Raw genomic sequence first — 57,671 nt, forward strand, 5'->3', positions numbered from 1 at the left:
GATGTGATTCGAATACATAGTGAAACTACATATTTTGTATATATGTTAGGTTTTACACCAGGGTTCCCGTATTTAGGAGGACTATCAAAAGAATTAGAAACACCTAGAAAAGAAATACCGCGGTTACAAATCTCACCTGGTTCGGTAGGAATCGGCGGAAATCAAACAGGTATTTATCCACTTGAAACACCGGGCGGATGGAATATTATTGGTCGAACACCAATCTCCTTATTTAATCCGGAAGAAGAAACACCAACCTTTATTCAAAGCGGTATGTATTTACGATTTATCCCAATAACGAAGGAAGAGTACGTATCACTTGAGGGGGCTAAAGAATGGATGTAGAGGTTTTGCATGCAGGAATGTTTACAACAGTCCAAGATTTAGGGCGATCTCATTATCAACAATACGGTGTACCAGTTGGCGGGACTATGGATCAAAGTGCACTTCGGATGATCAATATGTTAGTTGGTAATGAGGAGAATGAAGCGGGACTCGAAATGACGATTATGGGACCTAAATTGTTAATAAAGAAAACGACTTTACTTGCGATTGGCGGAGCAGATATGGAACCGTTATTGAATGGAGAACGTATCCCGTTATGGCGTCCCATTTTAGCGGAAGAAGGTAGTATGCTTTGTTTTGGAAAAGTGAAAAGTGGTTGCAGAGCGTATGTAACTTTTGCGGGTGGTATACATATTGAGCGTACAATGGGAAGCAAAAGTACGTACATACTTGCTGCGATTGGTGGTATAGAAGGAAGAATGCTGAAAAAGGGTGACTACTTCCAAATTGGTGCACAACCAGAAATGGCGAATCGTTTCATTCAAGACTTACAAAAAGATGAGTGTATAAAAACGAAGTGGGCAATTAGCAACAGCGTACTACCAAAGTATAAGAAACATCCTAAGCTTCGTGTCATAGCTGACTTTGAATATAATCAATTTACAGAAGAAAGTAGAAAGGCATTTTTTACGAAAGAGTATAAGGTATCTAATTATGCTGACCGTATGGGCTATAGGGTTGAGGGAGAAGTTTTAAATAGGATTGAAGAAAAAGAGATTTTATCGAGTCCTGTTACATTTGGAACCATTCAAGTTCCTAATGGTGGACAGCCGATTATATTAATGGCAGATAGGCAAACGACAGGTGGCTATCCGAGAATGGGAAATATCATTTCAGTAGATTTACCTCTTCTTGCCCAGCTAAAGCCGGGGGACTATGTTTCTTTTGAGAAAATTACGCTTGAAGAAGCGGAACAATTGTACATAGAACAAGAAGTAAATATGAATCTATTAAAGAAATTCATCGCTTTACGAAGCTGAAATTAGGAGGAATACATTATGACTACAATCGATTTAAACTGTGATTTAGGAGAAAGTTTTGGCGCTTATAAAATGGGGAATGATGATGAAATTCTTCCGTTCGTTTCCTCTATAAACGTTGCTTGCGGTTTTCATGCGGGTGATCCGTCTATTATGCGTCAAACTGTTGAAAAAGCTTTGGAGCATAACGTAGCAGTAGGGGCGCATCCTGGATTTCCTGATTTAATTGGATTTGGTAGAAGAAACATGAATGTTTCAGCAAGTGAAGTATACGATTATGTTTTATATCAAACAGGCGCATTAGACGCATTTGTGAAAGCGGCAGGCGGGAAAATGCAGCATGTAAAGCCGCACGGTGCCTTATATAATATGGCGGCGTCTAATCCGGAAATTGCAGATGCAATTGCAAAGGCAATTTATCATATAAATCCAAGTCTATTACTTTATGGATTAGCAAATAGCGAGGCGTTTATACAGGCTGCAGAAAAATACAAAGTAACTCTTGTACAAGAGGCTTTTGCGGATCGTACATATAAGCAAGATGGTACATTAACGAGCCGTACAGAAGAAAATGCGCTTATAAAAGATGGAGACGAAGCGATAAAGCAAGTACTTCAAATGGTGAAAGAAGGCCATATAAATGCGGTCAATGGAGAGAAAGTAGCAGTTCAGGCGCAAACAATTTGTTTACACGGTGATGGGGAAAAAGCAGTGCAATTTGCAGAAAGAATATACAGAACATTCAAATTTAATGATATTTCTATTTGTGCACCGAAATAAAAAATAGGGGGAAGTGCTGGGATGATTAAATTAATCGGAATACTACTTGTTGCAGTGGGCTTTTTATTTAGATTAAATACACTTTTAGTAGTTATGGTTGCAGGTATTGTTACTGGTATGGTTTCAGGATTAAGTTTTTATGATGTGATCAGCATGTTCGGTAAATTTTTCATAGAAAATAGATATATGTCTATGCCAATTATATTAACTTTACCGGTAATCGGAATTTTAGAGCGTTACGGTTTAAAAGAAAGAGCAGAAGCACTTATAACGAAATCAAAAGGAGCAACAACTGGAAGAGTATTAATGTCATATTTTACGATAAGAGAATCATCAGCAGCACTAGGGCTTAATATTGGTGGGCATGCGCAAACAGTAAGGCCGCTCGTTGCACCGATGGCAGAAGGGGCCGCGCAAGGTAAATACGGTAAACTTCCTGAAAAATTAAGAGAAAAGATTAAAGCAAACGCAGCAGCTGCTGAAAATACAGCTTGGTTTTTCGGAGAAGATATTTTCATCGCAACTGGAGCTATTTTATTAATGAAAGGATTCTTCGATTCAGTAGGTATGCATGTCGGAGTATGGGATATGGCACTTTGGGGCATTCCGACAGCAATATCTGCACTTATTGTAAGCTGGATTAGATTTAGAAGGTTTGATAAATATATAGAGAAAACAATGAAGGCAGAAGGAAAAGAAGAGAAGGAGGCAATTTAATATGAACATCATCACAATGGATACAATCTATTATGTATTAGGGATAATCGTTGCTTTTATCGCTGTTCGTATCGCATTCGATCGTGAACATCCAAACAGATTCGGTTCTAGTTTATTTTGGGCATTGTTTGCAGTTACATTTTTATTCGGAAATGTAATTCCTTCGTTTTACGTTGGCTGTATAGTGCTCGCTATGGTCGTTTTAGCTTCACTAAATAAAGTAACAAAATCAGAGGAAAAAGAAGTTCCAGTACAAGAACGTGTGAAACATGCTGAGAAATTAAAAAATAAAATTTTTATGCCTGCACTATTAATTCCTATTTTTACAATTATCGGTACGTTGACGTTAGGGAAAATTAAATGGGGAAATGTCTCTCTTGTTGATCCAGATAAAGTAACATTAGTTGCATTAGCGCTTGGTGCATTACTCGCATTCGTTGCGGCGATGCGTATTACAAAATCAAAAATAACAACGCCTGTACAAGAAGGAAGCAGACTATTACAAGCTGTCGGCTGGGCTGTTATTTTGCCACAAATGTTAGCAGCACTTGGCGGTATATTCGCGAAGTCTGGCGTTGGACAAGTTGTTTCAGACTTAGTTGGACAAGTGCTACCGACAGAGTATCCGTTCGTTGCTGTTATGGCGTACTGTTTAGGCATGATGCTATTTACAGTCGTAATGGGAAATGCATTCGCAGCGTTTGCTGTTATTACTGGCGGAATTGGCTTACCTTTAATAGTTCAAATGCACGGCGGAAACCCAGCAATTATGGCAGCACTCGGTATGTTTGCTGGATATTGCGGAACGCTGCTTACTCCAATGGCAGCAAACTTTAATATCGTACCTGCGATGCTTTTAGAGCTAAAGGATAAAAATGCGGTTATCAAAGCACAAGTACCAATTGCTCTTTCAATTTTTATCATAAATATGTTTATTATGTACGGCCTTGTATATCGTTTCTAATTAGGAGGATAAAACTATGAAAACAGTATTATTAACAGGGTTTGATCCGTTTGGTGGAGAAAATATCAATCCAGCTTGGGAAGTAGCAAAAGGTTTGCATGAAAAAACAATTGGAGAATACAAGATAATAAGCAAACAAGTACCAACTGTATTTCATAAATCAATAAGCGTATTAAAAGAGTATATAGAAGAACTAGCGCCGGAAATTATTATATGTATCGGACAAGCTGGGGGCAGACCAGATATTACGATAGAACGTGTCGCAATTAATATTGATGATGCAAGAATTGCTGATAATGAAGGCAATCAGCCGGTAGATGTACCAGTTGTAGAAGAAGGAGTGATTGCATATTGGTCTACACTTCCGATGAAAGCAATCGTAAAAAAACTTCGCGAAGAGGGCATACCGTCATCTGTTTCACAGACGGCAGGCACATTCGTTTGTAATCACTTATTCTATGGACTTATGCATGAACTAGAGAAACATGATAAGAAAATAAAAGGTGGATTCATTCACATTCCGTTCTTACCAGAACAAGCGAGTAATTATCCAGGGCAACCGAGTATGTCACTTTCTACTATTCGTAAGGGGATAGAATTGGCAATCGAAGTAACGACGACAGTTGAAGTAGATATTGTAGAGGTTGGGGGCGCAACGCATTAAGTAAAATGAATTGTACAACACCTCCTGTAAACAACTGGTATAATAAGAATAGGAAAATACATAGAGGTGATTTTTGTGCAACAATTTGAAGAAGTACGTTCAATTTTAGAAAAAGCGAAGAAAATTACAGTATTAACAGGCGCTGGTGCAAGTACGGAAAGTGGTATTCCAGATTTTCGTTCAGCAAATGGGTTGTATGCTGATGCGAATGTGGAGATGTACTTATCAAGAGGGTACTATAACCGGAGTCCGAAAGAGTTTTGGAAGCATTATAAAGAAATCTTTCAAATTAATACGTTCCATCAATATAAACCAAATCGTGGACATCGCTTTTTAGCTGCGCTAGAAGAACAAGGGAAAGATATTACGATTTTAACGCAAAATATTGACGGTTTACATCAATTAGGTGGCAGTAAGCATGTCATCGATTTACATGGAACACTTCAAACAGCACATTGTGCAAAATGTAAATCAGGCTATGATTTACAGTATATGATTAATCATGAAGTGCCGCGCTGTCAGAAGTGTAATTTCATTTTAAATCCAGACGTTGTTTTATACGGAGATACATTGCCGCAATATCAAAATGCTATCAAACGTTTATATGAAACAGATGTGCTTATCGTTATGGGAACGTCACTAAAAGTACAGCCTGTCGCTTCATTCCCGCAAATTGCAAAGAGGGAAGTAGGAGCAACAACTATTTTAGTAAATGAAGAGTTAACAGGACAGGAATATAACTTTGATTTTGTTTTTCAAAATAAGATTGGTGAGTTTGTTGAAGGGTTATCTTCAATGAAATAAGTTATCGAAAAAACTGAGGTATCTACCTCAGTTTTTTATTTGAGTAATCGCTGTTTTAAGCCATATGAAAACAGGTCGATAATGTAGTAACCACATTTCTATAACCTATAAAAAAGGTTTTAGTCGGCAAAATAGCAGAATAGGAAGAAATGTTTTCTTTAGCGAATACACAATCGTCATAAAGTAAGCTAATATGTAGCTGTTGTAAAGGCTCTATTTCGTTTTGCTTTAAGTATAAAACTAAGTCATTATAAAGTTGTTCACTATAATTACTTACGGAATATTCTATTGAAATCTGACCTGCTATGCTAGTCCACCATACTTTAAAACTACATATTAATTCTTTAAATGATTCCTCATCACATAAATTAGCGTCAAAAAGCTTCTCATAAAATATATGATTCTCCTCGTGAAAAATTTGTAAATCATATCTGTCGTCAGCAGTTTGCTTACGAAGAGTCAGCCATAATTCTTTGAAATTTGTTTTAAAGTCAGTGGAGAAATGTAATGTTTTTGTTATGTAAGGAAAACGAAAATTTTCTTTTTTTCCTTTTTGATTGAGGTAAATATTTTGAATATAGATCATAAAGTTTAAACAATGTGGCGTATTAGTATGTATGATAAACGAATCTGTCATTTTCGTTCTCTCCTTAAGTAATGTCTTTTATGAATTTATTTCTTTAGTATACAAATAAATGTAAACGAATGGTATAAAAACCAGTTGTGTACCATTTTTCTTTTAGAATAATATTCATGTTATTGTGCATTAAGGGAATGGTAATAAATAGGATAATAAATTTAAAAACTGAAAATTAAATCTTTTATTTCTTTAGTAATTAATATAATATTCTATATATATCATATAAATAAATTTGATACATAATGATTTTGCGTAGAAATGTTAATAGAATGAAGCGAGGGAGCGAAATGAGACAGAAAAAGGAGCAGAAAAAACAATCGAAAAAGAAAAAGACTCATATTCCATTTCGGTTAAATGTACTATTTTTTATTGTCTTTCTTTTATTTTCAGCTATTATAATTCAATTAGGTAAAGTACAAATCATTGATGGAGAAACGTATAGAAATGAAGTAAACAAAAAGGAAGATGTAACGGTAAGTACTCCCGTTCCTAGAGGGAAAATGTTTGATCGACAAGGTCACGTTATTGTAAATAATAAACCATTACGAACCGTTACATATACGAAAATGAGAGGAGTGGACTCGAAAGAAGTTTTACAAGTAGCAAGAAATTTAGCTAAGCTAATTGAAATGTCGCAAGAGGACATGGATAAGTTAACAGAGACAGATAAAAAAGATTTTTGGATGCAGTTAAATGAAAAGCGGGCAGCAGCGAAAGTAACGAAAGAAGATGAGAGTAAATTTAGAAAGCAAGAAATAGAAGGAAAAGAGTTAGATAAAAAAGTAGAAGAACTGCGCCGGGAAAGGATTACACAAGAAGAATTAAATGAGCTTTCAAAGGAAGATATAGAAGTATTAGTAATTAAAAGCAAAATGAATGCGGGATATAAAATGACGCCGCAAATCGTTAAAAAAGATGTAAGTGAAAATGAATATGCTGTCGTTAGTGAAAGGTTGGCAAGTTTACCGGGGGTAGATACAACAGTAGATTGGGAACGTGAATACCCAAATGATAAAATACTGCGCTCTATACTAGGTAGCGTTTCTAATGAAAATGAAGGGTTGCCAAGAGAACAATTAGATTATTATTTAGTTCGTGATTATAATCGAAACGACCGTATTGGTAAAAGTTACATCGAAAAACAATACGAAGATGCACTACATGGAACGAAAGAACAGTCTAAAAATATTATGGATAAAGCAGGGAAGATTGTTCGAACAGAAAAAGTGACTGAAGGAAAAAGTGGAAATAACTTGATGTTAACAGTCGATATGGATTTACAGAAAAGAGTAGAGGGAAGCCTTGAAAAGAATTTACGAGCCTTTCATGCTGCAGAGCCGATGATGGATCGTGCGTTCGTAGTAATGATGAATCCGAAAAACGGTCAAATTTTATCAATGGCAGGAAAGAAAATTGTAAATAAAGATGGCGGTATGCAAATAGAAGATTATGCATTAGGAACGATGACAAGTTCTTATGAGTTAGGGTCAACTGTAAAAGGGGCTACTTTATTAACTGGATATCAAACAGAAGCGATTAAGCCGTATACACACTTCTTTGATGCGCCAATGTATTTTAAAGGAAGTTCTAAGCCGAAGAAATCGTGGAAAGAATTTGGGGATATTGATGATTTAAGAGCTTTGCAAGTGTCATCGAATGTTTATATGTTTAATACAGCTTTAAAAATGGCAGGCATTAATTATGTTCCAAACAATCCATTAGATATTAAACAAGAAACATTTAATAAAATGCGCTACTATTTTAGACAATTTGGCTTAGGTGTGTCGACTGGTATTGACCTGCCAAATGAATCAATCGGTCAAATAGGTAGAACTGATAACATACCCGGATTTTTACTTGATTACGCGATTGGACAGTATGATACATATACGCCGCTTCAGCTTGCGCAATATATTTCAACCATTGCAAATGGCGGTTACCGAATGAAACCACAAATTGTACAAGAAGTTAGAGAGCAACCGAATAGACCAGAGGATGCAGGAAAAGTCGTTCGGTCGATTGAACCAGTTGTATTAAATAGAGTGGATATGGAAACTTCGTACATTAATCATGTAAAAGAAGGATTTAGAAGAGTTTTTCAAGAAGCTGACGGAACCGGAACCGGAACATTTAAAGGTCTACCATATAAACCAGCGGGAAAAACAGGAACAGCTGAGACAGTATATGGTGGAGAAAGTGATATTGGAAGAGATGAGAACAACAACCGAAAAAAATGTTATAATTTAACTCTTGCCGGTTATGCACCATATGATGCGGATCCGGAAGTAGCTTTTTCAGTTGTTGTACCATGGGTGAATGATGATAAATCAGGAATTAATTCTGCGATTGGTAAAGAGATTTTGGATGCGTATTTTGAATTAAAAACAAATAGATCAAATACAAATTCAATTCCAGTAGAACAACCGAACAAGGCACAGTAAAAATAGTATCACTGCATGGAAACATATTGTGCAGTGATATATTTTTTGAGTTAAAAAGCGCTTTATAAGGTGGGAATGGATATGAAAAAGGAGATTAAGAGAGGCTGGGGAAAGTACATACTATTTATATTGGTGATAGTCATAGGCTACCATTCTTTTACTTTATGTAAGGTGGAAGGGGAATCGATGCAGCCGACTTTATATGAAGAAGACTACGTATTTGTAAATAAAGCGGTAGTACGTCTTTCTAATTTACAACACGGAGAAATTGTCATTATAAAAGAAGAGGATGAATCGAAATATTATGTGAAACGTGTAATAGGGCTTCCTGGTGATGTAATTAACATAACGAACGGAAAGGTATATGTGAACGATAAAAAGCAAGAAGAACCATATACGAACAAAGATTTATTTAACAACACACAAGTGTTTTATAACTTTCAAAAGACAAAAATTCCGCCAAATAAGTTATTTGTAATGGGAGATAACCGCGAAGTAAGTAGAGATAGTCGCAATGGCTTAGGATATATTGAAGAAGATAACATAATTGGCAAGGTGGAATTTGTATATTATCCTTTTTCAAAAATGAAAATGATAGAATAAGTGGGGGATGAGCAAAACCCCACTTATTAAAGTTTCACTTTATTTTCTTTAAAAAACCTTTTGGATTAAATGATATGAAAAATTTATGTTTAGACTCGTCGATTATGAAGTTATTGTTTTTAGTTAAAAACTCTTCCACAGCTTCCATTGGGCCAGGACCCCAATCGGGAAGAAGCGGATTTCCGTTAATGGAGGTATCTTCTACAATTATATAACTGCCAGTAGTGACGATAGATTTATATAGCAAGAGTTCTTTGGAAACATGCTCTTTACTATGATCAGAATCTAAAATAACTAAAATCACATCATCAGGTTTGCGCATACTTACTATTGTTTGGATGGCCTGCACAGAAATAGAAGATGCTGTTAAATACGTAATCCGATTATGTGATGGCCGATTTGGCTGCGGAGTTATATCGATAGTAAGTACGTGACCTTTTCCAATTAAATCTAACATAGAAGCTAAATACAGTGCACTACCACCGTGAAAAGTCCCGCATTCAATAATTAAATCGGGCTTTAATTCATAAATGATTTCTTGATACAAAAAGAGATCAGAGGGAAGTTTACAGATTGGAACTCCAAACCAATGTGTATCTTTTAACCACACAAGGCTGTCGTAATATTGTTTTAGAAATTCATTGCTTATAGTATCGATTTTAAATTCTCCTTTCTAAAAAGGATTCTCTCGTTTGACGTAAAGTGTTTACGCATGAAAGTTGTACTATATATTATGTAGTAAGGAATTGTAAGGCGAGTGTTTTTACTTGAAAATAAGCCAAATAACTCATGTGGAAAATGAAAGGAAATGATCGTATGTACAAATACACAATTTGCTTTATTAGAAAAAGCGATAAAATACTGCTATTAAATAGAAATAAAAAGCCGAATATGGGGATGTGGAATGGTGTTGGAGGAAAAATAGAAGAGAATGAAACGCCATACGAAGGAATAATTAGAGAAACGTTTGAGGAAACGGGCATAGAACTTTCAAGTGTAACGTATAAAGGGGCTGTTGGTTTTAAAGGTAAAGATGAGCCCCAGGCTAGTGAAGGAATGTATGTGTTCGTTGCTGATTTGCCAGATGGAATGCAAATGAATACACCATTACGTACGGCTGAAGGCTTATTAGAATGGAAAGAAATTGATTGGATATTAGATGGTGATAATAGAGGAGTAGTTAGCAATTTACCAAAATACTTACCGACAGTATTAACAGAAGAAAATAAGTTAAAATATATATTCACGTACGATAACCGGAATATTATTAATTACACAACTGCATGTTTGAAAGAAGATGATGCGAACAAGCGATATGAAAAACAACTTGTTTCTCAATAGAAGAGGAAAGTGAAAAATCACGTTTTTGCTCTCGTTATATATGCGAGGTGATTATAAGTTTCAGAAATACAATTCATTGGTCATAATTGTAATATGTATGATATAATTTTTCTTATGGTGAAAGAGTAGAGAACATACGTAAACGGAACAAAAAAGGAGGTGGCTTTGCCACCTCTTTTCCGTTAGTCACGAATCGCCTTAATCATAAATCGATGTTGCTTCACATCAAAATAATCTTTTTGTAAGATGATTTCATGTATACGATATAATTCCTCATAATACCTTTTGACAGTAAAATCAGAAATTTGCCATGGAATTGCTTTTAAATAATAGACGATAGCGCCAATATCATAAAATCGTTGGAAAGGGAATTCTTCTTTTGCTTCTAAGATAGTAAATCCGTTTTCCTGTAGTTCATTACATGCCGCTTCAAGCGACCAACTTGCAAATTCACTATTTAGTGGTGTGTCAAATTGGTCATTAAGTTCCGCGCAATCCAGACTGCCAACTTGTTGTGTAAGAAATGTTCCATTTGGAGAAAGAATTCTTTTTACTTCAGAAGCAGCATATGATTCATGTTGGTTTAGGATGAGATTAAACTGACCATCTTGAAATGGCAATGCAGTATCATCGTTCACCTCTACAACAGTAACCCCTAAAGGCTCTAATTTCTTTCGAGCAATTGGCACGTTTGGAGCGTAGCCCTCAGTAGCATAAATAGTTGACGAGAACGGTTGTAACATAGATAAAAACTCTCCGCCGCCAGTCCCCATATCGAGCATTGATTCTGCATGCTGCATAAGCTGGAAAGCTGTACTGCCATATGACCACGATAAAGGCTCGCTCTTCATTCGCCCCGTTTCTGAAATGAAAGAAAAATCCCAACCGCTAAAATTTGTATTAGCACTTTCTAATAAAGTTAAAAATAATGGATCACGTTTCATAATTGTATCCTCCTATTTTGTAAGTAAATGATATGGTGAGAAAAGAAAAAAGGAGGACCTCTTATGAAAGGGGAACGGTTTTACGTTTCGTGTTCGAATAGATTCATATAAATTCGCTCCTTGTGAGAATGGTAATTTATATGTTCGGGATAACCGAGTGGAAATCCTTTAAAATTATGGGAGAAGGTAGTTGTTTAATGAAAGATTGGATGGAGTGTACAGAAAAAGGGTGCACTCAAACTTTAGAAAAGGTATTTAGTAAACTTAAATTTCCGCCCAGCCCTTTTATGAAATATGTGATATTTCTCACTACTATTAAGTAACAATAAAGTCGTACTGTTTATAAAAGAAGTGACGTTTTTGTATCCCTTTGGATTTACTTATCTATGGGATAAGAAAAGAAGTAGACATATAAACTGAATATAAAAACGTTTTAATTCTTTGAAAACATTCTATAATTTAGTATTGTTATATATGGAATAATTTATTTGTACGAAAAGAGGAATAAGATGTTTATACAAAAGTATAAGGGTTTGATGCTAGGGATAGTTGGTGCTGTATTAGGAGTAATATCCTTTGTTTATTTTAAAGATTTAGATTATATATAAGACGGGCCTTAAGTTATTATCTGTAACATTAATCATTATAGGTCGGGTTATTGCCTGTGATTCGACCCGTTTCAATAAAAAAAGAGAATAATAACGTATAAGATTATTATTATATAAATTTAGCTTGTTGAGCATGAGGAATACTAATCTTACAAAATTGTAAGATTAGAAGTCACATAGTTAGATAGAAGTCATTAACTTATGAAAAAAACTCATCTATAATCCAGATATAAATCATTTACTAAAGGAGTATTCTAATGAAAAAAATTATAAGTTATACGGTTGTTATTGCTATTTTTATAGGAATAGGATTAGGAGTAAAACGTTATGTGCAAGGTCCAGGACAACCAGTCGATGGGATTCTAGTTAGTGGTACTGCAACTGACGTAGAAAAAGTTAAACAAGAGTTTAAAGATGACACTAAACAATCAATAGACTATAAGGTAAAGTACGTCACAACAACAAAAAGGATTCCATTATCAGAAGAAGATAAGAAACAAAATGATACAAATGAAGAATTTGAAATCAACACTACAGAATATGCAGTTATTAATAGTTCTACCGCGGTAAAATTATTTAATAAGGGACTTCTAAGAGCTAGAAAAGATCCAAATTTAGCATCTATTATTTCTGAGAGGGTGAAAGATAAAAATAAAGTATCTAGTGATCAGAATCTATTATTTTCTTATGTGGGTGATAATTCAACGGTTGATAATTTTGAAAATAACCAGTTGAATTTGAACGGTAAGATGGTATCTGCCCAGTATGTTAAACAGCAAATTTGGATTGGGTATGCCCCAATGAACCTTGTTATTCTAAAAGACCAAGACTATAATGCAATTTCTGAATTAGAGTCAATAATGAAATTAATTCAATTTAAAAAACGTGATTTTGATTATAAAAACAAACAAGAAGTAGATAAAGTTTTACAACAGATTGATAAGGTCTCATCGAATAATCAGTATAAAATAAACTTTGTAGAGGTACAAGACTAACTTAAAATGATAAGAAGGTGATATAAATGGAAATCGTAAGAATAGAAAATGTAGTCAAAAGTTATGGTGAAGGAAATAGTAGGGTAGATGCTTTGAAGGGCATAAATCTTTCTATACAGCAAGGGGAATTTGTATCAATCGTAGGAGCTTCTGGCTCAGGTAAAAGTACATTGTTACATATTTTGGGAGGGTTGGACCGTCCGAGTTCAGGACAAGTATTTATCGGAGAGAACAATATTTATAATTATTTAGATAATGAACTTTCGATATTTAGAAGAAGAAAAGTTGGTTTTATATTTCAGTTCTTTAATTTAATTCCTGTATTGAATGTGCAAGAGAATATAGCTTTGCCCACTTTACTAGATAATGAACCTGTAGATAATCCTTATATGGACGAAATTATTGAAATTCTGGGACTTCATGAAAGACGAAATCATTTACCATCTGAATTATCAGGAGGTCAGCAACAACGGGTTTCGATTGGGAGGGCACTTATAAATCGCCCACATTTAATCTTAGCTGATGAACCTACAGGAAATCTGGATACTCAAAATACAAAAGAAGTCATGGATTTATTAAGATTGACAGCAAAAAAATATAATCAAACTATTGTATTGATTACTCACGATTTAAAAATTGCATCAACTTCTGACCGTATTATTACAATTGAAGATGGCCAAATCATTTCCGATCAGTGGCTATCCACGAATAAGCCTAAGACGGGAGGAAACTAATCTTGATTGGTAATTATAAACAATTAAGCAGGAGATACTTAAAGGGAAATAAGAAACGAACAATTTTAACTTTGATAGGAATCGTACTCTCTGTATCGTTAATTTCTACAATCGGCCTATTTATGAACGGTACTCAGATTTCTCAAATCGAGAATACGAAAAAGAGGCAAGGGTATTCTTTTCATGCCGTTGTATTAAATTACGATGAATCGATATTGAAAAAAATTAAATATAACCCGCAAATTGAATCATTTGGTTTAATGTCACAGGGAGAAACAGTCCAAGTTGGAGAGGCTGCTGTACAAATGAATTTTGCTGATGATAACGCCTTGGAATTTTTAAAATACAGTATTATTAAGGGCAGATTGCCATCTAATGATCAAGAAGTTGCTGTTGATCCCTGGGTATTACCTTATATAAAAGAAAATATTCAAATAGGTGATTCATTCGAATTAAATGAAAAAAAATACAAATTGGTTGGTTTTCTAAGTGATAGTACATATACACAGGAAAATAAGGTGGGACGGTTACTAACCTATAAGAGTAAGTTTAGCGCTGGTGAAGGAAAAATATTAGTTGGAATTAGCTCAAAAGCAAACTTTAATGAGGTTTTAGAGGGACTCAAGACCATTTCCGGAGAAAATAATATTAATATAAGTAATGAATTAATTCAATTAGAGAAACCAGGTTACAATAATTCGATTATGGCTACGCTAATTATTACAATCAGCATTGTTGTGATAGCGACAATTGTTGTGATTTACAACGCTTTTCAAATCAGTGTCGTAGAACGAACGAGGCAGTTTGGCTTGTTGAGAAGCATTGGTGCAACACGAAAACAAATTAGACAAATCGTGCTGAGAGAAGCTACTTTTCTAGCTGTTATCGCTATACCTATTGGAATTATATGCAGCCTAATAGCGCTTACCTCTCTTCAGTTCACTTTTTCACTTTTAATGGAAAATAGTAAAGCGGTCTCGATATTCTATGTTGATTGGAATATTTTACTAATCAGTTCGATTATTACCTTGCTTTCTGTAATAGCGTCAAGCTTGTACCCAGCTTATTTTGCAGGGAAAATCTCCCCTTTGTTAGCAATTAGTAGCAGGTTGTCAATTAAAAAGGAACAAATCAAAAAACAAAAGAATTCCATGGTGAAAAAACCTTTATCTATTCCTTTGAGCATGGCTATGAAAAATGTTAAGCGAAATAAAAATCGCTATACCATTACAATCTTATCAATTATTATAAGTAGTGTGTTATTTATTACTTTCTCGTATTTAATGAGTGTTGCATTTGCATCTAAATCTTTTGATAAGTTATCTGTTAAATCGGATATTACAATTAAGATAGTGGATAATAATCCAGATCATTTAGCTGAAAGTGAACAAGTTTTGCATCAATTGAAATCACTTGAAAATATATCTAAAGTATACGAAAAAAAGGAGAATAGCTTTGAAACTAAATTAAAGGATGTAACTCAATCTTCCGCGACAGTAAAGGAAATAGAAAACACGATTGGAAAAAGCTATTCCATTACAATCGTAAATAATTATCAAGAAAATAAAACAAAAAAAGAAGAAAAACTTACTTTACAAGTGCTTGCATATGGTTTCATCACAGTCATTTCTTTAATTAGTAGCGTTAATATCCTCAATACTATAACTATAAGTATCATGACTAGACGAAAAGAATTGGCCGCTTTGAAATCCATTGGTATGTCACAAAAGGATTTGAAAAAAATGATTACCTATGAAGCTTTGATTTACGGTTTTTCTGGAAGTTTACAAGGAATCTTTTTTGGCTGTATATTGTCTTATATTATATATTTAGCTATATCTGATATGTTGAAAATGACATGGACGATTCCCTATGAGGCTTGTATCATTACGTTTGTTTCAGCTTTAATAATTAGTTATTTATCAGTCTTAAATCCATTGAAAAAAATTCAACAAGATAATATTATTGATAATATCAGAGAACAATAATATTATAAGCCTGGCTAGATTATAGCCAGGCTATTGTAATTGGAGTATAAGCTAGGGGAAAAAAGGAGAGGGCATACTTGAATAAAAAAATATTACTAGTTGAAGATGATGAAGCTCTTGGCATAGCCATCGAATTTTCATTGAGAAATGAAGGTTATGAGGTGATTAGAGCGTCCAGTGTAAAAGAAGCTAAACACCAGTTTGTTCACAATACATTTGATTTGTCCATCCTTGATATCGGCCTACCAGATGGTAATGGTTATGACTTATGTTTGTATTTTAAAAAGAAAAACGAGAATTCGATTATTATTTTCTTAACTGCACTAGATGAAGAAGCAAATGTGGTAATGGGGCTGGATATAGGCGGTGATGATTATATAACCAAACCTTTTCGGGTTAGGGAACTCATGGCCAGAGTGAAAGTACAATTGCGTAAACAAGCGTCGCTAGAAACGCCATCTCAAATTTTAAGATCTGAGAATATAAGAATCGATACGAACCTAGTCAAGGTTTATAAAAATTGTGAAAGTATTACATTGACGAATTTAGAATACAAGCTGCTATTGAATTTCATGAAGAATTCTCACAAAGCATTAAAAAGAGATGAACTCCTACAACAAATAACAGAAGGAGAAAATGTTTTTTTTGATGAAAACACGTTATCTGTATACATAAAGCGTTTAAGAGCTAAAGTTGAAGACAATCCTCAAAAACCACAGTTTATCGTTACCGAAAGAGGATATGGTTATCGTTGGAGCAAGGACGTGATTGGGTGAGCAAGATAATGAAAAATACCGAGTTAAAAAGCTATATGACGATACTAGCCGTCCTTTTATCTATATTTGTGATTTACCAATTTATTATTCAACAATTATTTTATGATCATTTGAAAAGAGACTCTATTGCAACATGGGGGGAAATTACAGCTAGGTTGGTAGAGCAGAATCCAGAAAATGAAGCGGAAATTATGAAAGTCTTATCAAGTCATTCGTCTCACTCAAGTAAATATCAGGAAAAAGGGACAGAGATCCTAAAGCAATATGGATTATATGAAGACTTGGATTCAAAATTTTTTCCTCACTTAAATAATCTAATTATTAATCACAATCAATTTATGATGTGGGGATTGATTGCTTTTGGATTTTTACTTTTTGTTGCAAACTACATGCAACAAAAAATTATTTTCAATAAGATTAGCCAGCTTACTAGAGCTGCAAAAAAGATAATCGAGGGAGATTACTCGGTTGTCATCAATGAAAATAAAGAGGGGGATTTCGCGAAACTGGCGATTTCATTTCGTTCAATGAGGGATATCATTAGAAAAAATATGCATGATTTGCTTGAAGAGAAACGGTTTTTAGGAGAAATGTTGCAGGATATATCTCATCAGTTAAAAACGCCGCTTTCAACTATTTCTATCTATAATGAAATGTTGTTAAATGAGAAACTATCCCGAGAGCAACAAGCTCAATTACTACAAAATAATGATATTCAGATTTCTAGAATGAATGTCTTAATTCAGAATTTGTTAAAAGTAGCAAAAATTGATGCAAAAGCGATTTCGTTTGATAAAGAGCCAGGGAATTTAGTAGATACGACTGAGGAAGTACTAAATCGCTTGCAAAGCATGATAAGTGATAAAAATATTTTGATTGATTGGAATGCACCAAGAGAAATAGTCGTTATTCACGACAAATTATGGATGCAGGAAGCTTTGTTAAACCTGTTGAAGAATGCAATCGAACATTCTAAACCCGGTGGTAAAATAATGATTCAGGCCAAAAATTCTCCAATCTATACAGAACTAGTAATCCAAGACTTTGGAGAGGGAATTTCAGCTGAAGAATTACCTCATATTTTTGAACGATTCTATAAATCAAGTAGTTCTAAAAAGCACGGATCGACCGGAATTGGATGGGCACTTGTCAAAGCTATTATAGAGGCACATCACGCCTTAATTACAGTTGAAAGTGAAAAAAATGCTTATACAAAATTTACAATTATTTTTATGAAATTTTAATAACAGTTTGGTATATATTTTAATCTTTTTAATATAAAGGGGTTTTTTTATGTTTAATAGATTGAAGTGTTTTCTTTTATCTGAGAAAGAAATAGTTGATACTGTGAAAAAATACAAGGAGGAAAAAATACACGTTTCCATAATAAAAGATTTTTTAGGGGATTTAATCATAATAAGAACTTTTACATTTTTAATGTTTGTTCCAGTATCAACTTTTATTTTTTCAGTTATAATTTATGGAGCTGTTTTCTTTTTATCAGGCATTAAGATTACTGTTTGGGGCATCACTATAATGTTATTAGTTCCAATAACATTACTTTTCTATATGAATATAACTAATACATCAATTATTATTACTGATTTAGTGAGAAAATTTTTATTAACCATAAAATATCTAAATCCATTTTACTCAATCATAAATAAACCTTGGCTCTTTATTTTTGAATTATTAATTGGTTTTTTATATGTATTTCTGCTATCTTTATTTTCTATTTGGATAGTATTACATTCATTAGAAATAGATTTTTCTGAATTTAGTTCGGAGGATAATCGAAGTTTTCAATTTTCAATTATTATTTTACATACAGCAATTTATTTGTTTATAAGAGTTCATGGCCAGTATTGTAAGACAACTAAGCAAAAAATTAAAAAGCTGAAAATGAAGTTTTATTTATGGTTTTGTTCTATGATTGCAAGTATTGTATATATATTTGAATCACTCTTTAATTATATGAATGGAATCCAAGCAATTTATTTTATTTTTGTTTTAATGATTGCTTTAGAAAGAACAGTGACACATTATAAGAAATTTATAGATTTTTTAGAATGTGAAAATTTGTATGAAAAATATTTTTAGAGAGAAAAGTCTTTTGAAATATAAAAAGTTATACCTACTAAATACTGGACGAGTAAAAAAACGCTATTCTTTTTCTAGAATCATAGGAAAAGATAGCGTTTTTGTTTAATATACTCAAAAACAAAAATCTTTTGGTAAAGAACCATTTTTAATCACCGTTCGTAACCCATGTTTTATAATCCAAAGATTAATAGGATGCTGTTTATCACGTAATTGCTGTAACCACTGAAAAACGAGTTCTTTATCTTCTTTCGTAATATCGTTAATATGATTGGCTACAGATTTTTGAACATATTTAGAAGGGTCATTCATTAATGGTTCAAGAAGTTGTAAATTGTACTTAAAATCACCTTTTAGAGCTCCTATTTTTTTAGCCCAAGGAAGCCTTGGTCTTGTACCTTCAGAAACTAATCTCCTATTGTGGCTGTTTTCGTCATGAATCCACTGTTGTAATATGTTTAGTGTATCTTCATGGTATGTTTCAAGAAAGGGCCGAATGGCATATTCAGCAGTATTCCTTTTCGTTATTTCATACATTGCATTAAACGAGATTTTAAAATCGTTAAGCCCATATTTTTCAACGTATTTTGCAACAGGCATGTACATATATCCATTTGTAAATGTGCCTACTTCTGTTGTATTTTCTGGTCCTAATGTTTTCAGTAATATATGTATTGCGGCATTAAAATCTTTTTGTAAAGCATTGTGTAATTCATCTGCAATTACTTCAATACGCTGTTTTAACTCTAAATTTTCAACTTTACAAGCTACAGAATCTACAAAGATGCTTTTAGAGAAACAAGGATCGTGTTTACAAATAGAATCAGCTATTTTTTCTGCTAATTCTTCATTAAATAAAAATTTTAACGGAACATATTTACCCATTTTTTCACCTCGGTGGTCAAATGAAAACAATTTTTATTTTTTAATCGACAATCCATAAACCAAAGTCTCACTCGGAGTCGTAATACTAAAACCTGTCGTCTTATAATCAAGTTTCACCGTATCACCAGTGTAGTCTTTCGTGAATGAATCCATTTGTACGATAAGCTCTGCATCTTCATATACAACATCATCTGCGTTATATGTATCCCAAATTAAATCGACATCAACGAAAATACTACAAGAGTTCGTCATTGTTCCTCTAATGCGAACGATCTTTTTATCTTCAAGTTCTAATCTATGTATAGCTGCTTTCGCTTCATCAGTAATGCGAATGTTCATTGTATCCCAACCTTTATTTATATTTCCTTTATTATTGCAAAAACAGGAGCAATAGGGAAGTAAAGAGGTTTGCAACAAAAAACGAGCAAACAAATTTGTTTGCTCGTTTCACTTTATTTTAGTTCACATTTATCAAGTGGAATCACTTTTGTTTTTTTCGTAAATTTATAACCTAACCATAGTACTAAGAAGAGTGGTAAACCGATGTAAGAAACGAGTACACCGTTCCAATCAATTGCTTCACCCATAAATGCGCCGTAGTTTTGTCCTAAAATTACGATGATACAAAGTGTAAATGCGAAGATTGGACCGAATGGGAACCATTTTGCTCTATATGGTAAGTCATTTAAATCTTTTCCTTGTGCGATATATGCTTTACGGAAACGGTAATGACTAATTGCAATTCCAACCCATGCGATAAAACCAGACATTCCAGATGCGTTTAATAACCAAATGTATACAACACCGTCACCGAATAAAGAAGCAATGAAAGCAATACTACCAACAATTGACGTTATGATTAACGCGTTAACAGGTACACCGCGGCTATCTAATTTACCAAGAAACTTTGGTGCTTTTCCTTGGCGTGCTAAATCCCAAAGCATACGAGTTGATGCATACATACCAGAGTTACCAGCAGATAGTACAGCAGTTAAAATAACAGCGTTCATAACAGAAGCAGCAAAGGCAACGCCCGCTTTTTCAAAAATAAGTGTAAACGGACTTACTGTAACATCACTTGCAGCAAGGCTTTCAGTTGTATAAGGAATTAATAAACCGATAACGAGAATCGCAAGGATATAGAATAAAAGAATACGCCAAAAGATTGAACGAATTGCTTTTGGGATATTACGTTCTGGATCAGACGTTTCACCAGCAGCTACTCCTAATAGTTCAGTACCTTGGAATGAGAAACCAGCTGCCATAAACACACCGATAATTGCCATGATACCGCCGTTAAATGGTGCATCTGCAACAGTGAAGTTTTTAAATCCAACCGTTTCACCGCCCATAATGCCGAAAATCATCATGAAACCAACAATTAAAAAGATAATAATCGTAACTACTTTAATAAGTGCGAACCAATATTCAGATTCACCAAACCCTTTAACAGATAAATAGTTTAAAAGGAAAATAATAGCTAAGCATAATCCGCTCCAAATAAGAGAAGGGGTATCTGGGAACCAAAATTTCATAATTAATGTTACGGCTGCAAGTTCAGCAGCAATCGTAATTGCCCAGTTATACCAATAGTTCCATCCAAGTGCAAAGCCAAGTGATGGATCAACAAATTTTGTTGCATACGTGCTAAAAGATCCAGTAACAGGCATGTAAGCTGCAAGTTCAGCTAAGCTTGTCATTAAAAAATAAACCATAATTCCAATTGCGGCGTATGCAATTAATGCGCCACCAGGTCCAGCTGTATGGATGACACCACCGCTGGCAAGAAATAGTCCGGTACCAATTGTACCACCGAGAGAAATCATCGTAAGGTGACGAGATTTTAATCCGCGTTTTAATTCACCTTGTCCTTGTGTAGTTTGCGTTTTAGAGGTAGATTGATTTGTTGCGCTATTCATGTTCAACACTCCTTTTCTTGTAGGTTAGGAAGGAGCGGGGGAGAAAAATACAAAAAACCGCCAAAGGAATTTGGCGGAACGTTTCACAAATAACCACCCCATCATACCCTTCCGTTAAGATAGCACCCCACGTTTACACGGTAATTTTGTAAACGTGACAGTTCTGTTCCTTTCGGAGACAGCCCCAGCTCATATTTCCAGAGAAGAAATATAAACTTCGGCAACTTTTCCTTTCAAACGGAGTCAGCTGACATTCTCTGTGTCTCGTCCGTTTTACTATTAAAAGTCGCAACCTCTACCTCATCGGATTGATGAGGATTTATATATTGCTAAGATTTTTAATATATGGCAATTGTAATGACTTTCTGAATATATTGCAAGATATTTTGTTAGGAAAAGTCAAAAAATATCGGTTATTGTATAGGAAACGCTTGCAAAACTCCACCCGAACCTACTATTATGTAGCAATAAGCAAAGAAAAAATTGTTATACAAATGTTTCGCAAAAAATATTGAAAAACCCTCTAAATTAAAAGAAAATTCAGAAAAATATAATTCGACATTTATGATAAAGTTTTATTATTTGTTATAATTAGAGTAACGTTTAAGCAAAAAGGGGAAATCAAAATGAAATTAGAAACAGAAAGGCTCTATATAGTGCCGTGTACAGAAGAGAGTATTCAAGTCGCTAACGAGCAAGGATATAATAGCGGTCCGCATATTGTAGGGCATGTAGAGAATGTAAAACAAGATGCGGCTTTATTACCATGGGGGGCGTGGTATGTTCTTCGGAAAGAAGATGATACCGTTTTAGGTGATATTGGGTTTAAAGGGAAACCAAACGAGGATCAAACAGTAGAAATTGGCTATGGATTCATTGAGAAATATTGGAATCAGGGCTATGCAACAGAAGCTGTAAAAGAACTAATCGATTGGGGTTTCAAAACAGGAGAGGTAGAAACAATAATTGCAGAGACACTTCTAGATAATTATAGTTCGATTCGTGTTTTAGAAAAGTTACATATGAAGAGAGTAAATGCTACAGAAACGATGATTAATTGGAAAATAGAAAAATAAAAAATACCGCTCTAAATTGGGCGGTATTTCTTATAGTTATGGTAGCATTTGCTTCTGATCATTTGGATACTCAGCCGTTGATGCGTTAGGACGATTGGAATGATTTCGAACAGCAATGAAAATAGAAATAATAACGACAAGACCAACTGTAACATAAGAAAGTGAAATAATAGTTGGATCCACTTTAAATGTAGTAAGCAGTGTACGTATATTCGTAAAGATAATAAGACCGCCAACTAATACCCCAAGTAAATGTGCTGGAACGATACGAACTAACCATGCAGCAATTGGAGCTGCGACAATACCGCCAAGCATTAACGCAAATACCCAAACCCAGCTTACTTGTTCCCAGCCAAGTGAGATGAAGAAGCCAATTGTTGCAGCGAGTGAAACAGGAAATTCACTCGTATCTACAGATCCAATAACTTTTCTAGCTTCATTTCCTCTTGCTAGAAGAACGGGTGTCGTAATCGGCCCCCAACCACCGCCACCAGTTGAATCAACGAATCCAGCGAATAAACCAAGCGGCACAAGTTGTTTTGCAGACATACGCTTATTTGAAGTGACAATTTGTTTTTGAATGATGAATCGTAATAAAATATAAACCCCTAAAGTGAATAAAAATATGGAAATGTACGGTTTGATCACATCGCCAGGCAAATTACTTAAAAAACATGCCCCAACAAATGCGCCGATTGCCCCAGGTAATGTAAGCCTGGAAACTGTATATTTATCAACGTTTCCAAATTTGATATGAGATGCGCCAGAAGCTGCAGTTGTAACCACTTCAGCTAAATGAACCGATGCGGAAGCTACAGCCGGTGCAATACCAAACATTAATAATAGTGAAGTAGACGTTACCCCATACGCCATTCCAAGTGCTCCATCGATCAATTGAGCGAAAAATCCAATAATAGCAAAGACAATTAATTTCTGCATAAATAATCCCCCTGTAATAATAAATGAAAAAGACACTTTTCCCGTATGAGAAAAGTGCCTTTGGTTTTTCCAATCAGCAATAATTAAATTTGTTTCATTATAATACATATTAATCGTATAAATCAACTAGGTTTTAAAGTTTTTGAATTGAATGAAAGAAAAATAAAATATACAATAAAAGGATGGAGAGAAAGGGGAGAAAGACATGTTACGATTTGATCATCTCGTTCACACAGTTCATGGTACACCGGAGGAAGCGGCAAAACAAATGCAGGAACTTGGATTTCATACTGTATTAGGCGGAGAGCATACGAATTGGGGTACTTGGAATAGTTTAAGTTATTTTGATTTATCATATATAGAATTTTTAGCAGTTCAACATGAAGAAAAAGCGAAAGAAGCAGAAAATCCATTAGTACAAGAAACAGTGGTGAAACTACAAAATGGAGAAGGAATGCTACAAATCGCGATCCGAACAGATGCAATTGAGGAGCTAGCAGTTAACTTTAAGAAGCACGGCTTACATACGATAGGGCCATTTGAAGGGAAACGCATGAGAAAAGATGGCCGGCTTTTAGAATGGAAAATGTTATTTGTTAAGCAAGAAGAGAACGGACCGAAATTACCTTTCTTTATACAGTGGAATGAAACGGACGAAGAAAGAAGAAACGATTTACGTAACATTGGAACGATTACGGAACATAAAAACAAAGTACAACAAATTGAAACGATCCATTACGCAGTGAAAAACGTTCGAGAAACGGTGCGGAAATGGAAAAAAGTAATGGGACTATCTACAAGCTCAGTTGTGAAAAATGAAAAATGGAATGCTGAGTGTCAAAGTGTAGTGTTTGGAGATATTCATGTACAGTTTTGTGAACCGATTGAAGAAGGGCTAGTGCTAGAACATTTGAATAAGAATGGCGAAAATCCATTTGCAGTAGAGTTTACAGGTGGAAATAAACGAGAGCATGAAGTGCTAGGTAGTTTGTACATATATTAATAGAGGTGAATGTTGTGGAAGAAATCCTTAGAGAGATAGAGAGAAAACTAGAATGGCCTCGTATTGCAAAGTGTACAGCTATTTCAAAAGGGTTTTCACATGAAGAGAAGTATAAAATTGAATTAAAGAATCAAGAAACTTATTTTGTAAAAATATGTGATGCTGTTCATTTTGAACGTAAACAAGAAGAATATACGTATATACAACAATTAGAGTCATTACATATTCCAACGCCCAAGTTAATTCATTTCATAATACTTGAGAAATTAAATAAATGTGTTCAGGTATTTGAATGGACCCGAGGTATAAATGGTGAAGAAGGTTTAACGAAGCTAACGGTGGAAGAACAGTATAATGCAGGAAGAAAAGCAGGGGAAGTATTAAAGAGAATTCACTCAATTGAAAGAGAAAGTGCAAGTAATAAATGGGAAACATCTAGATGGAATAAATACGAGAGATACATAGAGGCACTAGCAGATTACGAGGTGAATTTTCTGGATTTGAAGCCAGTAATAACCTTTGTAGAAAATCATAAAGATTTATTGAAAAATCGTCCAATAAGATTTTTACATGATGACTTCCATCCAGCAAATAGTATGATTCATAATAAGGAGTTTATCGTTATTGATTTTGGTGGATATGATTTTGGCGATCCAATACACGATTTTTATAACGTAGCGATTTTTACTACAAGAATAAGTAAATCATTTGCGGTTGGACAAGTTCACGGTTATTGCGGAGGCGAACCATCGCTTCATTTTTGGAAACTGTATACATTGTACGCCGCGATGACATTCCCAGCGGATATCGTTTGGACGAATCGAAGTACGCCGCATTTAGTAGATGAGATGAAGGAAAGATTAAATGGAATTTTAGAAGATCATAATCATTTTTCATCTTATATTCCAAAATGGTATCAATCAAGTGAATTTAATAAATAAAGGAGTAATTTATATGGATAAAATAGCAGTAATTTCAGATATTCACGGTAATATTCAAGCATTAGAATCCGTGTTAAATGATATTAAATTAAGAGGAATCGAGCGCATCATTTGTCTTGGAGATTTAGTCGGGAAAGGTCCACATTCCAGTGAAGTGATTGAAATCATTCGTAAAGAATGTAATGGAGTTGTAATGGGGAACTGGGATGATTTTATTACAAAGCCGACTGAATTTGAGGCGTTAAAATGGCATCAAAAACAACTATCGGAAGAACAAAATGATTATTTAAGAAGCTTACCATTTTCAATCGAATTTTTTATGAGCGGCAAACTCATTCGTATGTTCCACGCTTCACCGAGAAGTTTATATGAAAGAATTCAACCACATGCCTCAAGAGAAGAGCATATTAGTATGTTCGAAAATAGTGAGCTCACAGAGAATATAGAAGGGGAAAGAAAACCCGATGTCGTTTGCTACGGTGACGTTCACCAAGCGTTCGTTCAAAATTTCAGAGGGAAAACGTTATGTAATGCTGGTAGTGTAGGTAATCCTCTTGAAATTACACAAGCGTCCTATTTAATATTTGAAGGAACTTACAATGAAAAAGAAGCAGCGAGCTTTTCTATTCAACTCGTACGTGTACCGTATGATATTGAATTGGCCATTCGGTTAGCTGAAGAACTAGAAATGCCCGAAATCGAGGAATACAAACAAGAGTTACGGACTGCATTGTATCGAGGGTTTAAGGGGAAGTAAGCCAATCATAATATATCAACGATTTTTTCGATATATCAACGATTCGAAATAGGATATCGACTTACCGACAAATAATGATATGAAATGTTACCTGTAATTATGTTATGTAAACTGATTGTAGGAGGAAATATCATGAACCGAATACAACGCATGAAAGAAATTGTAGATCATATTTTAAAATTAAACTTAACTCATCCAACAAGAGTTGGAGTAAGTGGTATTATAGCTTCAGGAAAAACAACAATTGCAAATGAACTAGCGGAAGAAATAAAAAAACGAGGGTTACCAGTAACATGCGCTAGCATCGACGATTTTCATAATTCAAGAGTGATTCGCTATGCACAAGGTAAAGAATCTGCAAGAGGGTATTACGAAGATGCACACGATTATACAGCTTTCAAAGAAAGGTTATTAAAGCCTTTAGGACCAAACGGGAATTTACAATATGAAACGAGTTCTCATAATTTAAAAACGGATACGCCTGTACATAATGAGCCACTAGTGGCCACGCAAAATATGATATTAATAGTAGATGGAACGTTTCTATTGAAAAAAGAAGTTGAGCATTTATTTGATTACAAAATCTTTGTAGATACAGATTTTGAGATTGCGAGAAAACGTGGCGCAAAGCGTGAGACGGAGGCTTTTGGAAGTTATGAAGAAGCAGAGAAAATGTTTTTAACCAGATATCATGCGGCCTGTAAGATGTATATAGATGAGCATAATCCGATAGAGTGTGCGGATGTTGTATTTCAGAATAGTGATTTAGAAAATCCAGAAGTTATATTTCATGAAAGAGCGTAATACATAATCAGAAATATATGTATAGCCTTTTATTTATTGTTATAATTAAATTAATTTTATGAAGCAAATAAAAGGGGATAAGACAATAAAAAACGCAAAAAGGGGACAGGAAATTTAATGAATGAAGTACTAGAATTAAAAGAAGAACTACTACAAATTAAAAATAATAATTATGCTGTACCAGAAGATGTGGATGCATATCCATATGCGCAGTGGATGTTAGATTATATCGGATCACCTGATGCTGAATTACGTGATGATTTAATTTATAGTACGCATCACACATGGATTACAAATGATGTATTTAGACAAAAAGAGTTACGAGGATTAATGTTACAAGCGATTAGTCCTGATTATTTATTTTATAAAATTGGTGAAAAGGGAACAGACTCTGTATTTAAACGTGCGTTCTCCGTATTAATTCCGCCACTTATTTTATCTGTTCATGAAAGAGAACCACTGTTATCTGAAGAACAACTGTACAGTGTGGCAGAACAAGTGCTGGAATATGTATATTTAGAAGAAGATGTAAGAGGCTACGTAGAAGGAAAAGGCTGGGCACACTCTACTGCACATGCAGCAGATGCGCTTGATGCTTTAGCGCGTACAATCCAAAATCGTGAGTTCTCATATGCAATACTAGCTGCCGTTCGTCAGAAGGTACGCTTACATGACTACGTATACATTCACTTTGAGGATGAGAGATTAGTAGCGCCAATTATGTCGTTACGTAACCAAAATCTTTTAACTGAAGAAGAGTGGAGCAACTGGTTACATAGTATAGCAACTGTTGAAGACATCCGACATCCGCAGCATGCTATTTTAGTACAAAATATTAGAGCTTTCTTAAGAAGTTTATATTTTAGAGTTTTAGAGACAGAGGGTAGTACAGCATTTACAGATGATATATTGGAGACTTTGAAGGGGTTGCGTAGGTATTAAAAATAAGTTTTTCTAAGAGAAAAGTACATAAAACCACTACATCCCAACCATACTAATAAAATGTGTTGGAGGTGAGTTTAATGGACAAAAAAGACTTTGAAAAAGTGTATAATGATTATTTACATCAAGGAGAAGAGCAAGCTCAATTTGAAATAGCTCAGGAAGTTACTTCAGGAGCAGAACAAATTGTTGCCGTTCGTAAAAATGATGATGGAGATTTAATAGCGTTTAAAACAAGTAGCGGGAGAGAGTTAGATTATATGACTGCTCTTAATGAAGCAAAATCAGGGAAGTTAGCTCATGTGGACGTATTTCATAAGTATGGCAGAGATATTATACGTAGTGAACCGGATGGTATAAAGGAAAATAACTTAGATAATTTACCTTCATTTTAAACGGGTAAACCTCAAGAAGAGAATGTTCATTACGATATTCTCTTCTTTGTTTTGCGAAGTTTTCCTAGCAAATAGACGATTCATTTTTAAAGTGAGATCATACTTTTAAAGAGTGCTCTAAATTTCTCTTTATCTTCTGCTGTAAATGGTTTCGGTCCCTTTGTACGTTTACCACTTTTTCGAACCATTGCACTTAAATATCGTGTTTGTAACAATTGTTCAATGTTATCATTCGTATACTTGTACCCTTTATGATGAAGAACGATACAGCCTTTTGCTAAAGCGAGCGAAGCAAGACCGTAATCTTGTGTTACGATTAAATCTTCTTTTTTTGCTAACTGCATAATTCGGTAATCTGCAGCATCTGCTCCAGAATCAACATAAATTGTTTCGACACCTTTTGGCTGTTCTGCATTAGAATAATGTGAAAAACTAGTAACGAGGGTAACAGGAATTTCCACATTCGTAGCCTCAAAAATAATCACATCTTTTACAGGACAAGCATCTGCATCAACGTAAATCTTCATTTTATCACTCCTATAAATAGGTTCGAGTTGATAATAATGGTAGATTTAGGTTTTGTCAAACGAGAAAGCTTTATTTAAAGTTATTTTCACATACCAAAATAGCCTCGCGTAAACGAGAAATACCTTCCGCAATTTGATCAATATCCACTTTTCCATAAGATAAACGTATATAACCATCTTTCGCACCGAAAATACTACTTGGCATAAAAGCAATTTTTTGTTTTAAACTTTGCATAATGAGTTGTTTTTCGTTTATAGGTTCTTTTAATTTCCCCCAAATGTATATACCACCAGTAGGGTTTGAAAAAGAGATTTTATCATGAAGTTGCTCGTTTAGGGCACGAACGATAACGTCTCTTTTTTCTGCTAATTGTTTTCGTAACGGTACGATATGAGACTGAAATGGTACGGTTTCGAAAAATTGCTGCATAAGCCACTGCGGGAAAATACTCATTCCTAATTCCATTTGATGCCGTGCGTCTGACAATCGCTCTACGACAGACTGCGGGGCGACAAGCCAACCGACTCGTAATCCTGGCGCAATCATTTTTGATAAAGAATGTACATAAATGACAGTTCCGTTTTCATCTATTGATTTCAAAGTAGGACAAGGTTGTTTCTTTTCTAGCGTCAGCAAACTAGATGGATCATCTTCAACGATTGCAATTCGTAAATCTGCGCAAAGTGATAATAGTTTTTTTCTACGGTTTGGATGAAGCATCGTCCCCGTCGGGTTTTGGAAATTTGGATTTAAAAAAATCATTTTAATGCGGTGCTTTCTGTATAGCTCTTGTACATCGTCTGGATTAATACCATGTTCATCGACAGGTAACGGGAAAATACGAATACCTGCTGATTGGAATAACGGCAAGGAATAACAGTGTGAAGGACTTTCGAAAGCAACAGCATCACCTGGATTTAATAAACATTGCACGATAAGGTGAAGTGCTTGCTGTGCGCCAGATGTAATCATAATGGATTGTTCAGTCGCCTCAACTTTTAAATATTCCTTCATATATTTTACGACCGCTTGTCTTAGCGGAAGATAGCCTTGCGGATGATCGTAACTTAATGAATGCGTTAACGGTTGTTCACGTAAAATCGCTTGTAGTTGATCATGAGGATAAAGATTACAACCGAGTTCTCCATTAGCGAAATCTATAATATTTTCATTTTGTTGTACTTCTGCCCGAATATGGCGAAGTAGTGGTAAGTTTGGTAAAAAAGTACCACCTTCTACGAAATTTCTCCAGTTCGGCGTTAATGTTGGAGAAACGCCCCACATATGTGTACTCACACGTGTACCTTTACCAGTCGTACTTTCTACAATTCCCATAGCACGTAGTTCATTATAAGCAGTCGTTACTGTACTTCTGTTTACATTTAACTGCGTAGCTAATTTCCGTTCTGAAGGGAGGAAGCTTCCTGGAGGAAGTTCTCCATATGTAATACGTTTTTCAATAAAGTCAACAACTTGCTGATAAATAGGGATTTTACTGTCACTATCTAGCTTCCATTCCATAAAAAACGCCTCCGTATCTCTTATATACATCCAGTATAGCAAATTGGCTGGGTAAAAAAACAGCCAATTGGACGGTGTTATATCCAGCCAATTTTACTATGCTAAATAGGGAAGGGGAGATTCGGATGAAACGATGGCAAATGGAATGGCTCCTAGTATCAGTTGCATTAGTATGGGGAGCAAATTATACAATAGGAAAGTATGGAGTGGCATTTATGTCATCCATTCAATTTAATAGTTTACGATTTTTAGTAGCATCACCGGTATTATTACTTATTACTTTTATAATGGAACGCTCATTACGTATTGAAAGAAAAGATTGGTTACGATTAGTAGCAGTCGGTATCGTTGGTACGACAATGTATCAAACGATGTTTATGCTATCTGTGAAATATACTTCAGCAACGAACGCCTCATTATTAATTGCGATGTCACCTATTTTTACAGGGATATTAGCAGTATTGCACAAACAAGAACGTTTTTCGATGAAGGTACAAATTGGTTCAATAGTAGCGTTTATTGGTGCAGCATTCGTTTTATTAACAGGACATACAGGAGGAACTACTTACGAATATGCGTGGCTCGGAAACATAATTGGATTAGTCGCAGCGATTGCGTGGGGATGGTATCCAATATTAGCGCAACCTCTTATAACAAAATATTCCGCAATGAGAGTCACATCTTGGTCAACTTTAATTGGAATTGTACCTCTCGTTGTATATTGTTTATTCAACGTAAATACATTAACGTGGCCAGTAGACATGCCAAGCTGGGGGTCTCTAGCATATTCAATCGTCTTCGCGACAATCTTCGGACTTGCAATGTGGTATGTCGGTATTAGTAAAATAGGCTCAACGAAAGTAATGGTTTATATGTATCTTGTACCATTGTTCGCAGTTATCTTCGCGGCAGTAACTATCGGAGAGCAAATCAACATGATGCAACTCGTTGGCGGACTTATAATCTTTATCGGCTTATATGTTGTAAAAAAGGGTGGAATTCAAAAGCCAGCTCTCAATTTGAAAAAAGTAAGTTAACAATAAAAAGGATCTCTTTCATATAGAAGGAGATCCTTTTGGTTTTTGTAATAAAAGCGCTTGTTCAACAGCCCATTTTTGATGATCATGAATGAGAAGCTCTACAGCAAGTAAAGGAGACATCCACCGCAAAACATGATCTTCCTCACAGTTTTCAGTTTGTGTCTGCACCATGTTCGCAATATAAAAGAACCCATCGTTTAAATAATAAGTATCTTCTTTTTCCGCATAAAAATATCGCATTGCATTACCGATATATTGATTAATTTCAATTGCCCATCCTAATTCCTCTAGTAGTTCACGATGTAAGCATTCATCTTTTGTTTCGGTACCTTCCATACCGCCACCAGGTAAAAAATAACGGTCTCCTTTTTGGATAATAGCAATGTTTGAAGAAGTTGAGTTAAAAATAATTGCATAACAACTAGGCCGTAATACATATTGCTCAGTAGGCTTTTTATAACCAAAAATAAGTTTAGATATCATAAAACACGTCACCTCTCTATAAAATACACAAAAGGAATAATAAGGTAAAAATAGAATTGTATAAGTATAATCTTACGAGATTGGAGTGATAACAAAATGATAAATCGAAAGTGTTCGCGCTGTAAAGAAATTACAGGTACATTGCACGGTGGTAAAAAAATTAAGGAAGAATTTCTATGTGAGGACTGTTTGCAAAAAGGAATTGCGAGTGGAGAAATCGAATTATCACAAGTGGAAGAAAAACAAACTTCGTATCTTTCTATAAAAATATTAAAAATAATGAGTGTGATTTATTTAATAGGATCTATTTTAATGGCTTTTTCAACTGGTCCATTTATACATAACCTGGGGTTTGATGAAATGTCCATTTCAGGATCAGAATTAGGTTTAATAAGTATTGTTATGCTAGGTTCTATATTTCAGTCAGTTCTCGTATTTTGCGGGATATGGGTATTCATCCTATTAGTAGAAACAGTCATTAAAATTTATGAAAAAATGAAGTGAGTGAGAGGGAGAAACATATGCGAGTAAGAAACATCCAAGGGGAAGATTATGTAAAGATTCATTCTGTTTTAAATGATTGGTGGGGCGGGAGAGACATGGCTGCCATGTTGCCAAAATTGTTCTTCATTCACTTTCAAGAAACGAGTTTTATTATTGAAGAAGAGGGAGAAACGTTAGGTTTCTTATGCGGATTCTTCTCACAAACGCATAAAGAGGAAGCGTACGTTCATTTTATCGGTGTCAATCCGAAGTATAGAAGAAGAGGAATTGCATCGACATTGTATTCGTATTTCTTTGATGTCGCACGTGCAAATAACCGTAAAGTTATAAAAGCAATCACGTCACCGGTTAATAAAAAATCGATACAGTTTCATAGGGAGATTGGCTTTCAAATTGAAGCTGGAGATGATGAGATAGAAGGTGTATCGGTACATACAAATTATGATGGGAATGGCGGTAGTAGAGTTTTATTTTTGAAACATGTGTAAAAGTAGGCTAGCGTGAAGTTAGCCTTTTTGTTGTGAGGAGGTATTAGTATGGAAAATAAACAAAGCAGAAATGAGTATGTAAGACGCATACATACAGTTCAAGATTATATAGAGTCAAACATAAATAGTTCACTATCTATTGAAGAGCTAGCCGAGGTAGCAGGATTTTCAAAGTTTCATTTTCATCGAATTTTTAAAGGAATAATAGACGAGCCGTTATCACGATATGTAAATCGATTGAAGTTAGAAAGGGCAACAAACCTTCTTACATATCGATTGGATATGACGATTACGGATATCGCTTACCATTTTGGTTTCACAGATTCAGCAGTTTTCTCCCGTACATTTAAAAATTATTACGGAGTTAGTCCGTCTCAATATCGAAATCACAATAGCAAGAATTGCAAAGACGTAAGAGGAATTTCTCAATACAATGAATGTAAGAAGGTTCGAGGGAATGTTGAAATTGTAACAGCGGATGATATAAACGTTGCATACACAAGAGATATCGGTACATATGGAGAGTTAACTATAGCTTTTCCAAAAATGATAGAGAAATTATTTCATTACGCAGCTAAACAAAACTATCATGTATTTGATGATACGAAAGTATTAACCATTTACCACGATCATCATGAATTTACTGAGGACTATCATTTAAGAACAAGTCTATGTGTAACAATTTCAGATGAATCCACAGTAGAAACGAACGACGTTGGAATAATGGTAATACCTTCTGGAAAATATGCAGTAGGACATTTTGAAATATTCCAAGATGAATATAAAGGAGCATGGGATTTCTTATACGGTGAATGGCTGCCAAATAGCGGATATAAACCGAGAGACTCGTATCCTTTTGAAGTATATAGAAATGATCCAAAGCAGCATCCAAAGCATAAACATTTAGTTGATATATATGTACCTATCGAACCTTTTTAATTATAGGTTAAAGGGGAAGGAATAATGAAAACTGCTGAAAAGTTAGATCAGATTATAAAAGAAGAATATGAAAATATGAATGGTATGTTAGTAGTGCAGAAAGGTAATGTTATTTTTGAAAAATATTATAACGGTTACGGTCCAGATGATGCATTTCACATAGCGTCAGTCACAAAAACGATAATCTCTGCGCTAATTGGGATATGTATAGATAAGGGCTATATAAAAAGCGTTGATCAAAGAGTAATAGAATTTTTCCCGGAATATAACGTTAATTCATCTGAAGTAACAGTAAGCCATCTTCTAACGATGACAGCTCCACATCCATTCGTAGACTGGCAGGAACCGTTAGAAGAACTATGTACACAACAAGATTGGATACAATATACGTTAAATAGGATAGGAAACGGCGGAGAAATTGGATCTTTTAAATATTCATCTGCAGGAGCACATGTACTATCAGCGATTATTACGAGTGTAACAGGAAAAAGTGCCCGTGAGTTTGCGAATGAATACTTATTTCAACCACTCGGCATGAGCGAAATCTCAAACTACAATATGAAAGCATTTGGATTTGATGACTTATTCGGAAAAGCTGTAAAGGGATGGGTTCACGATCCAAACGGTATTTCGACGGGCGGCTGGGGACTAACGTTAACGGTTAGAGATATGGCGAAGTTTGCACAGATGTATTTGAATGAAGGTATTCATAATGGAAAACAAATACTATTAAAATCATGGATAAAAGAATCGACAGAAATGAACCAAAATCAATATGGTTACTTATGGTGGTTAAGAGAAGAGGATGGAATCTTTTCATACTGTGCAATGGGCGATGGTGGGAATGTGATTTGTTGTATTCCAGAGAAGGAATTGATGGTGGTGATTGCTTCTGAGGTTATACCGAATGCAGAGGATAGATGGAAGTTAATTAAAGAGTGCATACTTCCTTATTTAAAAGATTAATATGGTTATTTATATAAAAATAAGAATGAAAGGTTTAGTTAAACTTGTTATATTCTCCATAATTGAAATAAGTGTTGTGAGAACAAAGTTGTTCAACTATAGTTAGAAAACTTCAACACCTATACGATTATTGAATAATTGCAAGGTGTTGAAGTGCTTTATAATTTGTTTAGGTCCTTTTAACTATTTTTTAACTTTTCGATGTATTAGATACATCATGCCAAACACAATTACCAGCAAGATAAATTTAATTAATTCCATTAGGCTAATATCCCATTTTGTTTCTACTCCATCTGTTAAATAAAATACATTAAACATACCATGTAAAATAGCGGGTGATATTACAGAACCACCATATTCTCTCGTGTACGTCAAAATTATAGATAATATAAATAATAAAGAAAGATAACTTAATATTCCTACAAGGTAAAACTCATAATTTTTATAAAAGATTGCTACGGGTAAATGCCATGAAGACCAAATTGAAGCTATAATAATAGCAGTTTGCATGAATGTATATTTTTTTCGTAAATAGAAATGAAAATTCCCTCGCCATATAATTTCTTCTAATAATGCAGATAAAGACCCAATTGTAAGACCAGCGAGCAAGAGAAATCCTAATTCATTCCAATGATGAAATAAGAACTTTATATTATAAATATAAAAATAGAAATGCAGACATAGCCCTAGAAGGAGTGGCAATAATATAGAGAAAATTAGTGTTTTTATATTGGGACGTGAAAATCCAAATGTGTGAACTAATTTTTGTTTTTTAAATAATCTTTGATATAAAATAACAGCTAAAAGTGGAACAACCATCGTAAATCCTAAATAGTTACGACCATTTTCTATGTTCAGTAAGAAGATATAAATAAGCGATGTGAGAAGATAAATACATAATGTTGAATGATAAATTAAGTTTCTATTAATATTTTTCACCTACCTAAGTATGTATAAGTGATTAATCAAATATCCGATATTTTAATTATATATGAAATGGAAATTACATATGTTGAACTTGTAGAAAAAGTTAGACCAACCCCGTAACTTTTCACAACAAAAAATCGTTTAACAAAAGAAAGGATTTTCAATTACGAATGGGGGAGAACTATGAAGATATTAATTCTAGGTGGTACACGATTTTTAGGAAGAGCCTTCGTAGAAGAGGCTTTACAGAGAGGGCATGAAGTCATGTTATTTAATCGCGGAACAAATAAAGAAATTTTTCCCGAAGTAGAGAAGTTATTCGGTGACAGAAATAATGATGTATCAAGTTTAGAAAATCGAAAATGGGATGTTGTCGTGGATACATGTGGGTTTTCTCCGCATCACATTAGAAATGTTGGAGAAGTGCTTAAAGATAATATTGAACACTATATATTCATCTCAAGCCTTTCCGTATATAAAGATTGGATTCCGCATCATATAAAAGAAGACTATATATTACAACCTGAACCGACGGCTGAGCAAATAAAGGCTGTAGAAAATGGTGAAATATCTCCTTATGAGCATTATGGTGCGCTGAAAGTATTATGCGAAAAAGAAGCAGAGAAATATTGGCCAGGGCGTGTTTTACACGTAAGAGCAGGACTTCTTTCAGGAATGTTTGATTATACAGATCGACTTCCATACTGGATTCAGCGTGTAGCAAAAGGAGGTAAAGTGTTAGTTCCAGGAAGAAAAGACCGTCCAGTGCAGATAGTTGATATAAAAGACGTTGCAAACTGGGGACTAAACATGGCAGAAAACAATAAAGCAGGTATATTCAATGTTACAGGTCCAAATTATGAATTGACGATGGAAGGGCTATTAAATACGTGTAAAAAGGTTACGAATAGTGATGCTGAATTCGTTTGGGTCGAGGAATCGTTTATGAATGAACATAAAGTGCAGCCTTGGACAGAGATGCCTTTATGGCTTCCCGAAACTTTTTCATTAGAAGGTGAAACGAAGCCGTGGAAAGGTGGATTTTCTATTAGTATCGAGAGTGCTGTGAAAGCAGGGCTTACTTTTAGAAGATTAGAAGATACTGTTACAGATGTGTATGTGTGGATGAAGGAAATGGAAGATAGGGAATTAAAAGCAGGTATTTCAGGTGAGAGGGAGAAGGAATTGTTAGAAAAGTGGTATCAATAAATTAAGCGGAAAAATAACAATTTAAACATAGTATTAAGAAAAAGCGCCTTGTTACTAAAGAAACAAGGTGTTTTTCGTATGTGAATTTATAACTCAATTGGTTCTTCCCCGTACATTTCCCACAGCTTAGAAAACATATTTTGCAGTCCTTCTTCGTCATCCTCATCCTAGTCTAACTTGATATCAACTTCCTCAAATTTTTCTTCTATTTCAAACTCTTTCTTTTTCACACTATCAGTTGTGCCAATTTTTCTGTAAAACACAACGAAGTCTTTATCGTGTATTAGCTAGTAGCAAGACCGCCGCCTCAAAATCCGGCTAATACAAGGAAGGCCTGTATAAATAAGTTGTATTAATTACATTATTAGATTGTGTTTGTAACTATACTTTGGGAATTTTCTGTTGATTTAAAATGTACGATAGTATATATTGTATATAAAGTATATATACAATATTTTTAAAAAGAGGTATTTGCATGCAAATCACTATTAGGAACACTTCAAAGGAACCTATTTATGAACAAATTAGTGCCCAAATAAAAAAGCTTATTTTACTAGGTAATTTAAAACAAGGAGATGCTCTCCCTTCAATGCGTCAGTTAGCAAAAGATTTACGAGTAAGTATTATTACAACGAAAAGAGCATATGAAGAACTGGAAAAAGACGGTTTTATTAATTCAATTGTCGGAAGAGGGTCCTTTGTAGCAGAACAAAACATTGAAACTATGAAAGAAGAAAAATTAAAAACAGTTGAAGAAAAGTTATGTGAAGCGATTCAAAATGCTAAGCAAATGGATGTTTCTTTAAATGAGCTAAAAGAAATGCTTACAATTTTATACGAGGAGGAAAACTCTTGGAAAACGTAATAGAACTTCAAAATGTCAGTAAATCTTTTAAGGGGTTTCAAATAAACAATTTTTCGATGGAAGTAAAAAAAGGATTTGTTACGGGTTTTATTGGAGGAAATGGATCAGGTAAATCTACAACGATTAAAATGATTATGAATCTAATAAACCCGGATAGTGGAAACGTCTCCTTATTTGGCATGAACTATTCGACTGATGCGAAACGAATTAAAGAAAGAATTGGCTTCGTTTATGACGATAATGTGTTTTATGATGAACTCACATTAAAGGAAATTACTAAAATTATTGCGCCTGCTTATAAAAAATGGGATTTTAACCAATTTACATATTATAAAGATCTGTTCGAATTACCATTAAATAAAAAAATGAAAACATTCTCCAAAGGAATGAAAATGAAAGCCTCTCTCGCAATTGCCCTTTCACATCATGCTGAACTAATTATTATGGATGAACCTACATCTGGACTTGATCCTGTATTCAGAAGAGAATTATTGGATGTTCTACAAAATATTATGCAGGATGGAGAGAAAACTATCTTTTTCTCATCACATATTACAACGGATTTAGACCGCATTGCCGATTATATTACATTTATTCAAAATGGGAAGCATATTTTCACAAAAGATATTTATGCCATTGCAGAGGATTATGTTTTAGTCAAAGGACCACTAGATTTGTTAAAGTTTGATACTGAGCGTGAATTTATTTCTGTACGTAAGGCAAATACAGGTTTCGAGGGATTGATTGAAAATGCACATTCTATCGAAAACTTATTTGATAAGGATGTGGTGATTGAAAAACCAAGTTTAGAGGATATTATGTATTTCATGAAAAAGGGGGATTCAAGATGCTTAATTTAATTAAAAAGGATTTGATTTTACAAAAAACTTTCTTGCCTGCTTATCTCTTATTTCTAGTTACCTATTTGTGGGCCGGCATGGATGTAGCATATGTCATAATCATTTGTAGTGCCGTTTTTGTAATTAACACATATCAATCTGATGATAAAGATAATGCTAATATTTTAGTAAACTCATTACCGTATACTAGGAAGGAAATTATAAGTTCAAAATACGTTGGAACCTTACTTTTTACAATAGTAATCATCCCATTTTGTTTAGTTGGAAAATATTTTATTTTAGACAGCATGGAATTTCAACTTTCCTTAGAAAGTTACATACTAGGCTTCTTGGCAGTCATGCTGATAACAGCATTTTACATCCCATTTTTTGTTGCATTTAAAGTGAAAACACTTGTACCAGTTTTTATATTTTTATCTATTGGAGTTATATATTTAATGCGAAATACTCCATATTTATTAAATAAATATGCTAATGGCGTACTGACCTTTTTAAAAGAGATTTCAGATTTGAAATTATTTCTTTTATTTGCTGTCATAGCAGTGGGGTGCTATGGGGGTTCATGGATATTATCTATTCGTATCTATCAGAACAAGGCTCTTTAATAGCAAGTTCTAAAAGGAGGATGGTTTAAATGACATCAAAAAAAGAGCGTCCTAGTCGAATACGAAATTGGCTGAAAACTATTGGAGCATTTTTCGTTATGCAACTAATTTTTATCATCCTTGATATGAATTCGTGGATACCGAACTTCAAGGAAGGAGGAGTTGGGGATCGTCTCGTTAATTCAGAGTTCTTTACGGAATGGTTCGCTCCTTATAAAACAAAGCAATTTAATGTACTAACGGCAGTTATGGCTATTTTATTATTCCTAAATGTAGTAACAAGTGCAATAAAAGACGCTTTTTCTAGAAAAAGAATTAATTAGCACATAAGTTGACCTTGCGTCTTTTTAATAATGTCTTAACTATATTTAAAAACAACAGGAAAAAGATAAAAACTCCACTTATTGATGTTTCACTTTATCTTTTACAATGATTCCTTGAAAATTATTTGTTTTTTCAGTTTTTGTATATTGATAGAGATGCATTCGTCCCCCATAATGCTTCCAAAGTGTGCGTAGTAATTGTGACATATGTATTTATACTTGTGATGACAAATGATGTGTATCGTTTTTTGAAAGTTCGAAAATTATTGAACGAACTAGAGAAATTTAGTAACCTTATCTGTACAGTAATTACATAATCGTTTTGTAATAATTAGATATTAATTATATAAGGGGGCATTATGGATGGATCTTACGTTCAAAGTGGAGAAAACATGTTTTAACTACCGCGTCGGAGCAATTTGTAAACATGATAATAAAATACTTATTCTGCAAGGGGACGGTGAAGATTTTTGGTACGTACCAGGCGGTCGAGTGAAAATGCTAGAAAATAGTGAAGCTGCGTTAAAACGAGAACTTGCAGAAGAACTAGCTGTTCCTATGAAAGGGAAGAGATTAATATGGACAGTAGAAAATTTCTTTACACTTTCTGAGCGAAAGTTCCATGAGATTAGTTTTTATTATGAAGTAGAGCTACATGAATTACCTGCGAATGGAGCGGATCAATATATTTTGGAAGAAGAGGGTAGAACGTATTTGTTTAAGTGGGTGCCGGTAGAAGAGTTAGATGCATATAACTTACAGCCTGCATTTATAAAAGAGAAAGTAAAGGATATAGCAGTTCATACAGAACATATCGTTTTACAAAATTAAATGTATTCGGAGGGGAAAAGGGTGAAGGGGACTAAAAAAGAAATACATATAGATGATAAAGTAATTCGTTACACACATATCGAAAAAGGTTCTAGTAGGATTTGCTTTATGTTCTCAGGTTCAGGATACAATTACGATAAACCGTTATTTTATTATGCAACGATGTTAATGCTTGAACATAAAATAGATGTTATACATATTCATTATTCCTTTGATGGACAATTAATGAATAAACCGATGGAAGAAGTAACGAAAGTAATGATGGATGATATTCATCCTATAATGAAAGAAGTATTAAAAGATGAGCAATACAACGAGACTTTGTTTTTAGGGAAATCACTCGGAACAATTCCGATTGCAAATGATTTAATGAAGAGAGAAGAATTCGCGCAGTCAAAAATGATGCTACTTACACCTTTACTGACGTTTGATACAATTTTTGATTCTATCTTACATAGTAGTCACGAAGGGCTTTTAGTTATTGGGGATAAAGATCACCAATACAATGCAGATCAAATTGATCAGTTATATAAAACAACTTTAACGATTGATGTTGTTAAAAACGCAAATCATTCTGTAAATGTTGGGGAATATGAAACAAAGAATTCAATTGAAGCGATAGCAAATATAATAGAAAAGCTTAAAGAAGTTGTTAGGAAAAACTAACTCATCAATACATGCAAAAAGAGGTGCGAATTGCACCTCTTTTACTTTTAATAAGCCTTCAACACATGAAGCAAATAATCTTTCCGGTTCAGCGGATTATAATCAACACGTTTTCGAGTAGGGAAGGGAGCCATAAGCTTTGTGAAACCAGTTGGCTTCGTTGTAAATATGCCTTCTCCTTCTGTAAATGAATGTAGTATTCGTTTGAAACTCTCTGTTTTCGCAACAGGTAATGATCCTGTTAACTGATAAGAATTGTAATTGAATATAGGCTCTGCAAAAGTTGCTGGAACGGCAGTGAGTTTATACATTGCAGTACTAATTGCGTGCTCCGGTACAGTTAATTCAAACTCATTAATTGGTTCATATACATATGTTTCAGCTTGCTTTAAAGCATCCATTAATACGATCGGTGTCAAATTTCTAAAGTCACTTGCTGTTGTAACAGGACTAGCATAACCAGTATGTGTTAACGTGACGATAATATCTGTAACTTCCCATCCATATAATCCTTGTTTTAACGTTTGAAATACCGTATCTTCAATCGCTTTATGGAATGCTAAAGGTAGTGATCCGAGTTCAACCCCTAAGTGATATGTTACGCCAGAGTTAAGTTCACCACGTTCAACTTTGAATCCGACTGTTGCGTAAAATGGATTCTCTTTTTCACCCATTACTTCAACAGAATTGCCTAAGCCAATTGGTTTCTCGATACATACAACTCGCGTATTTGAAAAAATAACTTGCAAATTATATTTCTCATAAAGTGTTGTTTCAATTACTTCTTTTTGTACCTCACCGAAAAGGCGAATGTATAGTTCATTATGAACATCATCTTTCCACACTTTAATAAGTGGATCTTCTTCACATAGCACCATAAGTGCAGCGTATAAATCATGAATTCTTTCTTTTGATACTGCATCAATGGAAGCTTCCATTTGTGGTTCGGCAAAGTGAATATCTTTTATATAATCCGTACGTTCACCAATAATATCACCAATTTTAATATCATTCAGTCCCCACACTTTACAAAATTCACTACGAGGAACGGTAGTAGTTTGAACGGCATCTCCATTATGAAATAGGCACAGTTTTTTAATCTTTTCTTTATGGGATAGAGATTTACAGCGCTGTATATCAACATATTTTCTAACGTGTAAGCTACCTGAAAAAACTCTTACATAAGCAACCTTTTCTCCAGAAGGTTCACGTTCAATTTTAAAAACAACACCGGATAATAGTTCCTCTTGAGCCGATGCATGAGCTGGCATTAGGGCCGGAAGTTTTTCAAGTAGTTCTGTTACTCCTATACCTGTCATTGCTGAACCGAAAAAGATTGGATACACACTTGCTTGCTGTATTTGCTGTTCTAGTTTTTCTCTTAATAGTGCGTCCGGTATTATTTCGTTATTTACATATGACTCAAGTAATGATTCATTAAATGGTGCTAACAGTTCCGTACAATCATCATATGATTTATATTCAATGATCCGGGCTTCTTTCGTTCCTTCGTTTAGAACAGAGTAGAAGGGGAATGCTTCATTTGAAAGAACCTCTTTTATTTGTTTCATAACTTTTTCAGTGTTTGCTCCACTACGATCAATTTTATTAACGAATAAAATTGTCGGTATGTTTAGTTTCTGTAATGTTCGCATTAAAATTTTTGTTTGTGCTTGCACACCTTCAACGGCAGAGATAACTAAAATCGCACCGTCTAGAACGCGGAATGATCGCTCCACTTCAGCGATAAAATCAGCGTGTCCAGGTGTATCAATGACATTTACTTTTACATCATCAATAAAGAAAGAAACGACAGATGCTTTAATCGTAATTCCGCGTTGTCTTTCTAATTCCATTGAGTCAGTTTGTGTATTACCACTATCTACTCGGCCAATTTCTTTAATCACATTCGTTTCATAAAGAATACGCTCAGTCAAACTCGTCTTGCCAGCGTCTACGTGCGCGACAATCCCTATATTTATTGTTGTCATATATCAATATCCTCATTTCATTTTCCATTTTCATTTCCTCATTTCTATTTGTGTATTGCCGCATTATCAATCACTCTCCAGTTCTTTAAATTAGTATTATTATAGTGCAATTAACATTATTTGTAACGCTACAAAGCGCCTTAATTTGGAAAAAATAAAATGAAAACAAAATGCTTGCATTCTAAATCGATATAGATTATATTAATTGACATATCAACTATTGATACATCAAATGTTTTCGTTTTGATTGTAAAGGAGGGGTAATTTGACAAGTTCATGCTCAAAAGAAGCGATTATTTTATATAAATTACACTTTCTAAATAAAGAAGTAAGTTCGAAATTTGAAGGGTGTACGGGTATGAGCCAGTCTCGATTAGAGCTTATACTTCAGTTATATGAAGTAGGTGAAATTAGTCAAAAAGCACTTCAGCAAGAAGTGAATATTGATAATGCTGCGATAACGAGGCATTTAAAGCAGCTTGAGGCCAATGAAATGATTGTAAGACGTAAAAATCCAGATGATAACAGAATTACGTTAGTTTCTCTTACTGAAGAGGGACGAAATAAAATTCAAGCGTTTCAAGAGGAAAAAGAACGTTTTGCAGCATCTGCATTTAAAGGATTAAGTGAAGAAGAACGCGACAATCTTTTAAATATGTTAAACCACATTCAAGAAAATATAAAAGAATTATAAAAAAGGGAGAATACAACTATGACTAACTCAGTAAAAACAAATGATTTTAACGAAATTTTAACAGGACGTCGTTCAATTCGTAAGTACGATCCTTCAGTGAAAATTAGCAAAGAAGAAATGACAGAAATTCTTACAGAAGCAACACTTGCACCATCTTCAGTAAACATGCAACCATGGAGATTCCTTGTGATTGAAAGTGACGAAGCAAAAGCAACACTTGCGCCACTTGCGAAATTTAATCAATCTCAAGTAGAGACGTCTTCAGCAATGATCGCTGTATTTGGGGACTTAAACAACTTTGATAACGCAGAAGAAATTTACGGTACAGCAGTAGAGCGTGGACTTATGCCAGCAGAAGTAAAAGAAGATCAAATGAAAAAACTTTCAGCTTACTTCTCTATGGTTACACCAGAAGTAATGAAAGATACAGTATTAATTGACGGTGGTCTTGTAGCAATGCAATTTATGTTAGCAGCTCGTGCTCACGGCTATGACACTTGTCCAATTGGTGGTTTTGAGAAAGATCAAATCGCAGAAGCTTTCGGACTAGATAAAGACCGTCACGTACCAGTTATGTTAATTTCAATCGGAAAAGCTGCTGACAGTGGTTACCAATCAGTACGTCTTCCAATTGAAAAAGTTGCAGAGTGGAAGTAATTTTAAAGAAATAAGTGGAATATGAAAGGGGAAACACCATGATTATTATTCACGCAATATTTCAAGTAGATCCAGCAAAACAACAAGCATTTTTAGAAGAAATTCAGCCACTCATTCACGGATCAAGAGAAGAAAGTGGAAATGTATCTTATGACTTATATAAAGATACAGAAAAAGAAAGTGTTTATACGATGGTAGAAGTATGGAAAGATGAAGCAGCAGTTGCGAGCCATAATACGAGTGAACACTTCACATCTTTCGTTAGTAAAGCAGCACAATTTTTAACTGCTCCGCTTAATATAAAAGCTTATAATGGAGAGTTAGTAAAATAAGAAGGTAGAAAAAGATGACTTTAGCGTGTGGCTGAGGTCATCTTTTTTATTTCAATTTAAGGTTGAAATGGTTATATTAGTTAATTCTGTTACAATTTTTTAATCAACATTATTATTCTTCTTCATGTATGTAATCACCTTTAAATAAGTGAAGTAAATTAAGTGTAAATTAATTTGTTTTACTTATACTTAATTTTGTGTTAATGTATATTTAATTTTTTAATGTATTTATCCTTGTTTTATTAAAATAGAAAGAAAAAGAAATGTATTAGAGTTAAAAGTTACACGGCCAGTATGTAAATAATAACTTATAATTTATTTTTAAATTTTTTAAGGGTGTGAACTATAATGAAATCGGTATTAAAAAGCATACTTATTTCCTTTGTTTTTTCAGCAGTAGGTATGTGTTGGTTGCTGTTCTTATTATTTCAAGGGGACGGTGATTGGTTATTATCTTGGATAGGCGTATTAATGTCATATTTATCTTTATATACTTTAATAGATTTATACTGTAAAAATACATACGATAAAAAATTAAATAAATGGCTTATAAAAACAGCGGTGACTAGCTTTAGTTTTGCAGTATTAGGAATCTCATTTTGCATCATACATGAGCTATTAACACCATGGAGTCTTAGTTTAATGGTGTGGTATTGGTTGCTAATGTTAGTATTATTTTTAACAACTATAATATCATTAATCAGTTTAGTATTTGTTAATCGTAAAAATCACAATTTCACCGTCGGATATAGAATGCTCATACTTCTAAATGTATTTCTTACATTGGGACCAGTATTATGGCCGCTATTACTTTCTATTATTGGAAATGGTATGAATGCTAGTGCGGGCTGGTAAAAAGGAATATAAATTAGTTGTGTAAAGAATAGGACGAAAAGTTGATATAGAATTTTAAATGTTTAAGAGAACATGTTTACATAAAAAATGAAAACATGTTCTCTTTTTATTTGCATGCATAACTCTTCCTCAGTTTACCGTATTTAAATTTAAACGTAAGTATTTCGTAAGGAATGGATAAGAAAAAAGAGAGATTTATCATATAGGATGAAAGTATAGCTTGAATCAATCCGATATTAATGGAGGAGAGAAAGCCTTATGAAAAAATGTAATTCAATTAAGTTAGCAAGTTTTGCAGTTTTATTAGCGGGTACTGCTCTATTCACACCTGGTTTTACTGTGACTGCAGAGTCAACTCAAAATATTTCTAGTTCGTCACAAGTACATGATCAAAAGAATCGTAATGGCTGGAAACAAGTAATGCAGGAAACAGTACAGCTTGGTGCTGTAGGAATATTAGCTAAGGCGTCTAACAACGGAAAAACGAGTAGTTATACTGCTGGCGTAGCAGATCTAAGTACAAAGAAACCGGTGAAATCAGATTATCGCTTTCGGATTGGTAGTGTGACGAAAACTTTTACTGCCACGACTGTTCTGCAATTAGTTGGAGAAAATCGCGTACAACTTGACGATTCAATTGAAAAGTGGCTACCGGGCCTCATTCAAGGAAATGGGTATGATGGTAATCAAATTACGATACGCCAACTTTTGAATCATACGAGTGGTATAGCTGAATATTTAAAGTCAAAAGATGCTGACATAATGAATTCGAAAAAAACGTATACAGCAGAAGAAATAGTGAAAATAGGCCTTTCGCTGCCTCCAGATTTCTCGCCGGGTAAAGACTGGTTGTATTCAAACACAGGATACGTAATACTAGGAATGCTTATTGAAAAAATAACTGGAAATAGTTATGCGGAAGAAATCGAAAAGCGAATTATTGAACCTTTGGACCTATCAAATACGTTTTTACCAGGAAATTCACCCGTCATCCCAGGAAAGAATCATGCTCGTGGATATGTGAAAATGGAAGGAACAGGCGAGTTGAAAGATATTACGTATTATAATCCGAGTTTAGCTAATGCAGCTGGAGATATGATTTCTAATGCGGATGATTTAAATAAGTTCTTTTCATCTTTACTTGGTGGTAAGTTACTGAAGGAACGCGAGCTAAAAGAAATGCTTACTACAGTCCCTATAGAAGGCAAAGGGGTTGGTGACGCATACGGTCTTGGAATCTATGAGACTAAACTTCCAAACGGTGTTTCAGTTTGGGGGCATGGAGGAGGAATTCCTGGATTTACAACTTTTGCTGGGGGAGTAATTGGAGGCAAACATACATTGGCTATCAGTCTTAACTCAATAGGTGGGGTCGATATTGTTCCGCAGTTTAATAAAATGATGCAAATTGAATTTAATAAATAGATGAAAAGAAAGTGAATGGAATTTTGTTATAGTTATATTTAAAAGAGGTGCTCTTTTAAGTTCGCAACTATGGACAGTAGTTGCATTTATGATATGGCATCAAGTGTATTTCAAAGTGAAAATCAATCTTAATGCTTACGATAAAAATAAAAAGGATGTCAGTTACATGACATTCTTTTTATTTTGGATAAAAAAGGTGTGTATGTAGTTCTGAAAATTGTTATTTTTTAAATTATTAAATATAATGAAGGATATAGGGGCGCCAATAGGGGAGTTATGAATGGAAAATACTTTAGTTAGTTAAGTATTTCTCGTTTTAATCAAAATAATTATGAGTTGATTTGGAGTTGAATACAATGGGGAAAAATCATTATAAATGGAGTAATAAACAATTACGAGAACATGTTGAAGTAATAGATGGTAAAAGAAGCCCACACATATTATTAAAGAATGCAACATATTTAAATTCCTATATGCGCGAGTGGATGACAGCGAACATTTGGATATATAATGATCGAATTGTATACGTAGGGGAGCAGCTGCCAGAGCAATTAACGGAGTGTGAAGTTGTTGATTGCGAAGGAAAGTGTGTCGTACCCGGTTACATAGAACCGCATGCACATCCATATCAGTTGTATAACCCAGAGACGCTAGCAAATCATGCGATGCAATTTGGGACAACGACTTTTATTAATGATAATTTAACTCTATTTTTCACATTAAAACGTGAAGAATCATTTCGTTTATTAGAGGAATTTAAAAAGATTCCAGCTACTATGTATTGGTGGTGCCGTTTTGATGGACAGACTGAATTGCAAAACGGGGAATCTTTGTTTAATAGTAAAGAAATAATAGAATGGCTGAAACAAGAAGCTGTTCTTCAAGGTGGGGAGTTAACAGCATGGCCAAAATTATTACATGGTGATGATGAAATGTTAACTTGGGTGCAGGAAACGAAGCGATTGCAGAAGAAAGTAGAAGGCCATTTTCCGGGTGCATCTGAAACGACTTTAGCGAAGTTAAAACTGTTAGGTACAGATTGTGATCATGAAGCGATGACAGGGCAGGAAGCTTTCACTCGTCTTATGCAAGGTTACACCGTTTCTCTTAGAAATTCTTCCATTAGACCGGATTTAGAAGTTTTATTAAAAGAATTGTTGGAATTAGGCGTGAAACAGTTTGATAGATTTATACTTACTACAGACGGCTCACATCCTTCGTTTTATGACAATGGAATGACAAACGTAATGATTTCTACCGCGATAAAACAAGGAGTGCCAGTAATAGATGCATACCATATGGCTAGTTATAATATTGCTCGCTATTATAATATGGAACATGTACATGGTTCGATTGCGACAGGTAGAATTGCTAATATCAATATTTTAGAAAGTAAAGAAAACCCAGTACCAATTAGTGTCCTTGCAAAGGGGAAATGGGTGAAGCGTGACGGTGTAAATACGCATGAAGCATTACATATAGACTGGAGTAAATATAAAGTAACTCCATTATCATTAGATTGGTCAATAGAAAAAGAGGATATGATTTTCTCTAATAAAACGGGGATACACTTATTAAATAACGTTATTACAAAACCATATACTAGTGAAATCAATATAGACTGTGATGAATTATCCACAGATCATGATGAATGCTTCCTCATGATGATTGCTCGTGATGGTACTTGGCGAGTAAATACAGTTGTAAAAGGTTTTGCGAAAGAATTAGGTGGTCTTGCTAGTTCTTATTCCGGCACAGGTGATATGATTCTCATTGGAAAAAGTAAAGAAGATATGCTTACAGCTTTTCGTAGAGTAAAAGAGCTCGGTGGTGGAATGGTCGTAGCAGAAAACAATGAAGTGTTACACGAAATAGCATTACCATTGCTCGGGATTATGTCTAATTTAAAAATGAGTGAATTAATACAGGAAGAGAAACAGATGGTGAAATTACTACAAGAGCGTGGCTACGTGTATGATGATCCAGCATTTACAATTTTATTCTTTTCTGCGACGCACTTGCCTTTTATACGAGTAACACCTATAGGATTATATGATGTGAAAAGTAGTAAGGTAGTTGCCCCGCCCGTGAATTTGATAAAGCAATATTAAAAGGAAAGATCCTATAAAAATTTTATTTTATAGGATCTTTCTTTTTATTAGCATAAGAATATTGTAAGCCTCAAATGATATAGTATCTAAATCATTTGAGGTGATATGTAAATATGAAAAAAACATTTTACATTTTAAGCATATTTATTCTGTGTGTATCGATACAACACGTTGTACATTCCCAATCAGATGCACCAAGGTTATCTTCGGATTGTCTCGAAGAAAGAAAAGTTCGAGATGAAAAGTATGTGAAGAATATAATACAGGACATTAAATCCACATTTAATTTAAATATTGATGAACATAGTTTTTGGGAAGTAAGTAAAAGAGATCTGGAGGCTGCCCATTTGATGTATGGTGGAAAGGAAAATGATTCTTATTATAATTCGCTAACTAAAATTTATGATAGTGGTGGATTTAGCGAACAGCCCAGCTTATTTGTGAGGGCGCAAGAAGCATTTTTACTTTATAAAGAAAAAGATAATATCAATGTAATGAAACGCCTAAAACTAGACGTTGAAAAAGGGGAATGGCTCGTTATAAAAACGAAAAAGAAGAAAGGGAAAAAAGTGAAATTCAAGCCTTTGCAATGTGAAAAAGATTATATGAAAAAGAGAAAAGAATAACAAAATACTTATTCATGCTGTTTTTATTCAATGATATTTTGCTGTTGATGTGAAATAGAAAAAGGTAAACAAACATATTAGCTTTATGGAATATGTTTGTTTACCTTTTTTTGAGAGATTTAAAAATTGGGGATGTTTTTAGTTGGAAATTATGTACTGGCTAATGAACTTATAACATTCAATGAATTTGTTTTTCATAAACATTAGATTTTGTGTCAAATGATTTATACATTGCCGAACCACCTATGTATATTTTATTCTACAGTATTTATAAAAGAATATTGGCCATGCATAAGAAATATGATTGGCACAGTTTTTGCTTGTATTAAATGTAAGGAAGGGAGATTGTATGTAAGGAATCTGTACTCGTAATAGTATAAAACAAGCTACTATTGCATTATTAATCATAGTTGTATTTATAGCGGAACTGTAAATACATACAAATAAGTAGGTTTTTAGTTTAAAAATTCTGAATTTTCTTTTAAATTATCAGGGGGCAATGGTATGGTTAAATATTCGAAAATTTCTAAGTGGATTCTTGGTGTTGGACTAGTGACAATAACATGTAATGGTTTGCAAATTCAAGCAGAGACAAAAGAGAAAAATGTGAAGAACGTATTACAAATGGAGCCGGTAGGAATACAGAAATCTGTTGATGAATTGGCGCACCCTTCAAAAGTACAAGAAAATGCATCTTTTACAAAACGGTTAAAATTAGCGGATTTATCGCAGCGTCCACTAGCACCAAACGATAATATTAAACCGTTAGCTGAAGAAAAAAAGTATTCAATGGCTGAGTTAAATCAATTAAATAATAAACAATTAACTGATCTTCTTGTGACAATTAAATGGTATCAAATTCCAGAATTATTTCAGTTTAATAGTGATAGTCTTAAATTCTATCAAGATGATAGTCGAATGCAAGCAATTATTAATAAACTAGCAGAACAAGGACAAGCTTATACGAAAGATGATTCAAAAGGGATTGAAACATTAGTAGAAGCTCTACGTGCAGCATTTTATTTAGGTTTTTACCATGATGAATTAAGCAAACTAAATGAGCGTAGCTACCATGATAAATGTTTACCAGCTTTAAAAACAATTGCAAAAAATCCAAATTTCAAACTTGGTACATCAGAACAAAATAAAGTAATTGCATCATATGGAAAATTAATTGGAAATGCATCAGCAGATGTTGAAACGGTTTTATATGCAGGTGAAATTTTTAAACAATATAATGATAATCTTGCAACTTTCATTGAAGATCGAACAAAAGGAGACGCTATATATGAGTTGATGAAGGGAATTGACTTTGATATTCAGACGGATATGTACACGACTGGAAAAGAGCCAAAAGATACGATGTGGTTTCGAAATATTGATAACTTTATTAATGAAGTAAATCGTTTTGCACTACTTGGTACAGTAACAAATAAAAACGGATGGTTAATTAATAATGGGATTTACTATGCTGGACGATTGGGCAAGCTTCATAGCACGCCGACAAAAGGACAACAAGTTGTTACAGATGCAATGCGAATTTATCCATATTTAGGAGAGCAATACTTTGTTGCGGCAGAACAAATTACTACAAATTATGGAGGAATAGATGCGAACGGAAAAACTGTAAATTTAGATCAAATTCGAGAAGAGGGTAAAAAGAAATATTTACCGAAAACGTATACGTTTGATGATGGAGCAATTGTCTTTAAAACTGGGGATAAAGTTAGCGAAGAGAAAATTAAACGTCTATACTGGGCGGCAAAAGAAGTGCGTTCTCAATTTTATCGTACAGTTGGTAGCGATAAACCACTTGAAAGTGGACATGCTGATGATGTGTTAACGATGGTTATTTATAATAGCCCAGATGAGTATCAATTTAATCGTCAACTGTACGGATATGAAACGAATAATGGTGGGATTTATATTGAAGGAACAGGGACTTTCTTTACATATGAACGTACACCAGAGCAAAGTATTTATAGTTTGGAAGAATTATTCCGCCATGAATTTACGCACTACTTACAGGGAAGATACGAAGTTCAGGGATTATGGGGACAAGGAGAAATGTATCAAAATGAACGTTTAACATGGTTTGAAGAAGGAAACGCAGAGTTCTTTGCAGGTGCAACGCGATTAGATAGTGTAGTACCGCGAAAAAGTATAATTGGTGGGTTATCTAATGATCCTGCAAAACGTTATACAGCATCACAAACATTAAATGCGAAATATGGAACGTGGGATTTTTATAATTATTCGTTTGCGCTGCAATCATATATGTATAATAAGCGCCCTGAAATGTTCGATAAAGTGCATGATTTGATTCGCGCAAATGATGTTTCAAGTTACGATGCATACCGTGCTACATTAAGCAAAGATAATAAGTTAAATGAAGAATATCAATCTTATATGCAAATGCTTATTGATAATCGCGATAAGTATACAATTCCACAAGTATCAGATGAGTATTTAACTCAGCATGATCCAAAATCGCTTTCGGACATTACTTCAGATATTACGAATGAAGCGAAATTAAAAGATGTGAAAGTAACAAAGAATAAATCACAATTCTTTAATACATTTACACTACAGGGGACATATACAGGAAGTGCGGCTAAAGGAGAAGTTGAGGACTGGAAAGTGATGAATGAAGCAACAAATAATATGTTGAAACGTCTTTCAGGAAGAGAGTGGACTGGATATAAAACATTGACTGCTTATTTTGTAAATTACCGTGTAAATAATGCTGGGCAATATGAATATGATGTTGTGTTTAGCGGAGTGAATACGGAAGAAGGTACGGCTGTAGAAAAAGAACCAAATAATTCATTTGAAACAGCAAACCCACTATCTTTGAATATTTTGTTAAGAGGAACCTTGAGCGATCAAGATCAGGGGGATAAATTTGTTATTGATGTAAAGGATCAAAAAGATTTACAAATTTCTGTTACGAACGAACAAAATCTTGGACTGAACTGGGTATTATATTCTGAATCAGATCTAAATAATTATGTAGCTTATGCAACAAAACGTGATGGAAACAAATTGCTTGGAAATTATAATGCAAAGCCAGGGAAATATTACTTAAGTGTATATAAGTATGGTGGTGGAACAGGGAATTATACGGTACAAGTAAAATAGTTTACTATAATTTATTTTGAAAGGAAACTTATTGCATTTTTTAGCAAAATAAAGTATGTAATGTTAAAAATTAAACTATATCAATATATCCCTGTTCTAATTATAGAACAGGGATATATTGGCTTTATATTTTTAAATTAAATAATCTCATTGGATTTTGACAAGAAAATAATTAATATAGATTTGAATTCTCATTCGTAAAGAATACTTTAATCTTCTTAATGCTCTTTCATTTTTGTCTCAATGCTTGTTTTCAAATCAGTTGATACTTGATTGAAATACCCCAAAACGATCTCCCTAATATCATCGGATATAACTTTCAAATCACTAGCTAAGTTCTCAGCGAGATGTTCTTTTTCTATCGGTTTTAACTTCGTATAAAATTCACCAGCCTGCGTAAAGTCATTCTGTTTTGTTATAGAAGTTCTTTCAAGTTTACCTTCAACGTACCTTCCGTCACCGCTTGTAATTTGATTAGCGGGTGTCCAATCTTGCTGTTGGTTAATCGTTAATTTGCGAAATTCGGGACCAATTCTTCTTCTTTGTGAATCACTGTAAATGTTAGCGCGCCCTTGCAGCATTTTATCATCTGATAGTTCTGCACCATCCAGTAAATTAGAAGGGGAGAATGCGACTTTCTCTACTTGTTCCATAAAATTTTCAGGATTTTTATTTAATACCATTTTCCCGACTGGTATGAGAGGATACGTCTGTTCATCCCATACTTTTGTGTCATCTAAAGGATCATAAGATAGGTAAGCTTCATCTTTCGGATCCATGAGCTGGACGTATAAACCATACTCCACTGGTTTACCATTTTCAATAGCATCATATAAATCTTTCCCGCTATAATCAGGATTTTCAGCAGCTAGTTTAATTGCTTCTTTATTAGTAATGTACTGTACACCTTCAAATGGTACCAATGATACTTTACATACTTTCGATTACCTTCCGCATTTCTCCATACATATGTATTAACACTATGTCCTGGAATGTGGCGAAGACTTTTGGCCGTACCATTATTAGAGTATAAACGGACAACAAAATGAATAGATTCAGGTGCTTTAGCGACAAAATTCCAAAATCTATTAGGGTCTATTAAGTTATTTTTAGGTGAAGGCAATAATGCTTGAATCGTTTCAGGGAAACGCATTGGGTCACGAACAGAAAAAACAGGAATGTGATTACATAAAAGGTCAAAAATTCCTTCTTTTGTATAAAATTTTGTAGAAAAACCGCCTACATTTCTAGCAGTATCCGGTGTTCCTTTCGTACTAACAGCTAACGAAAATCGCACCATAACAGGAACTTTCTCATTAGAATTTTGTAAAAAACTTAATTTAGTATGTTCAGACATCGAATATATCGTTTGAAAATAACCGAACGCACCAAATCCTTTTACATGAACAGGTCTTTCTAAAATTTTTTCATGAATAAATTCTTGTAATGACTCATGCAGTACACTATCTTGCTCTAGTACGGGTCCACGTGAACCAACTGTTTGAGAGTGAAGTTTAGCTTGTTCATTACGTTCGTCATTTTCATTAAAGTCTTTCCCTAGTATAGATTGCCCCTGTTTATCATAGTTTTCATCCATCGATATAGCCTCCAAATCTTTTTTGTCCATTGTTACTAAATATGATTCTATAGCCTTAATTATGTATGACACGCACAGTTCAAAGCAGTAACATACCGCTAGATGAAAAAAACACATATGTAGTGGACCTGTTGAAATAGAAGAAATTATGGAAAAATGAATATCGGGAAGAGAAAGCACACGTTTTACTAAAAATGTGGAAGAAAACCACTATTAAAATTTCAATCTTAAAACTTAATTTATAAACGATTATATAGAGAATGAACGTTAAAAAAGGGAAAATAACTAGGAGGAATTTAACATGTCGAATTGGTTTCAATTAGATAAAGAATATATGATGTCTACATATTGTCGTACAGAGGTTGCAATGGAAAGAGGAGAAGGGTGTAAACTGTATGATGTAGATGGTAAAGAGTATTTAGATTTATTTTCTGGCGTAGGAGTAAATGTATTAGGATACAATCATCCTAAAATTGTACAAATGACAATGGAGCAAGTTGCGAAATCGTTGCATTTACCGTTTCATTTTTTAAACCCAGTTGCAATTGAGTATGCAAAAAAATTAGTAGATTGTACTTTAAAAAGCGGAAAAGTCTTTTTTACAAACTCTGGTACGGAAGCGACAGAAACAACGTTGAAATTAATTGATAAATATAGAGCTAATAAGGGTGAAGAACGTGAAGGAATTGTAGTACTGAAGAATAGTTTCCACGGGCGTACGTTAGGAGCACTTCATTTTACGAGACAGGAAAGTGTATATCAAAATTTCCCTAAAACATCTATTCCTGTATATGAAGTAGAGCGTGAGAATATAGACCAATTAGAAGAAACCATTATTAAAGAAAATCCAATTGCGATTATGCTAGAGCCTGTTTTAGGTAGCGGGGGGATTTATCCTTTATCAAGTGAATATTTACATGGTGTTCAAAATTTATGTGAAAAATATAATGTACTTCTTGTCGTTGATGAAGTTCAAAGTGGTATGGGTCGAACGGGAAAATTATTTGCTTATCAAAATTTTAATATCACACCGGACATTATTCAAATTGGTAAAGGAGCAGGAGGCGGGATACCGCTAGGAGGAATTATTGTAGGTGAAAGGTTATGTGATGTATTTTCACCAGGAGATCACGGGACAACATTTGCTCATTCATCAATGGGAACAGCTTTAGGTTTAACTGTATTAAATACATTACTTGATGATGGGTTAATGCAAGAAGCTTATGAAACGTCACTATATTTGAATGACAAACTGCAAGATATTCAGAAAGAAAATGCTTATTATATTCAGGAAGTACGTCATACGGGGATGATGTTTGGGATAAGTGTGAATGACACGAATGAAAATGTGAAGAAATTACAGATTGAGTTAATGAATAAAGGGATGTTAGTCGATCTAACACAAGGGAATATTATTCGATTACTTCCGCCGTATATTATTACGAAAGAGGAAATTGACGCATTCACTTATGAGTTTATTTCCTGTGTTCATAACATAGCTGCTACAGCAAGTATTTAAAAAAATATAAAAAAATATAAAAAGCTGAAGAAGGCGCTATTTTAGCGGCTTCTTCAGCTTTTTAAAATAGTAAATTACTTAACCTAGAGAGCATCTCATTGGACAAATAATTAATTATGTGAAACAATAATAACAGATAAGGAGACGTTAATTTTCCTTAAGTGCTTCGAATTAATTTTATTCAATAAGAGAAGGTGTGCTTAAAGAAGTTAAATTAAAAAGGAGCTGTTTTATTATATGCAACAAAATAATGATTTAAATTTTGAACCTCAAGACGTTAATATTGTCAATCCTAAACAAGCCAGGAAAGCAGTAATTGCTACTGGTATAGGAAACGCAATGGAGTGGTTTGACTTCGGATTATACGCGTATTTAGCGGTTATCTTAAGTCAATTATTCTTCTCAGGTGTTGATAATAGTGGATTGCAACTTGTACTTACATTCGGTACATTTGCAGCAGCCTTTCTCGTTCGACCAATCGGAGGTGTATTCTTTGGTAGAATAGGAGATAAGTACGGCCGAAAAATCGTGTTAAGTACTACTATTATTTTAATGGCACTTTCTACATTATTCATCGCATTACTACCAACCTATGAACAAATTGGTGTATGGGCACCAATACTACTTTTAGTTGCCCGAATGATTCAAGGCTTCTCTACAGGCGGCGAATATTCAGGAGCAATGGTTTATATCGCAGAATCTTCTCCAGATAAAAAGCGTGGTATACTCGGTAGTGGTCTTGAAATTGGAACACTCTCAGGTTACATTGCTGCATCGGTAATTGTTACCATTTTGACGTTATTGTTAACAGATGAGCAAATGCTCAGCTGGGGATGGCGTATTCCGTTCTTAGTAGCTGCACCAATTGGTTTGGTCGGTTTATACTTACGCCGTCATCTAGATGAATCTCCAATCTTTGAAGAGATGGAAAAAGCACAAGAGGAATCTGAAGACAATGAACAATTTTCATTTATGGATATTATTAAATATCACAAAAAAGACTTCTTATTAAGCACAGTAATTGTCGCCTTCTTTAATATTACGAATTATATGATTCTTTCGTATATTCCTTCTTATCTAACTCAAGTACTTAAAGTCAAAGAAACAACAGGCTTATTAATTATTTCTATTACGATGGCACTTATGATTCCACTAGCACTATATTTCGGTAAATTAAGTGATAAAATTGGTAATAAACGCGTCGTGCAAATTGGTTTACTTGGTTTAACTGTATTTGCAATTCCAGCATTTTTACTAATAGGTAACGGACATATTGCAGCTATATTTGCAGGTATTTTCGTACTAGGTTTCTTCTTAAGTGTATATGAAGGAACATTACCTTCATTATTACCATCACTCTTTTTCACTGATGTACGTTATCGAGCACTTTCGATCTCATTTAATATTTCTGTATCGATATTCGGTGGAACAACACCGCTTGTATGTTCATACTTAGTTCATGCAACTGGTAACCCGCTTGCGCCAGCATTTTATTTGACGGGTGTAAGTATTATTGGATTAGTTGTATTTAGTGTATTATTTGTTACGACTTCAGGGCGTGCGCTAAAAGGTTCATATCCTACAGTAGAAACGAAAAAAGAAGCACACCTAATCGCTAAAGAAGACCCTGAAGAAACACTTTGGTGGCATGAAGAGTCATTAGAAATTGAAGCAGGGAAGAATGCTTCAATTTAAAAAGCAACGTAGAAGTATAAAAAGACTCCTATGAATATAGGAGTCTTTTTGTTACGTTATTTCTTTCGTTTCTTCAAACTTTTCTGATAGGCATAAAGCTTATGAATCTCTTCCTTAAATTCATGCAGAAGTACAATGCTTTTACCATTTGAATAACGCACCGTATTATAAGCATCTATAATAATATC

The 57,671-nt window shown here is 34.2% G+C and carries 58 protein-coding genes, 1 pseudogene and 1 riboswitch (2 of these 60 cut by a window edge); of the genes and pseudogenes, 45 read left to right on the forward strand and 14 right to left on the reverse strand.

Annotation, left to right across the window (positions count from 1 at the left end):
* The 7 genes from pxpB to ACQRBL_RS15000 form a co-directional block, all read left to right on the forward strand.
* On the forward strand, window positions 1-345 hold the 3' portion of the coding sequence (pxpB, locus tag ACQRBL_RS14970; protein WP_000672267.1) for a 5-oxoprolinase subunit PxpB. The gene continues 369 nt to the left of window position 1, outside the view; 345 of the gene's 714 nt are visible here — the last part of the coding sequence; its start codon lies beyond the left edge, outside the window; it ends in the stop codon at window positions 343-345.
* On the forward strand, window positions 336-1,325 hold the full coding sequence (locus ACQRBL_RS14975; protein WP_023522354.1) for a biotin-dependent carboxyltransferase family protein: 990 nt from the start codon (window positions 336-338) through the stop codon (window positions 1,323-1,325). The genes pxpB and ACQRBL_RS14975 overlap by 10 nt, the downstream gene beginning before the upstream one ends.
* An 18-nt stretch (window positions 1,326-1,343) precedes the next feature.
* Window positions 1,344-2,105 carry a 5-oxoprolinase subunit PxpA gene (gene pxpA, locus ACQRBL_RS14980; RefSeq protein WP_411995949.1) on the forward strand — a complete coding sequence of 254 codons (762 nt, stop codon included), beginning with the start codon at window positions 1,344-1,346 and terminating at the stop codon, window positions 2,103-2,105.
* A 21-nt stretch (window positions 2,106-2,126) separates the two neighbouring features.
* Window positions 2,127-2,822 (forward strand): DUF969 domain-containing protein, encoded by a 696-nt coding sequence (locus tag ACQRBL_RS14985; protein WP_000593392.1) that lies wholly within the window; start codon window positions 2,127-2,129, stop codon window positions 2,820-2,822.
* 1 nt (window position 2,823) lies between these two features.
* Complete coding sequence (locus ACQRBL_RS14990; protein WP_001021658.1) at window positions 2,824-3,786, forward strand: DUF979 domain-containing protein; 963 nt, start codon at window positions 2,824-2,826, stop codon at window positions 3,784-3,786.
* Between the two features lie 16 nt (window positions 3,787-3,802).
* On the forward strand, window positions 3,803-4,450 hold the full coding sequence (pcp, locus tag ACQRBL_RS14995; RefSeq protein ID WP_000859709.1) for a pyroglutamyl-peptidase I: 648 nt from the start codon (window positions 3,803-3,805) through the stop codon (window positions 4,448-4,450).
* Window positions 4,451-4,525: 75 nt separating this feature from the next.
* Window positions 4,526-5,254 carry an NAD-dependent protein deacylase gene (locus ACQRBL_RS15000; RefSeq protein ID WP_141526208.1) on the forward strand — a complete coding sequence of 243 codons (729 nt, stop codon included), beginning with the start codon at window positions 4,526-4,528 and terminating at the stop codon, window positions 5,252-5,254.
* 55 nt (window positions 5,255-5,309) lie between these two features.
* On the opposite strand, the gene ACQRBL_RS15005 is transcribed toward ACQRBL_RS15000, so the two are convergent.
* Window positions 5,310-5,891, reverse strand: a complete 582-nt coding sequence (locus ACQRBL_RS15005) for a hypothetical protein (RefSeq protein ID WP_109737077.1) — start codon at window positions 5,889-5,891, stop codon at window positions 5,310-5,312.
* 290 nt (window positions 5,892-6,181) lie between these two features.
* On the opposite strand from ACQRBL_RS15005, the gene ACQRBL_RS15010 reads away from it, so the two are divergent.
* Window positions 6,182-8,335: a peptidoglycan D,D-transpeptidase FtsI family protein gene (locus ACQRBL_RS15010; protein ID WP_411995948.1), complete on the forward strand. Its 2,154-nt coding sequence runs from the start codon at window positions 6,182-6,184 to the stop codon at window positions 8,333-8,335.
* A gap of 81 nt (window positions 8,336-8,416) precedes the next feature.
* Complete coding sequence (lepB, locus tag ACQRBL_RS15015; RefSeq protein ID WP_002094069.1) at window positions 8,417-8,938, forward strand: signal peptidase I; 522 nt, start codon at window positions 8,417-8,419, stop codon at window positions 8,936-8,938.
* Between the two features lie 34 nt (window positions 8,939-8,972).
* Here the strand turns inward: lepB and ACQRBL_RS15020 are convergent, their stop codons facing one another.
* On the reverse strand, window positions 8,973-9,596 hold the full coding sequence (locus tag ACQRBL_RS15020) for a cephalosporin hydroxylase family protein (protein WP_411995982.1): 624 nt from the start codon (window positions 9,594-9,596) through the stop codon (window positions 8,973-8,975).
* A gap of 158 nt (window positions 9,597-9,754) precedes the next feature.
* Between ACQRBL_RS15020 and ACQRBL_RS15025 the strand changes: the two genes are divergently transcribed.
* Complete coding sequence (locus ACQRBL_RS15025; protein WP_109737078.1) at window positions 9,755-10,279, forward strand: NUDIX hydrolase; 525 nt, start codon at window positions 9,755-9,757, stop codon at window positions 10,277-10,279.
* A 182-nt stretch (window positions 10,280-10,461) separates the two neighbouring features.
* Here the strand turns inward: ACQRBL_RS15025 and ACQRBL_RS15030 are convergent, their stop codons facing one another.
* Window positions 10,462-11,223, reverse strand: coding sequence for a class I SAM-dependent methyltransferase (locus ACQRBL_RS15030; protein WP_023522347.1), 762 nt, complete (start codon window positions 11,221-11,223; stop codon window positions 10,462-10,464).
* Between the two features lie 865 nt (window positions 11,224-12,088).
* Between ACQRBL_RS15030 and ACQRBL_RS15035 the strand changes: the two genes are divergently transcribed.
* From ACQRBL_RS15035 to ACQRBL_RS15060, 6 genes are all read left to right on the forward strand, one after another.
* Window positions 12,089-12,826 carry a lipoprotein BA_5634 family protein gene (locus tag ACQRBL_RS15035; protein ID WP_023522345.1) on the forward strand — a complete coding sequence of 246 codons (738 nt, stop codon included), beginning with the start codon at window positions 12,089-12,091 and terminating at the stop codon, window positions 12,824-12,826.
* A gap of 26 nt (window positions 12,827-12,852) precedes the next feature.
* Entirely contained in the window at window positions 12,853-13,560 is a 708-nt protein-coding gene (locus tag ACQRBL_RS15040) for an ABC transporter ATP-binding protein (RefSeq protein WP_023522344.1), read from the forward strand.
* A 2-nt stretch (window positions 13,561-13,562) separates the two neighbouring features.
* Entirely contained in the window at window positions 13,563-15,548 is a 1,986-nt protein-coding gene (locus ACQRBL_RS15045; protein WP_411995947.1) for an ABC transporter permease, read from the forward strand.
* A 77-nt stretch (window positions 15,549-15,625) separates the two neighbouring features.
* Window positions 15,626-16,324: a response regulator transcription factor gene (locus ACQRBL_RS15050; RefSeq protein WP_001035094.1), complete on the forward strand. Its 699-nt coding sequence runs from the start codon at window positions 15,626-15,628 to the stop codon at window positions 16,322-16,324.
* A gap of 8 nt (window positions 16,325-16,332) precedes the next feature.
* Complete coding sequence (locus tag ACQRBL_RS15055; RefSeq protein WP_411995981.1) at window positions 16,333-17,568, forward strand: HAMP domain-containing sensor histidine kinase; 1,236 nt, start codon at window positions 16,333-16,335, stop codon at window positions 17,566-17,568.
* Between the two features lie 49 nt (window positions 17,569-17,617).
* Complete coding sequence (locus ACQRBL_RS15060; RefSeq protein ID WP_053564107.1) at window positions 17,618-18,424, forward strand: hypothetical protein; 807 nt, start codon at window positions 17,618-17,620, stop codon at window positions 18,422-18,424.
* Between the two features lie 114 nt (window positions 18,425-18,538).
* On the opposite strand, the gene ACQRBL_RS15065 is transcribed toward ACQRBL_RS15060, so the two are convergent.
* The 3 genes from ACQRBL_RS15065 to ACQRBL_RS15075 all read right to left on the reverse strand — a co-directional run bounded on the left by ACQRBL_RS15065 (window position 18,539) and on the right by ACQRBL_RS15075 (window position 21,228).
* Complete coding sequence (locus tag ACQRBL_RS15065; RefSeq protein ID WP_411995946.1) at window positions 18,539-19,309, reverse strand: DNA alkylation repair protein; 771 nt, start codon at window positions 19,307-19,309, stop codon at window positions 18,539-18,541.
* 33 nt (window positions 19,310-19,342) lie between these two features.
* On the reverse strand, window positions 19,343-19,648 hold the full coding sequence (locus ACQRBL_RS15070) for an iron-sulfur cluster biosynthesis family protein (protein ID WP_001026167.1): 306 nt from the start codon (window positions 19,646-19,648) through the stop codon (window positions 19,343-19,345).
* Window positions 19,649-19,761: 113 nt separating this feature from the next.
* The gene (locus ACQRBL_RS15075; protein ID WP_411995945.1) at window positions 19,762-21,228 is read right to left on the reverse strand and encodes an amino acid permease; all 1,467 of its coding nucleotides are present in this window, start codon (window positions 21,226-21,228) and stop codon (window positions 19,762-19,764) included.
* A gap of 112 nt (window positions 21,229-21,340) precedes the next feature.
* Window positions 21,341-21,534: riboswitch (Lysine riboswitch) on the reverse strand.
* Window positions 21,535-21,854: 320 nt separating this feature from the next.
* Between ACQRBL_RS15075 and ACQRBL_RS15080 the strand changes: the two genes are divergently transcribed.
* Window positions 21,855-22,304, forward strand: a complete 450-nt coding sequence (locus ACQRBL_RS15080) for a GNAT family N-acetyltransferase (protein ID WP_023522340.1) — start codon at window positions 21,855-21,857, stop codon at window positions 22,302-22,304.
* A 36-nt stretch (window positions 22,305-22,340) separates the two neighbouring features.
* On the opposite strand, the gene ACQRBL_RS15085 is transcribed toward ACQRBL_RS15080, so the two are convergent.
* The gene (locus ACQRBL_RS15085; RefSeq protein WP_023522339.1) at window positions 22,341-23,243 is read right to left on the reverse strand and encodes a sulfite exporter TauE/SafE family protein; all 903 of its coding nucleotides are present in this window, start codon (window positions 23,241-23,243) and stop codon (window positions 22,341-22,343) included.
* A 205-nt stretch (window positions 23,244-23,448) separates the two neighbouring features.
* Here ACQRBL_RS15085 and ACQRBL_RS15090 point away from each other — a divergent pair, with 205 nt between their 5' ends.
* The 6 genes from ACQRBL_RS15090 to ACQRBL_RS15115 all read left to right on the forward strand — a co-directional run bounded on the left by ACQRBL_RS15090 (window position 23,449) and on the right by ACQRBL_RS15115 (window position 28,085).
* Entirely contained in the window at window positions 23,449-24,246 is a 798-nt protein-coding gene (locus ACQRBL_RS15090; RefSeq protein WP_023522338.1) for a VOC family protein, read from the forward strand.
* A gap of 14 nt (window positions 24,247-24,260) precedes the next feature.
* Window positions 24,261-25,187 (forward strand): aminoglycoside phosphotransferase family protein, encoded by a 927-nt coding sequence (locus ACQRBL_RS15095; RefSeq protein WP_078993846.1) that lies wholly within the window; start codon window positions 24,261-24,263, stop codon window positions 25,185-25,187.
* Window positions 25,188-25,200: 13 nt separating this feature from the next.
* A complete protein-coding gene (locus ACQRBL_RS15100; RefSeq protein WP_097987384.1) occupies window positions 25,201-25,944 on the forward strand; it encodes a metallophosphoesterase family protein in 744 nt (247 codons plus the stop codon).
* 132 nt (window positions 25,945-26,076) lie between these two features.
* Window positions 26,077-26,748: an AAA family ATPase gene (locus ACQRBL_RS15105; protein WP_411995944.1), complete on the forward strand. Its 672-nt coding sequence runs from the start codon at window positions 26,077-26,079 to the stop codon at window positions 26,746-26,748.
* Between the two features lie 117 nt (window positions 26,749-26,865).
* Window positions 26,866-27,690: a DUF2785 domain-containing protein gene (locus ACQRBL_RS15110; RefSeq protein ID WP_411995943.1), complete on the forward strand. Its 825-nt coding sequence runs from the start codon at window positions 26,866-26,868 to the stop codon at window positions 27,688-27,690.
* 80 nt (window positions 27,691-27,770) lie between these two features.
* Window positions 27,771-28,085, forward strand: a complete 315-nt coding sequence (locus tag ACQRBL_RS15115; protein WP_000358159.1) for a DUF3892 domain-containing protein — start codon at window positions 27,771-27,773, stop codon at window positions 28,083-28,085.
* Between the two features lie 86 nt (window positions 28,086-28,171).
* On the opposite strand, the gene ACQRBL_RS15120 is transcribed toward ACQRBL_RS15115, so the two are convergent.
* Window positions 28,172-28,612, reverse strand: a complete 441-nt coding sequence (locus tag ACQRBL_RS15120) for a YaiI/YqxD family protein (protein WP_000708772.1) — start codon at window positions 28,610-28,612, stop codon at window positions 28,172-28,174.
* Between the two features lie 70 nt (window positions 28,613-28,682).
* On the reverse strand, window positions 28,683-30,134 hold the full coding sequence (locus ACQRBL_RS15125) for a PLP-dependent aminotransferase family protein (protein WP_411995942.1): 1,452 nt from the start codon (window positions 30,132-30,134) through the stop codon (window positions 28,683-28,685).
* A 125-nt stretch (window positions 30,135-30,259) separates the two neighbouring features.
* Between ACQRBL_RS15125 and ACQRBL_RS15130 the strand changes: the two genes are divergently transcribed.
* A complete protein-coding gene (locus ACQRBL_RS15130; RefSeq protein ID WP_023522331.1) occupies window positions 30,260-31,171 on the forward strand; it encodes a DMT family transporter in 912 nt (303 codons plus the stop codon).
* A gap of 18 nt (window positions 31,172-31,189) precedes the next feature.
* Here the strand turns inward: ACQRBL_RS15130 and ACQRBL_RS15135 are convergent, their stop codons facing one another.
* On the reverse strand, window positions 31,190-31,657 hold the full coding sequence (locus tag ACQRBL_RS15135; protein WP_000623966.1) for an NUDIX hydrolase: 468 nt from the start codon (window positions 31,655-31,657) through the stop codon (window positions 31,190-31,192).
* Window positions 31,658-31,753: 96 nt separating this feature from the next.
* Between ACQRBL_RS15135 and ACQRBL_RS15140 the strand changes: the two genes are divergently transcribed.
* From ACQRBL_RS15140 to ACQRBL_RS15155, 4 genes are read left to right on the forward strand one after another with little or no spacing between them, the layout of a single operon-like run.
* Window positions 31,754-32,161, forward strand: coding sequence for a DUF3980 domain-containing protein (locus ACQRBL_RS15140; RefSeq protein WP_000610492.1), 408 nt, complete (start codon window positions 31,754-31,756; stop codon window positions 32,159-32,161).
* 17 nt (window positions 32,162-32,178) lie between these two features.
* Window positions 32,179-32,649, forward strand: coding sequence for a GNAT family N-acetyltransferase (locus tag ACQRBL_RS15145; protein ID WP_029442687.1), 471 nt, complete (start codon window positions 32,179-32,181; stop codon window positions 32,647-32,649).
* 48 nt (window positions 32,650-32,697) lie between these two features.
* Window positions 32,698-33,588 carry an AraC family transcriptional regulator gene (locus tag ACQRBL_RS15150; protein WP_411995941.1) on the forward strand — a complete coding sequence of 297 codons (891 nt, stop codon included), beginning with the start codon at window positions 32,698-32,700 and terminating at the stop codon, window positions 33,586-33,588.
* A 24-nt stretch (window positions 33,589-33,612) separates the two neighbouring features.
* Window positions 33,613-34,554: a serine hydrolase domain-containing protein gene (locus tag ACQRBL_RS15155; protein ID WP_411995940.1), complete on the forward strand. Its 942-nt coding sequence runs from the start codon at window positions 33,613-33,615 to the stop codon at window positions 34,552-34,554.
* A 183-nt stretch (window positions 34,555-34,737) separates the two neighbouring features.
* Here the strand turns inward: ACQRBL_RS15155 and ACQRBL_RS15160 are convergent, their stop codons facing one another.
* Window positions 34,738-35,493, reverse strand: a complete 756-nt coding sequence (locus ACQRBL_RS15160) for a CPBP family intramembrane glutamic endopeptidase (protein ID WP_097920779.1) — start codon at window positions 35,491-35,493, stop codon at window positions 34,738-34,740.
* 171 nt (window positions 35,494-35,664) lie between these two features.
* On the opposite strand from ACQRBL_RS15160, the gene ACQRBL_RS15165 reads away from it, so the two are divergent.
* From ACQRBL_RS15165 to ACQRBL_RS15195, 7 genes are all read left to right on the forward strand, one after another.
* On the forward strand, window positions 35,665-36,690 hold the full coding sequence (locus ACQRBL_RS15165) for an SDR family oxidoreductase (RefSeq protein WP_411995939.1): 1,026 nt from the start codon (window positions 35,665-35,667) through the stop codon (window positions 36,688-36,690).
* Between the two features lie 475 nt (window positions 36,691-37,165).
* The gene (locus ACQRBL_RS15170; RefSeq protein ID WP_097920777.1) at window positions 37,166-37,555 is read left to right on the forward strand and encodes a GntR family transcriptional regulator; all 390 of its coding nucleotides are present in this window, start codon (window positions 37,166-37,168) and stop codon (window positions 37,553-37,555) included.
* Window positions 37,543-38,415: an ABC transporter ATP-binding protein gene (locus ACQRBL_RS15175; protein ID WP_000432457.1), complete on the forward strand. Its 873-nt coding sequence runs from the start codon at window positions 37,543-37,545 to the stop codon at window positions 38,413-38,415. Before ACQRBL_RS15170 ends, ACQRBL_RS15175 begins: the two co-directional genes overlap by 13 nt.
* Window positions 38,403-39,020, forward strand: coding sequence for an ABC-2 transporter permease (locus ACQRBL_RS15180; protein WP_063547748.1), 618 nt, complete (start codon window positions 38,403-38,405; stop codon window positions 39,018-39,020). The genes ACQRBL_RS15175 and ACQRBL_RS15180 overlap by 13 nt, the downstream gene beginning before the upstream one ends.
* A 29-nt stretch (window positions 39,021-39,049) precedes the next feature.
* Window positions 39,050-39,343 (forward strand): YfzA family protein, encoded by a 294-nt coding sequence (locus ACQRBL_RS15185; protein WP_000202084.1) that lies wholly within the window; start codon window positions 39,050-39,052, stop codon window positions 39,341-39,343.
* A 363-nt stretch (window positions 39,344-39,706) separates the two neighbouring features.
* Complete coding sequence (locus ACQRBL_RS15190) at window positions 39,707-40,174, forward strand: NUDIX hydrolase (protein ID WP_098377369.1); 468 nt, start codon at window positions 39,707-39,709, stop codon at window positions 40,172-40,174.
* Window positions 40,175-40,840, forward strand: coding sequence for an alpha/beta hydrolase (locus ACQRBL_RS15195; protein ID WP_109737082.1), 666 nt, complete (start codon window positions 40,175-40,177; stop codon window positions 40,838-40,840).
* Window positions 40,841-40,887: 47 nt separating this feature from the next.
* On the opposite strand, the gene ACQRBL_RS15200 is transcribed toward ACQRBL_RS15195, so the two are convergent.
* Window positions 40,888-42,831 (reverse strand): GTP-binding protein, encoded by a 1,944-nt coding sequence (locus ACQRBL_RS15200; protein ID WP_411995938.1) that lies wholly within the window; start codon window positions 42,829-42,831, stop codon window positions 40,888-40,890.
* A 265-nt stretch (window positions 42,832-43,096) separates the two neighbouring features.
* Here ACQRBL_RS15200 and ACQRBL_RS15205 point away from each other — a divergent pair, with 265 nt between their 5' ends.
* The 8 genes from ACQRBL_RS15205 (at window position 43,097) to colA (ending at window position 52,672) form a co-directional block, all read left to right on the forward strand.
* Complete coding sequence (locus ACQRBL_RS15205) at window positions 43,097-43,525, forward strand: MarR family winged helix-turn-helix transcriptional regulator (protein ID WP_000204172.1); 429 nt, start codon at window positions 43,097-43,099, stop codon at window positions 43,523-43,525.
* 18 nt (window positions 43,526-43,543) lie between these two features.
* Window positions 43,544-44,182, forward strand: coding sequence for a nitroreductase family protein (locus ACQRBL_RS15210; protein ID WP_000185375.1), 639 nt, complete (start codon window positions 43,544-43,546; stop codon window positions 44,180-44,182).
* Between the two features lie 38 nt (window positions 44,183-44,220).
* Window positions 44,221-44,514 carry a putative quinol monooxygenase gene (locus tag ACQRBL_RS15215; RefSeq protein ID WP_000583805.1) on the forward strand — a complete coding sequence of 98 codons (294 nt, stop codon included), beginning with the start codon at window positions 44,221-44,223 and terminating at the stop codon, window positions 44,512-44,514.
* Between the two features lie 348 nt (window positions 44,515-44,862).
* Window positions 44,863-45,369 (forward strand): DUF3902 family protein, encoded by a 507-nt coding sequence (locus ACQRBL_RS15220; protein ID WP_000843829.1) that lies wholly within the window; start codon window positions 44,863-44,865, stop codon window positions 45,367-45,369.
* Between the two features lie 258 nt (window positions 45,370-45,627).
* A complete protein-coding gene (locus tag ACQRBL_RS15225) occupies window positions 45,628-46,794 on the forward strand; it encodes a serine hydrolase domain-containing protein (protein WP_065484190.1) in 1,167 nt (388 codons plus the stop codon).
* 356 nt (window positions 46,795-47,150) lie between these two features.
* Window positions 47,151-48,905 (forward strand): adenine deaminase C-terminal domain-containing protein, encoded by a 1,755-nt coding sequence (locus ACQRBL_RS15230; protein ID WP_411995937.1) that lies wholly within the window; start codon window positions 47,151-47,153, stop codon window positions 48,903-48,905.
* 113 nt (window positions 48,906-49,018) lie between these two features.
* Complete coding sequence (locus ACQRBL_RS15235) at window positions 49,019-49,531, forward strand: hypothetical protein (protein WP_411995936.1); 513 nt, start codon at window positions 49,019-49,021, stop codon at window positions 49,529-49,531.
* 504 nt (window positions 49,532-50,035) lie between these two features.
* Window positions 50,036-52,672, forward strand: a complete 2,637-nt coding sequence (colA, locus tag ACQRBL_RS15240) for a collagenase ColA (RefSeq protein ID WP_411995935.1) — start codon at window positions 50,036-50,038, stop codon at window positions 52,670-52,672.
* 218 nt (window positions 52,673-52,890) lie between these two features.
* Here the strand turns inward: colA and ACQRBL_RS15245 are convergent.
* Window positions 52,891-54,269 (reverse strand): annotated as a pseudogene (locus ACQRBL_RS15245) (catalase).
* A 301-nt stretch (window positions 54,270-54,570) separates the two neighbouring features.
* Here ACQRBL_RS15245 and ACQRBL_RS15250 point away from each other — a divergent pair.
* Together ACQRBL_RS15250 and ACQRBL_RS15255 are read left to right on the forward strand one after the other, a co-directional pair.
* Window positions 54,571-55,788 (forward strand): aspartate aminotransferase family protein, encoded by a 1,218-nt coding sequence (locus tag ACQRBL_RS15250; RefSeq protein WP_411995934.1) that lies wholly within the window; start codon window positions 54,571-54,573, stop codon window positions 55,786-55,788.
* Window positions 55,789-56,025: 237 nt separating this feature from the next.
* Entirely contained in the window at window positions 56,026-57,483 is a 1,458-nt protein-coding gene (locus ACQRBL_RS15255) for an MFS transporter (protein WP_001186932.1), read from the forward strand.
* Window positions 57,484-57,539: 56 nt separating this feature from the next.
* Here the strand turns inward: ACQRBL_RS15255 and ACQRBL_RS15260 are convergent, their stop codons facing one another.
* Window positions 57,540-57,671: the end of a DUF4018 domain-containing protein gene (locus ACQRBL_RS15260; protein WP_097960929.1), read on the reverse strand. The gene runs 981 nt beyond the window's last position; 132 of the gene's 1,113 nt are visible here — the last part of the coding sequence; its start codon lies off the right edge, out of view; its stop codon occupies window positions 57,540-57,542.

The organism is Bacillus sp. AF62 (assembly GCF_050312695.1).
GTDB classification, from domain to species: domain Bacteria; phylum Bacillota; class Bacilli; order Bacillales; family Bacillaceae_G; genus Bacillus_A; species Bacillus_A cereus.

Bases quoted from the DNA above. Each gene is read 5' to 3' on its own strand.
- ACQRBL_RS15255 (WP_001186932.1), top strand. From the start codon at position 56,026: ATGCAACAAAATAATGATTTAAATTTTGAACCTCAAGACGTTAATATT.
- ACQRBL_RS14990 (WP_001021658.1), top strand. From the start codon at position 2,824: ATGAACATCATCACAATGGATACAATCTATTATGTATTAGGGATAATC.
- ACQRBL_RS15150 (WP_411995941.1), top strand. From the start codon at position 32,698: ATGGAAAATAAACAAAGCAGAAATGAGTATGTAAGACGCATACATACA.
- ACQRBL_RS15190 (WP_098377369.1), top strand. From the start codon at position 39,707: ATGGATCTTACGTTCAAAGTGGAGAAAACATGTTTTAACTACCGCGTC.
- ACQRBL_RS15250 (WP_411995934.1), top strand. From the start codon at position 54,571: ATGTCGAATTGGTTTCAATTAGATAAAGAATATATGATGTCTACATAT.
- ACQRBL_RS15140 (WP_000610492.1), top strand. From the start codon at position 31,754: ATGATAAATCGAAAGTGTTCGCGCTGTAAAGAAATTACAGGTACATTG.
- ACQRBL_RS15010 (WP_411995948.1), top strand. From the start codon at position 6,182: ATGAGACAGAAAAAGGAGCAGAAAAAACAATCGAAAAAGAAAAAGACT.
- ACQRBL_RS15105 (WP_411995944.1), top strand. From the start codon at position 26,077: ATGAACCGAATACAACGCATGAAAGAAATTGTAGATCATATTTTAAAA.
- ACQRBL_RS15115 (WP_000358159.1), top strand. From the start codon at position 27,771: ATGGACAAAAAAGACTTTGAAAAAGTGTATAATGATTATTTACATCAA.
- ACQRBL_RS15180 (WP_063547748.1), top strand. From the start codon at position 38,403: ATGCTTAATTTAATTAAAAAGGATTTGATTTTACAAAAAACTTTCTTG.
- colA (WP_411995935.1), top strand. From the start codon at position 50,036: ATGGTTAAATATTCGAAAATTTCTAAGTGGATTCTTGGTGTTGGACTA.
- ACQRBL_RS15085 (WP_023522339.1), bottom strand. From the start codon at position 23,243: ATGCAGAAATTAATTGTCTTTGCTATTATTGGATTTTTCGCTCAATTG.
- pxpA (WP_411995949.1), top strand. From the start codon at position 1,344: ATGACTACAATCGATTTAAACTGTGATTTAGGAGAAAGTTTTGGCGCT.
- ACQRBL_RS15080 (WP_023522340.1), top strand. From the start codon at position 21,855: ATGAAATTAGAAACAGAAAGGCTCTATATAGTGCCGTGTACAGAAGAG.
- ACQRBL_RS15230 (WP_411995937.1), top strand. From the start codon at position 47,151: ATGGGGAAAAATCATTATAAATGGAGTAATAAACAATTACGAGAACAT.
- ACQRBL_RS15070 (WP_001026167.1), bottom strand. From the start codon at position 19,648: ATGAACATTCGCATTACTGATGAAGCGAAAGCAGCTATACATAGATTA.
- ACQRBL_RS15210 (WP_000185375.1), top strand. From the start codon at position 43,544: ATGACTAACTCAGTAAAAACAAATGATTTTAACGAAATTTTAACAGGA.
- ACQRBL_RS15220 (WP_000843829.1), top strand. From the start codon at position 44,863: ATGAAATCGGTATTAAAAAGCATACTTATTTCCTTTGTTTTTTCAGCA.
- ACQRBL_RS15185 (WP_000202084.1), top strand. From the start codon at position 39,050: ATGACATCAAAAAAAGAGCGTCCTAGTCGAATACGAAATTGGCTGAAA.
- pcp (WP_000859709.1), top strand. From the start codon at position 3,803: ATGAAAACAGTATTATTAACAGGGTTTGATCCGTTTGGTGGAGAAAAT.
- ACQRBL_RS15130 (WP_023522331.1), top strand. From the start codon at position 30,260: ATGAAACGATGGCAAATGGAATGGCTCCTAGTATCAGTTGCATTAGTA.
- ACQRBL_RS15100 (WP_097987384.1), top strand. From the start codon at position 25,201: ATGGATAAAATAGCAGTAATTTCAGATATTCACGGTAATATTCAAGCA.
- ACQRBL_RS15055 (WP_411995981.1), top strand. From the start codon at position 16,333: ATGAAAAATACCGAGTTAAAAAGCTATATGACGATACTAGCCGTCCTT.
- ACQRBL_RS15090 (WP_023522338.1), top strand. From the start codon at position 23,449: ATGTTACGATTTGATCATCTCGTTCACACAGTTCATGGTACACCGGAG.
- ACQRBL_RS15225 (WP_065484190.1), top strand. From the start codon at position 45,628: ATGAAAAAATGTAATTCAATTAAGTTAGCAAGTTTTGCAGTTTTATTA.
- ACQRBL_RS15165 (WP_411995939.1), top strand. From the start codon at position 35,665: ATGAAGATATTAATTCTAGGTGGTACACGATTTTTAGGAAGAGCCTTC.
- ACQRBL_RS15170 (WP_097920777.1), top strand. From the start codon at position 37,166: ATGCAAATCACTATTAGGAACACTTCAAAGGAACCTATTTATGAACAA.
- ACQRBL_RS15145 (WP_029442687.1), top strand. From the start codon at position 32,179: ATGCGAGTAAGAAACATCCAAGGGGAAGATTATGTAAAGATTCATTCT.
- ACQRBL_RS15060 (WP_053564107.1), top strand. From the start codon at position 17,618: ATGTTTAATAGATTGAAGTGTTTTCTTTTATCTGAGAAAGAAATAGTT.
- ACQRBL_RS15200 (WP_411995938.1), bottom strand. From the start codon at position 42,831: ATGACAACAATAAATATAGGGATTGTCGCGCACGTAGACGCTGGCAAG.
- ACQRBL_RS15135 (WP_000623966.1), bottom strand. From the start codon at position 31,657: ATGATATCTAAACTTATTTTTGGTTATAAAAAGCCTACTGAGCAATAT.
- ACQRBL_RS14975 (WP_023522354.1), top strand. From the start codon at position 336: ATGGATGTAGAGGTTTTGCATGCAGGAATGTTTACAACAGTCCAAGAT.
- ACQRBL_RS15215 (WP_000583805.1), top strand. From the start codon at position 44,221: ATGATTATTATTCACGCAATATTTCAAGTAGATCCAGCAAAACAACAA.
- ACQRBL_RS15195 (WP_109737082.1), top strand. From the start codon at position 40,175: ATGTATTCGGAGGGGAAAAGGGTGAAGGGGACTAAAAAAGAAATACAT.
- ACQRBL_RS15030 (WP_023522347.1), bottom strand. From the start codon at position 11,223: ATGAAACGTGATCCATTATTTTTAACTTTATTAGAAAGTGCTAATACA.
- ACQRBL_RS15110 (WP_411995943.1), top strand. From the start codon at position 26,866: ATGAATGAAGTACTAGAATTAAAAGAAGAACTACTACAAATTAAAAAT.
- ACQRBL_RS15075 (WP_411995945.1), bottom strand. From the start codon at position 21,228: ATGAATAGCGCAACAAATCAATCTACCTCTAAAACGCAAACTACACAA.
- ACQRBL_RS14985 (WP_000593392.1), top strand. From the start codon at position 2,127: ATGATTAAATTAATCGGAATACTACTTGTTGCAGTGGGCTTTTTATTT.
- ACQRBL_RS15035 (WP_023522345.1), top strand. From the start codon at position 12,089: ATGAAAAAAATTATAAGTTATACGGTTGTTATTGCTATTTTTATAGGA.
- ACQRBL_RS15065 (WP_411995946.1), bottom strand. From the start codon at position 19,309: ATGGGTAAATATGTTCCGTTAAAATTTTTATTTAATGAAGAATTAGCA.
- ACQRBL_RS15125 (WP_411995942.1), bottom strand. From the start codon at position 30,134: ATGGAATGGAAGCTAGATAGTGACAGTAAAATCCCTATTTATCAGCAA.
- lepB (WP_002094069.1), top strand. From the start codon at position 8,417: ATGAAAAAGGAGATTAAGAGAGGCTGGGGAAAGTACATACTATTTATA.
- ACQRBL_RS15025 (WP_109737078.1), top strand. From the start codon at position 9,755: ATGTACAAATACACAATTTGCTTTATTAGAAAAAGCGATAAAATACTG.
- ACQRBL_RS15235 (WP_411995936.1), top strand. From the start codon at position 49,019: ATGAAAAAAACATTTTACATTTTAAGCATATTTATTCTGTGTGTATCG.
- ACQRBL_RS15120 (WP_000708772.1), bottom strand. From the start codon at position 28,612: ATGAAGATTTACGTTGATGCAGATGCTTGTCCTGTAAAAGATGTGATT.
- ACQRBL_RS15155 (WP_411995940.1), top strand. From the start codon at position 33,613: ATGAAAACTGCTGAAAAGTTAGATCAGATTATAAAAGAAGAATATGAA.
- ACQRBL_RS15005 (WP_109737077.1), bottom strand. From the start codon at position 5,891: ATGACAGATTCGTTTATCATACATACTAATACGCCACATTGTTTAAAC.
- ACQRBL_RS15040 (WP_023522344.1), top strand. From the start codon at position 12,853: ATGGAAATCGTAAGAATAGAAAATGTAGTCAAAAGTTATGGTGAAGGA.